This window comes from Clostridium sp. FS41 (genome assembly GCF_000954015.1).
GTDB lineage: Bacteria > Bacillota > Clostridia > Lachnospirales > Lachnospiraceae > Enterocloster > Enterocloster citroniae.
The window spans coordinates 115,343-173,013 of sequence record NZ_JYHN01000059.1 but is presented as its reverse complement, the minus strand read 5'-3'; the positions used below and the strand labels follow the sequence as shown (position 1 = coordinate 173,013).

Genomic DNA, 57,671 nt, shown 5'->3' with positions numbered 1-57,671 from the left:
CCATGGGATTTGTGGATCTGCACGTTCATTCAAACGCATCTGACGGCACCTTCTCACCGTCTGAGGTGGTCAGGCTGGCTGCCCGGACCGGACTGGACGCAATTGCGCTGACCGATCACGACACCACCGCCGGAATTGCCGAAGCATCCCGGGCCGGCGTCCAATATGGTGTGGAGGTCGTCCCCGGCATCGAGGTATCCAGTTCCTACCAGGGACGTGAGATCCATATCCTCGGATTCTTTGTCCATCCGGAAGATCCCGCACTGGAACACGTCCTGGAACAGTTCCGCGAACGCAGGGATGAACGGAACAGGGAAATGCTCCGGCGTTTTGCTGCGGACGGCATCATTCTTACCAATGAGGAACTGTGCGCCGGCAACCCCAACACGGTCATAACCAGGGCACATGTGGCCAGAGCGCTTCTGGCCCGGGGACTTGCCTCCTCCATGGACCAGGTATTTAAAAAATACCTTCAGTATGACGGGCGGTATTGTCCTTCCAAAGCTTATCTGTCTCCCGGCGAGGTTATGGATGCACTGCTGTCGGGAGGAGCATTTGTGGCCCTGGCCCATCCCTTCCAGTACAAACTGGGAGACAAGGGTACGCAGGAACTGACCGCGTTCCTGGCCGGTATGGGCATGAAGGGGCTGGAAGTATACCACTCCTCCCACAACCGCCTGGAAAGCATGAAACTTCAGGCCATGGCTTCCGCTTACGGGCTGCTTTCCACAGGAGGCTCGGACTTTCACGGCAGCAATAAGCCGGATATCTCCATCGGCTGGGGCAGAGGCGGATTAAAAGTGTCCTCCCTGCTGTTAGATGATATAAAAAAAGCCCGCCAATCCTAGTTTTTTTATCTAATATTGTAATTGTGCAGGGGTTGATATTTTGATATAATCATATATGTTAAAAGATTAACCAGGCTTTTCCAGATTTGGAAAAGTACTACAAACAGGAGGAATTGCCGTGAAGATCCAGAACATAACTGATGTAGAGAAGTTTTTTGAAGTGGTAGACCAGTGCAAGGGAACCGTGGAACTTGTGTCTCCGGAAGGCGACCGTATCAACCTGAAGTCAAAACTGGCCCAGTATCTGTCAATGGCTACAATCTTCTCCAACGGATATATCAAAGAATTAGACTTGATCGCACACGAAAAAGAGGACATCGAACGTTTAATCAAATATATGTACCAGGGAGAATAAGGTTTTGATCCAGACAGCCCGGAACTTGAGAACAGTTCCGGGCTGTCTGTCATTTATGCTGCTTTACCTGTCCCGGGGCCATGATCTTAAATTCTCACCCAAGGCATCTTTAACCATTCGATAAAATGTTCCCTTTCCAATCGGCGTTGACTGTTCAAAGGGCATTCCGTCCATTTGAAACCCTGCTTTTTCGTAACAGCGGACCGCCCGTTGGTTCCATGTCCTGACTTCTAAGCACAACGGCTTACCAGGATAGAGTGTTTGGGAAATTTCAGCGGCCAGCATAAGAATTTCCTCTCCATATCCCCGTCCGCATATCTTTGGATCAATTCCTATTCCTATGGATACTTCCTTTTCTTTCTCTAAAATGCTCGTGAATCCGATCAAACGGTCCCCGTCACAGTATGTATAGTAATTTTGTACCCTCTCCGGATTTCCGAAGGCGGTCCTTTGTTCTTTTTGTTCCCGGTATGGCGGCATATTATATAATCCGTATTCGCCTTCGTATTTCCAATTGCTAATGATCTCTTTTTCCCTTTCATCCATCAGATGATATTTAAGCATAATGCTGCGTTCTCCTTAAACCTGCAAATGGCAGCCATCAAAACCGCCTCCGCAAATTTCGATTTCCTCCTGTAAGCTGCACAGCCCGGAACTCATGGCAAGTCCGGGCTGTTTTTGTTATTTATTTCTTCTTCCGTCCGGTTCCTGACACGTTTCCGGCTGTCCCCGTGGGTGGAGCCATCCCCTTGGCACCAGGTTTTCCCGAATCCAGGACTGACTGCGTTTCGGCCCGGGCAGTCTGAGGCCCGGCCTGTCCATACCCACGTTCCCTCTTACGTATCTCCCTCACATTCACCTCATCCCTTAACAAGGCATATAGGACGGAACACAGAGGGATGAATATGAGCATTCCCACGATCCCCATCATGCTGCCGCCCAGGGTCACTGCCACCAGCACCCAGATAGAGGGAAGCCCAACGGAATTGCCCACCACATAGGGATAGATCAGATTGCCTTCAATCTGCTGGAGCACAAAAAAGGTAATGGTAAAAATAAGGGCGTCCATGGGATCCACCATCAGCATCAGGAACACTCCCACTCCCAGCCCCACAAAGGCACCGAATATGGGGATCAGGGCTGTAAATGCAATGAGCACCCCGATCAGCAGCGCGTAGGGAAGGCGCAGCAGGCTCAGCGCGATAAAGAACATGGTTCCCAGGATCACTGCTTCCACACACTGCCCGGTCAGGAAACTGGAAAAGGTCCGCTCGGTCAGGGCAGTGATCTCCACTACCCGTTTTGTCACAGCCTCAGGCAGGAACGCGTTCAGCAATTTTTTCACCTGACGTCCCAGGGTTTCCTTTTGTAGAAGGATGTAGATGGCAAAAATGAATCCGATCAAAAAGGTGGATACCCCGCTCACAATGGAGATGGCCGCTGAAAAGGTGGTGTTCAGCATGGTGCCTGCACCGCTTTTTAAAAATGCCACCATGTCCTGCAGTATCTGCTGCCAGTCGATCTCCACATTGTTTAAATATTCCAGCATCTGCGGGTAGCTTGCAAACAGACGCTCAGCTTCGGCCTGCACCCCTGCAAAGAAAAGAGGCACGCTGCTCTGAAGGTTTAAAAATGTCTTGACCAGCTGCGGCGTCACAACAAAGGTAACCAGAAACAGGATGCCCGCCACCAGAAATATGGTCATCACCAGACTCAGCGGGCGTCTTAGTTTACTATTTTTTCCAAATATTGTCATGTGACGTTCTATGTTGCGCATGGGCACATTTAAGATAAATGCAATGGCTGCCCCCAGTATAAACGGCCATGTAATGTGAAACAGAGCTGCCGCCACATCAAACAGCCGCCTGTAATTGACCCCTGCCACCACCACGACCACGGTGAACAGGATCAGTCCTCTGATTTTTTTAATTGTATCCCGATTTAGTTCCATATTATCATCCTTTATTTTCACTGGGCGCCCGTTTCCATTAACAGGGCGCTCTCTTCCAGGAACACCTTTGTCACAGACTGCCTGTCCGCCCGAAAGGTTCCCTGGGACATGAGGGCGCTTCCGCCGCCCCGGCCGTTCAGCCGCCGGTTCATAGCCTTGCTCAGGGCACGCATATCACAGCAGCCGCTTCCCAGGGCATACTGATATTCCTCATTTCCATTGCCGGGGGAGCAGACCATTACAATGCTTCCCCTTTTCCTCTCATATAAAAGGGTGGACAGCTGGCGTATCTGCACCATATTCAGTCCCTCCTCAAATAAAGCCAAGGGCGCTTCTCTCTCCGGGTACTGCTCTGTCCTGAGGGAAAAGATCTGTCCATACAGGCGGCCCATGAGCATTTCCCTGTCCTGCAGATCGTTCTTAAGCTTTTCCACTGCCTCCGGCACCAGGTCAAGCCTGGCTGAGAGAAGGTTGGAAAGCCTGGTCTCATCCTTCAGCCTGTCCCTGTAATCCAGAAGGGCCCTGCGGCCGCAGAGCAGAAAAATGCGGACGCCGCCTTTGTAGTGGATCATGCTCCTTATCTTAATGATGCCCACTTCTCCTGTATTTTCTACATGTGTTCCGCAGCAGGCGCACATATCCGCATCCGGTATTTCCACGATCCGCACCAGTCCGGTCAGTTCCTTCTTGCTTCTGTAATCCAAGGAATCCAGTTCCTCCTTGTCAGGATACAGAACCTTTACCGGGACATTGTCATACACTGCCTGGTTGGCTTCATTCTCCAGCTGATCCAGCTGTTCCGGAGTGATGGGGCCGTTAAAATCCACGGTCACTTCCTCCGACCCCATATGGAACCCTACATTATCATATCCAAACCGCCTGTGGACCAGCCCGGACAGGATGTGCTCCCCTGTGTGCTGCTGCATGTTGTCATACCGCTTCTGCCAGTCAATGATGCCCTCTGCCAGTGTTCCCGGTTCCAGGGGCGCTGCCAGCTCATGAATGATCACATCCCCCCTTTCATGCACGGAAAGCACGGCAACCCCGTTCAGCGTTCCTGTGTCAAAGGGCTGTCCTCCTCCCTCGGGATAAAAGCCTGTCTGATTGAGAACAGCCAGCCAGGTGCCTTTCCCGCTTTTCTCACACTGTTCTATGGTACACATAAAAGACTTCACATAGGGAGTCTGGTAATATAATCTGCTCTTATCCATCTTATAAGCCCCTTTTCTTTAATGCTTTCATGATTATACTATAGATTGGCTGGTTGTACCATTTAAAATTTTATAAAAATATTTGAAAACCAGGAAACATGAGCAAGCAGGGGTTCATATGATACAGTGTAATTAAACTTTATATGGAGGAACTAACATGAGTGATGTAGCAGCAACAAACTGCGGTTGTGACTGTGGATGTGGATGTGGAACAGGAGGAAACGGGTGCAACCTGATCTGGCTCATCCTGATTCTGTGCTGCTGTGGCGGAGGCGGCGGTGGATGCTTTGACCACAACAACTGCGGAGGCGGTTGTGGATGTGGTTGCGGAAGTGGAAGCGGCTGTGATTTTATTTGGATCATCCTGCTTCTGTGCTGCTGTGGTGGCGGCGGTGGCGGCTTCTGCTGCTAATTCCCACCTCTGAGAATCCTCTACAAAAGACAAATAAAACAGGGAGTGGCTTCATCACTCCCTGTTTTTTCTATTTTTCAGAGCCTGCAGAACCAGGAGATCCATAGGCATTGCCGGTTCCCCGGTTCTTGCCTCCATATCCTTTTCTGCCCTGCTTTCTTTTCAAACATTCATCATCTATCTCATAAACCGCGTTTCCATCGATCACTAAACGGCTATACATGGATCTCACTCTCCTTCCATATTATTAATATATGCAGTGTCCAGGCTTTGGCGCATCCAATCACTTCCCAACTCAAATATGTGGCATTGTTTGCCGTCCCTTTGCATAAACTTAAGCAAAGAATGAAAAGGCCGGTGGAAAGATATGAACCCATCTGATGACTATAAACTTACTGATTTGGATTATCTCATAGGGGACCACCATCTGCAGATGATAAAGGCTGCCCTCCCCTACCTGGGCGTGCAGGAACAAAAAGCCATATCCCTTTTTGTAAAGGCGCAGGAGCTGCGAAAGACAGTTGAACTTTTTGAAACCGAGGAAGTGGCTTCCATGGGCATATGCTCCCTGGAAAGTTCGGAAGGGACCGGGTCTTTGCGGGATCTTCTGAAAGCCATACGGCCCTACGGCAATCCCATGGAACGGGATATGATCGATATGGCCCAGAATTTCATGGACGGCCAGACTCCCATGGACCAGATGCGCAGGTTCCTGACACCGGAACAGCAGTCCCGTTTCGAGACCATGGAAATGATGATGACCGCGTTCCAAGCCATGTCGTAATCACATCTTATTTAAGAAAGGATACATAACAGTATGGATGCAAACTGGAAAAAAGATCCACGCCTGAAATCCATGAGCAAGGAAAAGCTTGCCCTGCTCACAGAATTTGCGGACCGCATTGAACACACGGAAAAAAACAAGCTGATGGAGGCGTTCATGTCCATTAATCTGGAAGCCAGGCAAAAGGGGATCCAGTTTAATGACAAGGAGACAGCTCTCCTTGTAACCATCTTAAGTTCAGGCATGCCCTCTACTGAAAAGAAGAAACTGGATATGCTGAAAATGTTGTCAAAAAAAATGGCAGGGCCGCGCTGATCAGGCGCCCCCTGCCTTAGAAAATATCAAATGATCCAACTCAATGATTCGGACCCTGTGTCCGAATCATATGTTTATCATTTCAGCTGAGTTATATCAGCGGCGATCACGATCCTGGTCTTCTCCGTGGCTGTCTGCACCAATTCCTTGGCCCTGGATTCAGGAAGCCGGATGCAGCCTGCAGAACCATTATCCGCTGATGCGGTAAAACAGTGAAGGAAAATAGCCGATCCCTTTCCCGGCACACGGTCCGAATTATAGTCCAGCGCAAGGGCATAATTATAGTAGGGAGAGGCTGCCGCCAGATTCTCAGCCGAGTTCCAGGACCGGGAAGTCACGGATGTATTCACCAGCTGATTATAGTAAGAGCTGGAGGGATCATCCACCCAGTAATCCCCCTTTACCACCTTATGATAGGGAAGCATGCTGCCGGGATCCTCCTTCAGGCCAAAGGCCATGGTAAAACCATAGGTGCCGGACGGGGTCTTGCCATCCCCTTCCCCTTTATCCGAGGTGATGCCTCCCCGTCCCACAACGGATGCCTCTTTCCACACCAGTTCAAAGGAATCTTCAGACTTGGCGTAATAGTAAGTATCTGCATTGCACCCGCCGGTGCCCACCACCACGATCATCTGGTCCGCCTCCCTGGCAGCTTCCAGATTCTGGGGCTGAATCACACCGTCCACCACGGCCGGAGCCTTTGTATCCCGGCTGATCTCCACCATCCCGGGGCCTCCTCCCTTATCAGCGCCCTGCACCCCCTGCACCAGGACTGCCGCATACGCCGTACCGGCTGTTTGCCCTGGTGGCGCCGCTGCCGGGACTGCCGCTGCCAGGACCGCCATTGCCAGGACCGCCATTCTTCTATATCGTTTCATATGGAATCTCCTCTTCATATGGAATCTCTCTTAACATAAAATTTCTTTTCCTATTATAACCTGCACCGGTTATAATTGGTATTTCTTTTTTCTTACAATTCTCTTTGTAAGGAACCTGATTCCGACCCAAAAAATTGTTAATAAAATTTAACTTGAACATATCCTAAGACCGGCCTATAATAAATCCAACATTACATTCAAGGATCCTATTTTCAGGTGATTTCTTGAAAGGAGGCGCGCATATGCAGTTATTGATCATCATCATTCAGGAAGTTGACTACGAACGGCTTTCCAGGGAATTCATCAGGCACCGGATACTGGCTACCAAGTTCTGTACCGAGGGACTGTATCTGAACAAAAAGAACATCACACTGATGGTGTGCATTGAAAAAGAACGGGAAAAGGAAATTCTGGAATATATAAAGAACAGCTGTACGGAACGGGTGGAGGAACGCCAGGTATCCGAATATAACGGTCAGATGTTTGTGGATACATTAAAGGGCGTCAAGGTTGGAGGCGCCACTGTATTTACAGCAGACGTGGACAAGATACTGAAATTCTGATCCTGGGTTTCAGCTTCCGGTCAGGGAACCGGTTGAACAGGACAGCACAAGGAATGGCATGCCGCAGACAACACGGCATGCCATTCCTTTTATCAATCTCTGTTACATAATCCGCGACCGCTTTTATTTGCAGACAATATTGATGATCTTGCCCGGTACGTAGATTTCCTTTACAATATTACCGGCCAGCTTGTCCTTAACAGCTTCCCTGCCGGCTGCCAGCGCATCCTCTTTGGAAATGTCGGCGGGCAGTTGGATCACGGAACGGGTCTTGCCATTTACCTGGACCGCCACCTCAATCTCATCATCCTTCATGGCTTCCTCGTCACATTCCGGCCACTGGGCATGGAATACGCTGTCCGTGCCGCCCAGCTGCTGCCACAGTTCTTCTCCGATATGAGGAGCAAAGGGTGCCAGGAGAATGACAAATGTCCTCAGTGTCTCCTTGTCAATGCCGCCCTCCTTCTTTGCCAGATCGATCATCTTGTTGTTGTATTCCATAAAACCGGAGATAACCGTATTCAGGCTGAACTGGTTAAAGCGGTACTCAATATCGTATACCAGTTTATGGCGCAGCTTGATCATTTCCCTGGTGGCCTCTATCTCCTTGTCTTTGTTGTCCATCACAAGGTTCCAGAATCGGTTCAGGAACCTGGAAACGCCTTCGATCCCCCTGTCGTCCCACTCTGCATCCAGTTCAGGCGGTCCCACAAACAATTCATACAGCCTTAAGGAATCACAGCCATAGTCCCTTACCAGATCGTCAGGGGATACCACGTTGCCTTTGGACTTACTCATCTTGATTCCGTTTTTGCCCGTGATCATGCCCTGGTTAAACAGCTTCTTAAAGGGTTCGTCAAAATCAATGGCCCCGATGTCACACAGGAATTTTGTGTAAAAACGCGAGTACAGCAGATGGAGCACTGCATGCTCTACACCGCCGATATACATATCAACCGGCAGGTACTTGTCTGCCTTTTCCCTGGATACAAGTTCCTCTTTATTATGGCTGTCCACATAGCGCAGGAAATACCAGGAGGAACCAGCCCACTGGGGCATGGTGTTGGTTTCACGTTTGGCAGGCGCCCCGCAAACCGGGCAGGTGGTATTCACCCACTGGTCAATGGCTGCCAGAGGTGATTCTCCTGTTCCGGTAGGCTGATAGCTCTCCACCTCGGGAAGCCTTAAGGGAAGCTCTTCCTCAGGCACAGGCACGCAGCCGCACTTGGGGCAGTGGATAATGGGGATGGGCTCTCCCCAGTAGCGCTGGCGCGAAAATACCCAGTCGCGCAGCTTATAGTTAACCGTCTTGTGGCCGAATCCCTTTTCCTCGATCATATGGGGCGCTTCCTTTTTAAGGACAGCTGACTCCATGCCATTCCAGTCACCGGAATTGATCATGATGCCGCTTGCCTCCGTGTACGCCTCGGTCATATCTTCGATCTCAACGCCGTCCTTTGCAATAACCTGTACAATGGGAAGGCCGAATTTCTTTGCAAACTCAAAGTCCCTGTCGTCATGGGCAGGCACGCACATGATGGCTCCCGTGCCGTAGTCTGAAAGTACATAGTCGGACAGCCAGATGGGTGTCTTTGCGCCGTTTAACGGGTTGATGGCATAGCTGCCTGTAAACACGCCCGTCTTATCCTTGGCCTGCATACGGTCTACATTGGAGCGCATGGAGGAATCAAAAATATACTGTTCAACCGCCTCCCTGGTCTCATCCGTGGCCAGGCTCTTGGCCAGCTCGTGCTCAGGGGCAAGCACCATAAAGGTGGCGCCGTACAGGGTGTCCGGTCTTGTGGTGTAGACCGTGATCTTCTCCTCACGTCCATCAATGGGGAAATCCACCTCTGCGCCATAGGATTTACCAATCCAGTCTGTCTGCATCTTCTTAACTTTCTCAGGCCAGTCCAGCTTGTCCAGGTCATTTAACAGGCGCTCTGCATAGGCAGTAATCTTTAACATCCACTGGCGCAGGTTCTTTTTGGTCACGGCAGTGCCGCAGCGCTCGCAGCAGCCGTTTACCACTTCCTCATTGGCAAGGCCGGTCTTACAGGAAGGACACCAGTTAATAGGGAACTCCTTCTCATAGGCCAGGCCATTTTTGAACATCTGTACAAAGATCCACTGGGTCCACTTGTAGAAATCAGGGTCCGTGGTGTTGACCTCCATATCCCAGTCATAAATGGCGGCAATCTGTTTGATCTGCTTTTTAATATTGGAAATGTTGGCTTCCGTGGACTTAGCCGGATGAACCCCCATCTTGATCGCGTAGTTCTCAGCAGGAAGGCCGAATGCGTCCCAGCCCATGGGATGGATCACATATTTTCCCTTTAACAGCTGGTATCTGCTCCACACATCGGAGATTACATATCCCCTCCAGTGGCCCACATGAAGGCCGCTGCCTGACGGATATGGGAACATATCCAGACAATAATACTTTTCTTTCTTGCCATCATTGACATTGATGGGCTTTTCCTCCCAGTTTTCACGCCACTTTTTCTCAATCGCGCTGTGATTGTACTGTGTTGCCATAATTTCATTCCTCCATTGGTTATCTCAGGGCAGGTGAACCATATAACATTCGGGACTTCTTACCCGCAGTGCGGTTCCGGCGGAGCGTTTTTTATATCATAGGGAACTCCAGAGAAATCTCCTATGATATAAAAAAGCCCTGCATCTCTATCCTCTAGAGACGCAAAGCCAATGTCCTCGCGCGGTACCACTCTGGTTCATGCCTTCTGACGCATGCACTTGTTCCTCTTATAACGGTAAGGGTTCCGTCCTGTCCTACTGAGATCCGATCCCGATGGGACATCTCCTTTGGGCCAGGCTACTCCAGGGCCAGTTCAACAACCTTCTGTCACCGGCTCACACCAGCCGCCGGCTCTCTGTATCCATAGGGTTATCTACTATTCCCTTTCTGCGTATTTGCACTAAAGCATAATTTAGCACATTTCCATGACAGTGTCAACCTCTACAGGCGAAAAAAGTCAGCTGCTGTCATCTCTGACCAGGCCGCTTTATAAGGGGTTCTGGCGCACCGGGCTGTCCGGGCATGCCGGTGGGGCTTAGCCGCCTTAGCCCACTTGGCCGGCGTCTCATGTCTGGAAGGTTTGGCCGGACCTCCGATACGCGCCTCATCTGTGAAAAGGACGCAGTAACCTTCCAGGTCACGGATCCATCCCCTGTCAAACCAACCGTACTGTAATCCTTCAAAACTGTAAACAGCTCCTTCAACAATATAGGCCGCTGGCGTTCCGTCAAACAGGTAGATGTGCTCCCTGTCCTTATCCAGATACGCTGCCGGCATTCCTTCCTTATTATAAAATGTCATGTCCCGGTTCTCCCATTTTCTTTTTTACAATGGATTTATTATACTACGCCCTTTCCCCACATTCAATCTTTATCTTTTCTTAACATTTTTCTAACGCCCCATTCACTTGCTTTGACCGTTGTCCCTATGCTAAGCTTTATATAAGGCATATCCTAAAACAAAATAACGGACAACAGGAGGTAACTTATTGAATCAGAAACTCAAAGAAAAAATCACAGAATCCCTATCATCTGTGCTGCCCGTTACCTGTATCGTATTGATACTTGGAATCACCATTGCCCCCATTCCCCTGGACCCGCTGATGCTGTTTTTGGCAGGGGCCGCTTTCCTTATTATAGGTATGGGATTTTTCACACTGGGGGTAGATATGGCCATGATGCCCATCGGGGAAAAGGTAGGGGCACAGCTGGCCAAGGCGAAACGACTTCCAATCATCATACTGGCATGTATTATCATGGGCGCAATTGTAACCGTTGCCGAACCGGACCTTCAGGTCCTGGCAGGACAGACGCCGGCCGTACCTGACATGGTACTGATCCTCACCGTAGCCGCAGGCGTGGGTCTGTTTCTGGCCCTGGCATTCCTCCGCTCCCTTTTCGGATGGAGCCTGTCCCATATTCTTATGGTCTGCTATCTCATTCTGTTCATCATGGCCTTCTATATTCCAGGTGACTTTCTTGCAGTGGCATTTGACTCCGGAGGCGTGACCACCGGCCCCATAACAGTTCCCTTTATCATGGCTCTTGGCATGGGTCTGTCCTCCATCGGCCAGGGGAAAAATCAGGACAGTGACAGCTTCGGCCTTGTTGCCCTGTGCTCCATCGGTCCCATCCTTTCGGTTATGATCCTGGGTTTTATCTACCAGTCATCCTCAGGCACCTATGAGCCAACGGTTATTCCCTCCATCAGCAATTCCCAGGATTTATGGCTGGCCTTTCAGAATGAGCTGCCCGAATACGCCATGGAGGTATTTACCGCCCTGTTCCCCATCCTGATATTCTTTATCATTTTCCAAATCTTTTTCTTAAAAATGCGTAAAAGACAGGTTGTGAAGATCCTGGTGGGAATGTTATACTCTTATATTGGACTGACGCTGTTCCTCACAGGGGTCAACGTAGGGTTCATGCCCGCGGGCAGTTACCTGGGCAAGCAGATCGCTTCCCTTTCCTACCAGTGGGTCCTGATCCCCATCGCCATGCTCATTGGTTTTTACATTGTAAAGGCGGAACCTGCCGTGCAGGTATTAAACAAGCAGGTTGCGGAGGTGACGGGCGGCACCATATCCGAGGCAACCATGATGAAAGGCCTGTCCGTTGGAATGGCTCTTTCCCTGGGATTATCCATGCTTCGGGTCATGACCGGACTCCCTCTTATGAGCCTGCTCTTACCCGGCTATGCTCTGGCCCTGGGGCTGTCATTTGTGGTTCCTCCTGTCTTTACTTCCATTGCATTTGACTCTGGCGGTGTTGCATCCGGTCCCATGACCGCAACCTTCCTGCTCCCCTTTGCAATGGGCGCATGCGAAGCGCTGGGCGGGAATATCCTGACAGATGCATTCGGCATTGTGGCCATGGTGGCCATGACGCCCCTTATTATCATACAATTTATCGGCTTATCCTATGAGATCAAGACGAAAAGGGCAAAAAGCGATTCACGGCTGTCCTACGTTGATATGAACAGTGAATTTATCGAATTAGAAAAGGAGGACTCCGATGAACATGAATAGTATCAGATGGATGGCCGCCATTGTGGACCGGGGCAAGGGCAACAAGGCTGCATCCATTTTCCATGAACACCACCTGGAAATCCTTCTGGCAGTCAGGGGACACGGAACTGCCAGCTCCGCCATCATGGACTGCCTGGGACTGGATGAACCGGAAAAGGATCTGGTTCTGGGAATCGCAACCGGCACCGATGCCCATCAGGCAATGGAGGCTCTAAAACACAAGATGGAGTTTGACAAGCCAGGACATGGAATTGCATTTTCCATCCCGCTTTCAGGAATCAGTATTGCTGCTTCCAATTTTCTAAAGGATTGGGATACATCCCAGACACAGATCACAGCTTGTGCTAAGGAGGATACATCTATGCCAGACAGCAAACACTACGAATTAATCGCCACAGTTATCAATACGGATCTGTCCACACCGGTCATGGAGGCTGCCAGAAAGGCCGGCTGCCACGGTGGCACCCTTGTAAAAGCCAGGGAGATCGGTACCGATGAGGGAAAGAAGCTCTTCGGCCTGACCCTTTCCCAGGAAAAGGCCATCCTCCTTATCCTTACCCCTGTTTCCGGAAAACAGCCCATACTCAAGGCGATCTGCGAGACGGTACTGCAGGAGACCGGGGAACATGCGGTCGCATTTTCCATGCCGGTGGATGAGGTGCAGGGAATCAGCGGTTAGGATCTGACAAATAGGCCGGGCGGATGATTTTGCCCGGCCCTTGTCAACTGATGGTATGTTTTTCAATCTAATAACTTTCTTCCATATCGGAAAATATCCACAATGTTTCCTGGGAACTGCTGAAATATGAGTTGCATCTCAGAACCCTGAGTTTCAACCGGCTTCCATCCCTTTTCTGATATATAAATCCAGGTATCTCATCCCCGTCCAGCATCATCTCCAGATTCCCATAATCGCAGAACTGTTCAAATAAACGGACGTATTCCGGCTCCACCATCCGGTTGGCATACATCAGCAGGGCCTTGCTGAAACTGTCCCTGGATTCCTCCAGCATTTTCTCAAAATAGGACGGAATAAAGATCCGGCGCAGGGTATCTGTTTCCAGATTCACAAAATAAACGCCTTTAAACACAGGTGCCAGAACCCGCAGGAAACGCTCCGCATCCCTTTTTTCAGTGATTACCCGTTCCATCTGGCTGTCCAATGACCGCTGCTGGCGCTCACCCCCCTGGGCGGAGTAATATTCCTCTTTACGCATCTGCATATCTGTCTCCGCAGCCTGGATTATCTCATTGATATCCAGACCCTCCTCCCTCCATTCAAGGCCCACGGAAATAGAATAGCCCGCACGCTCCACCTCCTGTCGGACATCCTCCAAATTCTCCGTCACTGTCTGATGCAGAACATCCCTACAGAGCACTACAAACTCATCTCCCCCAATGCGGAAGACGGATTCCCTGCCAAAATTCTTTAAAAGGATCGCCGCAACTGTTTTCAGCATGACGTCTCCTGCCTTGTGCCCTAAATGGTTGTTGATCTCATGCAGTCCGTTTACATCAATATAAACACAGGCAAGTGAAAGGGTATCCGGCTGCGTTAATGTCCGTATCGCCTTTTTATAGCTGTTTCTGTTCTGGATGCCTGTCAGCGCGTCCGTTAGCGCCTCTTTGCTTAAGATCTTATTGGCAGCCTCGATCTGCTGGTACTGCCTTCGGATGGTGATCTCATCCTTCTTTGACTGGATCCTGGAATTATACAGGCTTGTGGCGATCCCAATTGCCACCAGTGAGAGAAACAGGCTGTTCATCAGGTTATTATACGTATGGTTTAACCCTGCGGGATCAGGAAAATATGGCAGAAGCAGATTAAACACCAGAACATCCGCCAGAAACAGCAGCGCCGTCTTCCACGGCTTCATCATGGACAGGATGGCCAGGATCAGGATCACATAGTTATAGACCGTCAGTCCATTCCCCCCCAGCTGGTCATTCAGCGTGACGGCGATTCCCCAAAAGCTGAAAAACACCAAATAGGCGTGTTCAATCCAGAAATAATAACGGTGGCTGTTCTCCTTCTTTCTGTCAACCCAGGCCTGCCCTGCCATCACACACAATGTGACCAGGATCAGGATGAGATACATGAGAAAATAAGCGGTGCGCCTCGGTTTCAAGAAGGGGCCGCCCGGACGCAATGAAATGGAAACCAGCATGACCAGTTCATATATAATGATAAAAAGATGAAAAAAGAAGTTCCTGTTCACCACATCCCGGTGAAGGGAACATTCAATTTCATCAAAATCCCGGAGCCCGGCGTCTATTCCTAAAAGACACTTTAGTTTCATCCACATCCACATTTCACTCCTTCATTCCCCTTTGGGACATTCATCTCAAACGCCTGATACATGCCCTCTTTTTTAAAGTATATCATACTTTAGTTCCATGGAATATGTAAATTTCAATTTTCTCCCCCCACACGCTATTTCCATACTCATCCTCTTCCATTTTCCAAGAAATCCATTATAATTATTACTATCAAAGGAAAGCAGGTGCAATTAAATGTACATAGGCGATTTACATATCCACTCCCGTTATTCCAGGGCCACCAGCAAAGAGCTGACACCGGAGCATCTGGATCTCTGGGCCCGCAAAAAAGGGATTCATATAGTTGGAACAGGGGATTTTACCCACCAGGCATGGAGGGCTGAACTGGAGCAGAAACTGGAGCCGGCCGAGTCCGGCCTTTACGTGCTCAAAAAAGAATGGGAAATACGCCATTCCTCAGCTGCCGCCGGAAATAAACCACGTTTTGTGATTACCGGGGAGATCAGCTCCATTTATAAGAAGAACGGAAAGGTGCGCAAGGTTCACAGCCTGATCCTCCTTCCCAGCCTGGAGGCTGCGGAAGTTCTCTCCCGGCGGCTGGAGGCCATTGGCAACATCCACTCCGATGGGCGTCCCATCCTTGGTCTTGACTGCCATGATCTTCTGGCGATCACACTTGATGCGTGTCCGGAGGCGATTTATGTGCCTGCGCATATCTGGACGCCTCATTTTTCCCTGTTCGGCGCATTTTCCGGTTTTGATACCATTGAAGAGTGCTATGAGGAGCTGACGCCCCAGATCCACGCCCTGGAGACAGGGCTGTCCTCGGACCCGGCCATGAACTGGCGCCTGTCCGCTCTGGATTCCTATCAGCTGATCTCCAATTCAGATGCCCATTCCCCAGCCAAATTGGGGAGGGAGGCCAATCTGCTTGATATCGCCATGTCCTATGAAGGGCTTTACGGCGCGATCCAAAGAGGCGAGGGGCTGGCCGGAACCATCGAGTTTTTCCCGGAGGAGGGTAAATACCATTTTGACGGCCACCGCAAATGCCACCTGTGCCTGAGTCCGTCCCAGGCCAGGCAGTATAACGGTATATGCCCTGTGTGCGGCAGAAAGCTGACCACAGGTGTGCTTCACAGGATCGAACAGCTGGCCGACCGCCAGGAAACCTTCCGGCTGCCGGGCGGCAGGCCTTATGAGAACCTGGTACCCCTTCCTGAAGTGATCGCCGGCTGTATGGGCACCTCCTCCGGCAGTGTCAAGGTGGCGCGGCAGTATGAGCACATGCTGGAGGAGCTGGGAGATGAATTCCACATACTCAGGAAAGCGTCCCTGGATGATATCAGCCGGATCGGAGGCCAGCTCACAGCCCAGGGCATCCGCCATCTGCGGGAAGGGCAGGTGGAATGGAGGCCCGGGTATGATGGGGAATACGGCACCATGAAGCTGTTCGGGGCAGCGGAACTGGACAGCGTGGAGGGACAGCTGTCATTTATTCTGGATGAAGAGGATACCCCATCTGATGACAGCAGTCTCCTGTCCGCGGACCTGTCTTATGCCGGGGAAAGCAAACAGCCGCAGATGCTCTCTGCCTGCACCAGTGAACCGGATCCCATTTCCTCCGCTGTTGCTGCCCCCGTCATCCTGGATCCCTCTGACAACCATCCATCCCTGGCAGGACTCAACCAGGGTCAGCGCCAGGCAGTCCAGTCCATCGCCCCTGTAACCGCTGTCATCGCCGGTCCGGGCACGGGAAAGACCAAGACCCTGGTGTCCCGCCTTGCTTATCTTCTGGGTGAACGGGGCGTAAAACCCGGTGAGATCACCGCAGTCACCTTCACCAACAAAGCTGCCGAGGAGCTGCGCCAGCGTATCCACCAGCAGCTGCCGGGCAAGGGCCGCCTCACCCAGATGCAGGTGGGGACTTTTCACTCCCTGTGCTACCGGATGCTGCTGGCGGATGGGACCGACCTGGTCCTGGCCGATGAAGGCCAGCTGGAGGAATGCGCGTCTCAGACAGTGGAACAGCTGAGCCTCTCCTGCTCTGCCCGCCAGTTTCTCGCCATGGTATCCCTGCACAAATCCGGGATCCAGACCCCTGACATGGAAGAGGCATTCCGCCTGTATGATACACTCCTGGCAGACCGTCATATCATGGACTTTGACGATCTGCTCCTGAACGTACTGGAACGGCTGGAGTCAGAGCAGTCCAGCCAGCTCCGCAAAAAACACTTTTTCTATCTTCTGGTGGATGAATTCCAGGATATCAGCCCGGTCCAGTACCGCCTGATCCGTGCCTGGTGCAAGGGAGGCAAGGAATTATTCCTGATCGGCGACCCGGATCAGTCCATCTATGGGTTCCGCGGCTCCCAGAGCAATTGTTTCGACTTTCTGAACGCGGATTTTGAACAGGTAAATACACTGCGCTTAAAACCTAACTACCGTTCCACACCGGAGATCCTGGCAGCCGCCCTTCCCCTCATCTCCCACAACCCAGGTGGGAAAAGGGAACTGGAACCAATGCTCTCCCACGGCTCCCCGGTCCGGGTGGCCGCTGCCAAAACCAGCCTGTCGGAAGCCATCTTTATTGCCAAGGAGATCGGACACATGGTGGGAGGCATCGATATGCTGGACGCCCACACAAATACCGCCCATTTCTCAGATACCCCCAGAAGTTTCGGAGATATCGCTATCCTGTACAGGACCAACCATCAGGCAAAGCTGCTGGAGGAGTGTCTGAGAAAAGAAGGGATTCCCTATGTGGTGTCCGGGCGTGAGGATTATCTGTCCGATCCATCTGTTCAGGGAACCATCTGCTTCTTTCATGGTCTGCTGCAGTATTTCCGGGATGAAAATGCTTCCCAATGGAAACAGACAAAGGCATTGTGCTGTAAACTGCTTTCATCATCCCACAACTATGAGACCTTAAAAGAGGCATATTCCGGCCGTTTAAAGCGTGAAAAGCCTTGGAAGATCCTGGAGGACTGGAGGCACGGTCTGAAGCTGTGTGACAGCAAGGCCATGGAGACTTTGGTGTGCATGTCATATTTCCACAAGACCATGGAGGATATGATCCATACCCTTACCTTTGGACAGGGAAATGATGTCACCAGAAGCGGCCAGGACTCCTGTCCATCGAGCGCGGTCACCCTGATGACCTTCCACGCCTCCAAGGGCCTGGAATTTCCCACCGTGTTCCTGTACGGACTCAAGCAAGGGCTTATGCCTCTTAAGTCAGGCAGCGGCCCTGTGGACTGGGAGGAGGAGCGGCGCCTTCTGTACGTGGCAATGACCCGTGCAAAGGAAGAACTGGTTCTGACCACCTCCGAGGAGCCATCCCCCTTCCTGTCCGAAATCCCCCAGGACGCATGCCGCACAGAGCAGGCCCATATACCGGGGGATGGGATGAAGCAGCTGAGTTTATTTGATTTTAATTTGATGTAAGCAGCGGGGAGGGAGTTCCATTCGTGAGGGGAACAGGTCGCGGGCCTGGGACAGATGGAAAGGCGGAAAATGTAAAGGGCTTTAGATAGCAAACGGCCTCGTATGGTATAAAACAGCCGGAAACAGTGCTGCGGCCCCCCTTAACCGGCGGGGTGCGGCACTGTTTCCGGCTGTCTTGATGATGCAGAGTATGTGGAAGCTGATACCGGCGGCGCAGGTAACCTTTGCAGGAGGAAGACGGTGGCCTTACCGCTCTTCCATGGCCACATAATCCATGTTGTCACCCACATATTTGGTGGCAGGACGCATGATACGGCCGTCATACAGCTTGTTTTCGATGTTGTGCGCTACCCAGCCAACGATACGGCTGCACACAAACAGAGGGGTATACAGGTCCCTGGGGATGCGGAGCATGCCATAGGCAAAGCCGCTGTAGAAGTCCACATTGGTGGGAAGGGCTTTGCCCTTGATCTCCTCCATGACCTCCTTGGCAATGCGCTCGAAACGCATATAGTAATCCAGCTCCTTCATGTGATTCTGTTCCTTGGCAACTTCTATGCAGCAGGCCCTTAAGACTTCCGCACGCGGGTCGGATACGGTGTAAACAGCGTGGCCAAAGCCGTATACAAGGCCTGACTTGTCATAGAGGTCGCCTGACATGATCTTTCTTACGGCCTGACGGATCCTGGCATCGTCCGCATCATAGCCTCCGGTCTCCTCCAGGACTGCGTCCATCATCTCAGCCACCTTGATGTTGGCTCCGCCGTGGCGCGGTCCCTTCAGGGAGCCGATGCCGCCGCATACGGTGGAATAAATATCTGTTCCGGTGGATGCGATCACTACATTGGTGAAGGTGGAGTTATTGCCGCCGCCATGGTCCGCATGAAGCATGAGTATGGTGTCTAAAAGGCTGGCCTCCTTTGTGGAGAACTTCTGATCCTTTCTCAGCAGGCTCAGGAAATTCTCGGCAATGGAATATTCCGGATTTGCATAATGGATAAAAAGGCTCTCACGGTCATAGTAGTGCACCTTGCTCTGGTAAGCGTAACAGGCAATGGACGGCAGCTTTGCCAACAGGTTCACGCCCTTGATCAGGGTCTGGTAAACATCCGTATTGTCCGGATCATCATCATAATTATACAGGGTCAGGACCGCATCCATAAGCTTGTTCATCAGGTTCTTTCCCGGCAGGCGCAGCAGGTTCATTTCCACAAACTCATCCGGGATCTCGTAGCAGCGTCTCACCACGTTGCAGAACTTTTCCAGTTCCCCCTTTTTGGGAAGATAGCCGAACAACAGCAGGAAACATACCTCCTCATAGCCGAAGTGGCTTCCCTTTTTGCCGTTCACCAGGTCCAGCACATCGATTCCTCTGTAAAGCAGACGGCCGGGTATCGCCTTGATGCCTTCCTCAGTCTCCTCATATCCCACCACATCGGCCACTCTGGTAAGTCCTACACGGACACCTGTTCCGTCTTCGTTTCTCAGGCCCTTCTTTACATTGTACTCTTTATACCACTTATTCGGAATATCTGTATAATTCTGGGATTTTCCATAAAATTGAGCAAGATAGCTTTCCTTGACCATTGTTATTACTCCTCTCTGAAATTGGTGCTGCGGGGATATCCCCTTCCATCAGTGCCTTGTGCGGTTATAATTGATCAGGCATCCGGCTTTCACGATCTTCCGTTCCTCCGCTGTCATATCCGCAATATATAAATCCAGAACCTTAACCGGTGCGTCTTCTTCCCCGCTTCCCAGCACATACGCCTTGATCTGTTTCATATCTCCGTCCAGAGCCGCTTTAATGCCCGGCACATAGATGTAATCTCCCACTTCAAACTCAGGGTCAGCCTCCATCTGGAAAGGAACCATGCCCCAGTTCATCACATTGGAGCGATAACGCTTAGTGGCGTATTCCTTACAGATATTTGCCAGTCCGCCGATCACCCTCTGACAGCTGGCCGCCTGTTCCCTGGCTGAACCGTCACCAGGCTTCACGGCGTAGATCATGCTTCCGATCTCCGTATCCTTCATGGTCACATGTTCGTTTCCTTCAATCCTGTTGATCAGCTGGAAAATAGTCCCAAGTTTCGGCTCCAGCTCCAATTCTTTTTCAGGGCCTTCCTTAACCCTTGCCTTTTCCAGCCGGTCCACTTCCTTGGTCCTGCCAACGTATTCAGGATCCCTTCTGGATAAAGTAAACTCCGCCAGCCCCAGTGGGTTGGAACGGTAGGATGATGTCTCACCGGACGGGATCAGCTCATCCGTGGTGGTTACGGGATCCATGATCTTGGAACATACCTTTAACAGGATATTGTCCGCCAGAGGACTCATCTGCGGCCAATCCTTGATGTTGGGACCATAGATCAGGCCCTTCTTCGTATCGCCCTTGCCGTATCCCATATAGACGCGGTTCTTATAGGAAATATCGTCAAACTCATATTCAGGCACATTGCCCCAGCAATCCATCTCCCATGCGGAGGTGAGGATGCCTCCATTGGCCGCTGTTGCGGCAATGGAACGTGCGTCCATGAGCGCCACTGCAGCCATCTGGCCGTTCCCCGGCTTGGAGCCCTCCCGGTTGGGGAAGTTCCTGGTGGTGTGACGGATACTGAGTCCGTTGTTGCAGGGCGTGTCTCCCGCGCCAAAGCAGGGTCCGCAGAAGGCGGTGCGGATGATCGCTCCCGCATCCATCAGATCCGACACAGCCCCTTTCTTCACCAGGTCTGCAAATACAGGCTGTGAAGAAGGATAAACTGCCAGTGAGAATTCATCACATCCGCAGTTCTTTCCCTTAAGGGCCCGGGCTGCTTCTATTACATTGCTGTAGGTTCCGCCTGCGCAGCCTGCGATCACTGCCTGCTGAACCAGAAGCTGGCCGTCCACCACCTTGTCAAGAAGGGTGAATTCCGCCTTGCCTCCGGAGATTCTGGCAGCTTCCGTTTCAACTTCCCTGAGGATATCTGTCATATCAGCTTTCAGCTGGTCAATCTCATATGTATTGCTTGGATGGAACGGCAGTGCGATCATGGGCTTAACCGTGGACAGGTCCACGTAGACGCAGCCGTCATAGTATGCCACATCCGCCGGGGACAGTTCTTTGTAATCCTCTGCCCTGTTGTGCATTGCAAGATATTTCTTTGTATCCTCATCCGTCTTCCAGATGGAGCTGAGGCAGGTGGTCTCTGTGGTCATTACATCCACCCCATTGCGGTAATCCGTTGTCATGGATGCAACACCTGGGCCTACGAATTCCATCACCTTATTCTTTACATATCCGTTCTTAAACACCGCCCCTATAATGGCAAGGGCAATATCCTGAGGACCTGTACCCGGTCTCGGCGCCCCGTCCAGGTAAACCGCCACAACGCCCGGATAAGCCACATCATATGTATCGCGAAGAAGCTGCTTCACCAGCTCGCCTCCGCCCTCGCCCACTGCCATGGTTCCCAGGGCGCCGTAACGTGTGTGGCTGTCAGAACCCAGGATCATCCTGCCGCAGCCGGCCATCATTTCCCTCATATACTGGTGGATCACCGCAATGTGGGGCGGCACATAGATACCGCCGTATTTCTTAGCAGCGGAAAGGCCGAACATGTGGTCGTCCTCATTGATGGTCCCGCCCACTGCACAGAGAGTGTTATGGCAGTTGGTCAATACATAAGGTATGGGAAATTGTTCCATGCCCGATGCCTTGGCTGTCTGGACAATGCCTACGAACGTAATATCGTGGCTGGCCATGCTGTCAAAGCGGAGCTTCAGATGTTCCATATTGTCAGATGTGTTATGGGCTTCCAGTATGGAATAGGCAATGGTCCCTTTTCTGGCAGCCGCCTTATCCGCCTCCACACCGGTGAGGGCCTTTACTTTCCCGCTTTCTGCTTCCGGTACGATCTCTGTCCCGTTTATCAGGTAAATACCGTTTTCATACAATGATACCATTTACGTTACCTCCGGTCTTATTTATTTTGTAACTGTTCAGGACGGTTACTTTATTTTTATAAAAAGGGCGCGGCTTCTTTGAATGGCGCCTGCCCTTTTACGTTCATTGTTTAATACTATAAAGCAAAAATTTTGATTTGTCCAGTCTTTTCGCTGTAGTTTCAACAGCTTTTGCATTGTGGTTCATTTTATATCCCACATGTCCATTACTGTCGTTCATCACAGCTTTACCACTGCAAAGCATCCATCTGAGTATAACAGATGTAAGGGCCGCAGCGCAATACCATGTTACCAATTCAATACAAATAATCCTATACATATAAGAAAATAGATGATCATTCCCGGATTCAAAAACACGGTCCTGAATCTCTTTCCCCTCTGGATGGGCCATATTCCAGGCGCAAAACGGATCTCTTTCCGATACAGGATTAAAATTGTGATGCCACCGATCAGGCATGCCACCATAAACAGAAGGTATCCGGTGATCAGAAGCCCTGACAGGGCTGATATGATCCCGCTAAAGTCAAGATCTAACAGATGCTCCATTTTCCGCAGAAACCACGGCAGATCCATAAGACCCTTTGCCCCTTTTGACAGTTCCACTGATATGGCCCCGCCCAGAAAATTAAAGATCATATGAAGGGCGATGGTATAACTTACCTTCCCCGTCTTGGCATACACATATGCCCACAGCAAGCCGATCCCAAATGCATAGAAAAACTGCGAGAAATTCCCGTGGGCCATTCCAAACATCAGGCCCGACACCAGTATCGCCGGTCCTTCCCCAAATCCCAGCAGCCGGTCCATGAGCAGTTTTCTGAAAAGCAGTTCCTCTATGACCGGCGCGGCAACCACTGTAAATAAAACAGTCATCCATATTCCTGAATTCATCAGGATACGGTCCAACTCACCATCTCCCAGACCTGAGGGCTTAAACCATTCCACCAGCTGTCCCAGCAGGTTGCCGGCCAGCCCCATACCCACTGTGATCACAAGGCAGGCCGTAAACTTCCCCATTCCCCAGCGCTGCCTCTGGGAACCGCCGCACTTGGGGACCAGCTGGATCAGAGCCACCGATACCGGAAATGCAACCAGGTACATGGGTATGGCTGATATAAGGACAAGACCACGCCCGTTGAAAAGATCCATCACTCCCCCAAGCAACATGTTGACCATTCCCACAAAAAACATCATCACGACCTGGGCCAGAACTGTTACCAGCATAAAGGAGGCGGCCACCAACCCCACGTGTGAAAACTGCCTTCTCTGCCATCTCCCGAGCGCCTGTTCGTTCTCTTCCTGTATCATATGCAAATGTCTGTTCTCCCTAAAAGTTTTTGTCATATTAATGTTGCATTTGCAACAGAAAAGTATTATGATATTGAATATCATAACACAAAACAAGGCAGGGTAAAAGAGAGATGACAGAATATTTTCAGAAAAACTTATTTAAAGACATTTCCATGGAAGAATACAAACGCCTGCTTACCTGCCTGGACGGAAGGTCGAAACAGTTCCGGGCCGGCGAGACCATCTGCGATTACGACCAGGGCTTTAATGACATCGGTATCATTGGAAAAGGCACCGCCTCCGTGGTGCGCTATGAATTCAACGGGGCCAGGACCATATTGGAACGGCTGGGTCCCCAGGACATCTTTGGCCATCTGCTGTCCTATGAGGGCAGCGAGAATGCCGGCATCAGCGTGGTCAGCGACAGTGCCTGTGATGTGCTTTTTATCCACTATGCCACCATCAGTTCCCCCTGTACAAAAGCCTGTACCTACCACCATCAGCTGACCCAGAACCTTCTGGATATGATCTCCGAGCGCGCCCTGAACTTAAGCCGCAGGGTGGAGGTCCTTTCCCAGCGCACCATCCGCGAAAAACTGATGTGTTATTTTCTCCAGCTGGCCGCACAGGCAAAAAGTTCCTCCTTCCGCCTTCCCTTTACCATGGTGGATCTGGCCGATTATCTCTCCATCGACCGCAGCGCCATGACCCGGGAACTGAAGCGTATGAAGGAGGAACGTATCATTGAAATGGACAAGCGCAGTGTCCGTTTATATATTTAATCCGTATTTCTGTTCAAATTCCACAGGTCCTGCAGGGCGTCCAAAATAAAAGCCCTGTATGGACTCCATTCCAAGCTCCCTCACCGCCAGGTATTCCTCCTCGGTCTCCACGCCCTCCAAACACACCTGCTTGCCAACATCATGGCACAGCGCTGTGATGGAACGGATAAATGTGGCGTTGAATATATCTGTGGTGACTCCTTTCACAAACCCTCTGTCTATTTTAACAATATCCACCGGAATGTTCTTCAGGGAAAACAGTGAGGAATAGCCCACTCCAAAATCATCCATGGCAACCTGTATGCCAATGGCCTTCATGTCCCTTAGCATCTGCAGGATGCGGTCATCCGCCTTAGCCAGATAGGTTTCTGTCAGTTCCATGACCACATGGGATGCCTCCAGATCAAGCTCCTTTAAGGTATCGCCAATATACGGTATGATATCCCCCTCTGTCAGCTGGACATAGGAGAGATTGATGCTCATGCGGAAATCAGGCTTAAAACCGCACCATTCCCTGCACTGGGCAGCCGCATGGCAAAAGATCCACCGCCCCAGCTGGATAATCAGTCCGTTCTGCTCCAGAAGGGGAATGAACTCTCCCGGGGAAATGTCCCCGTACTTGCTGCAGTGCCATCTGGCCAGCGCCTCCGCTCCCTGCAGCACACCTGTCCTGGTATCCACCTGAGGCTGATAATGAATGGTAAATCCCGCAAATCCCCGCTCAATGCTTTCCCTGAGAAGCTCCAGCAGTTCCAGCCGCCGCTCCCGTCCGGCAAGGATGTCCTTGGAAAATACAGTCATCCTGTTCCTGCCGGTCAGCTTAGAGTGCTCCAGGGAATAGTTGGCACATTTAAGAAGTTCCAGGTAATTGTCCCCGTCCCTGGGGTAAATGGTGAAGCCCGCTGAACATGTACAGTAGTACTTCCTCCCGTTATACTCCTGCTGCTTATGGAAATTCTGCTGTATCTTATGGAAAATATCCTGTCCATCTTCCTCATTGCTGCCAAGGCAGAGGACGCCGAACTCATCCCCATCCAGGCGGTACAGCTTGGCATTGGCCGGAAGCATGGACGACACCTTTTGCGCCGTGATCCGCAGGACCTCATCCCCAAAGGACCGGTCATAGAGATCGTTGATATTCTTGAACGAATCCAGGTCCAGGATCATAAGCCCAATCATATCCACTTCCTTGTGGTCCACCAGATATTTTTTTATATCCCCCTCAAACTCATACTTATTATAAAGGCCGGTCATATGGTCAATCTGATTCCTCTTTCCCAGATTGCTGATCATGCCTGCAAAGAGTTCCGGCCTTCCCTCCTCATCCCGGACCATCTTGCCCCGGCAGCGCAGCCATATCCACTCTCCCTTTACATTCCTGGCCCTGTATTCAATGTTGTGGTAGTCTTCCCTGCCGTCCGCTATATTCTGGTTGCTCTCCAGAAAATACGCCTCATCATGGGGATGGATCAGGCCGCCCCAGAATGCAGCCGCATTCATAACCACCTGACCGGGCAGTCCAAACTCCTCCACCATGGCCTGAGGATAGCGGAACACACCGGTTTTCATATTGCCCACAAATATATAGTCCTCGGTGCTGGATGTCAATGCATTATAAAACGTTTCATTGTCATATTTAAAAAGATCGGCGCTTGTGCTCTGTCCGTTTTCACTGAGTTTCTTTTTTGCCCGGATGATATGGTAAGCCCTTTTCTGTATATACATCTGCTCATCCGCCCTGGCGATCATATCATCCATGGAGCTGTTATCCCCCGGATATATCTCGGTCATCCCGTAGCTGAAAGGCACGCCGTAGTCAATGCCTACCCGCTCCCGGTCCTGCCTTGCCCTCTGAAGGACCCGTTTCATGCTTTCTTCCACCTCAGCCCGGCTGCGCCCATAAAAAAGCATGACAAACTCATCTCCGCTTAAACGGAACATAAAGTCCATCCTGCCCAGGCATTCCCTGGTGATGGATGCAACATAGCGCAGCAGGCTGTCTCCGGCGCTGTGGCCGTACTTGTCATTCACCTGCTTCAGTTCATTGATATCATACAGTACCAGGGTGAGGATCTGATTCTCCCGCGCCGCCTGTTCAATGGCCTGGGCCAGGCGTTCATTGCCGCCGCGGCGGTTGAGCATCTGGGTCAGCTCATCGGTGCGGGCTGAATTCGACATCCTGTCATATTCCGTCACATCAATTGAGTTCTGGATATGATAGGTCCTCCCGTTCCACTTGATCAGACTGTCATAATTGTGATAGACGCGCCCTGTTAAGGTATTGTTTTCCTGCCATACCCATCCCTTTTCAGACTTCTTTTCCATCAAACGGTCAATGGGACAGAATTCACAGCGCCTGGATATTCCGTGCTGCAGTACCTGCCAGCAGACTTTCCCTTCCGGATCCTCAAGCCCAAAAGCATGTTTCATATTCTCATTCATGTACAGAATTTCATCTGTCTCCAAATCCGTTATATAGATATGGGTATCCATCCGGTCAAGCACGCTTGAAAGGAATGTATCCTCAAACAGCTTTCTCTGCTCCTCAGTCATAAATAAGATTTCCCTTTCCCCCTATTGTTAACCGATCTTACCGTTAACCGTTTTCTATCCTTAACTTCTTCCTCTATTGTAAACTCTTCCCAGTTTATACTCAAGGACAATTTCCAAAAAAGCACCTCTTTTCGGTTAAAATAGCCGAAAAGAGGTGCTTTGTTTTCCGTATGAACGTATCTTATTCTTCGATCTCAGAGAACATATCCTTGCCAACTCCACACAGAGGACATACCCAGTCATCCGGAATATCCTCAAATGCTGTTCCAGGTGCAATACCGCCGTCAGGATCGCCAACCTCCGGGTCATATATCCATCCACATGGATCACATACATATTTTTTCATTGTTATTTCCTCCTTGAATTTATGTTATAAATTTTGTTTTTCCTTTTGATGACATTAATATATCATACTCGTTCCTGTTTTTCTGTGACATTTGCAACAGTTTGAAGTATTTTATATTGCTTTGTTTATGATATGCAGCTACATGCAATTGAATCCATTTAATCCGATCAAACTGCATCCAATCTGAGGCAAAACAACTGCCCGCAGATAACGCGGGCAGTCTTGCACCTTTGTTCAGTGACTTTGCTACATCTATAATCGGCTGTCCATCAGGCGGATCACTCAGAATCCTTAGCTGCGGCCCTTGCCTCTACCTCACGCTTTTGTACATCGCCGGGAGCCTGCTCATAACGGGTAAACTCATAGCTGTAAAGACCGATGCCGCCTGTCATGGAACGCAGGTCTGTGTTATAGCCAAAAAGCTCAGACATCGGAATATCCGCCTCTATCACCTGTTTGCCGTTGTGGTCTGAGTTCATTCCCAGAACACGGCCTCTCCTGCGGTTTAAATCGCCCATAACATCACCGGTGAACTTATCAGGAACCGTCACCTTAAGGGATGCGATCGGCTCCAGAAGCACTGGATTGGCATCCATAAAGCCCTGTTTAAAGGCCAGGATTGTTGCCATCTTAAATGCCATTTCAGAGGAGTCCACAGGATGATAGGAACCATCTAAGAGGGTTGCCTTTAATCCAACCACCGGATATCCTGCAAGAGGTCCTTTCACAACGCATTCCTGAAGTCCCTTTTCCACTGCCGGGAAGTAGTTTCTCGGAACAGAACCGCCAAATACCTTTTCCTCAAATACAAACGGTGTCTCAAGATCGCCGGATGGCTCAAATTCCATAATAACATCACCATACTGGCCGTGGCCGCCGGACTGTTTCTTATGTTTACCCTGAACCTTAACCTTCTTGCGCAGGGTCTCACGGAATGCAAATTTAGGCTTGGACAGGATAATGTCCACCTTGTAACGGCTCTGAAGCTTGCTTACAACAACATCCAGCTGCTGGTCGCCGATGCCGTAGAGCAGTGACTGGCGGTTTTCAGCATCATTGACAACCTTCAGGGTCAGGTCTTCTTCCATCATACGTGCCAAAGCGGTGGATACCTTGTCATCCTCGCCCTTGTTGGCTGCCTTGTAAGCCATATAGGTATACGGTGTGGAGGTCTGCGGCTTATGGTACACAATGGGAGCTGTGCGCACCGCCATGGTATCGCCTGTCTGGGTAACGGTAAGCTTTGCAACAGCGCCGATATCGCCTGCCCTTAACTCCTGTACCTCGATCTGCTCCTTGCCGCGGAGTATATAAAGCTTTCCAATCTTCTCTTCCGCATCCTTATTAACATTATATACCATGGTGTCCCCTTTCAGGGTACCGGTACAGATCTTCATCAGTGAATATTTGCCGATAAAGGGATCCACAATGGTCTTAAATACCCTTGCGGACAGGGATACATCATCATTGTACTTGGCAGTAAAGCGCTCGCCTGTGGATACGTCCACGCCAATGCACTCAAAATGGTCAGGTGACGGGAAATACTTGTCAATGGCCTGAAGCAGTACCTTAAAGCCCTGGCAGTTGATGCCGGATCCCATCATAACAGGTACAATGTCGCCTTCGATCACATGCTCGCGCAGAGCGGTGGAAATCTCCTCCTGAGTAAATTCTTCGCCCAGGAAATAGCGCTCCATATATTCTTCATTAGTCTCGGCAACAGCCTCGATCAGAGCATCTCTTGCAATGGTCAGGTTCTTCTGAACATAATCAGGGATCTCGCACTCTTCATAATCGCTCAGCTTAGTAAAACGGCGGCCGGCCATCTTAACCACGTTGACGAAACCTACAAATTTTTCATTCTCACGGATCGGCAGCTGGAACGGCGCGATCTTACGTCCAAAACGGGTCTCCATCTTCACTACCAGTTCACGGTAGCTGGCATGGTCATCATCCATGTTGGTAACAAAGATCAGCCTGGGCAGGTTGTACTTTTCACACATCTCCCATGCCTTCTCTGTTCCCGGTTCGATGCCTGCCTTACAGTTTACTACGATAATGGCTGCATCAGCAACGCTGATCGCCTCCTCTACTTCTCCTACAAAATCAAAAAATCCCGGCGTATCCAGAAGGTTAATCTTAATTGGTCCGTCCTCGCCTGCATATTCCAGCGGGATCAGCGTGGTGGAAATAGAAAACTGTCTCTTGATCTCTTCTTTGTCATAATCGCTGATGGTATTGCCGTCAGGCACCTTTCCCATGCGGGTCGTCATGCCTGTGATCAGCGCCAGTGCTTCCGCAACAGTCGTCTTACCTGCGCCTCCATGTCCAAGTAATACAACGTTGCGGATTTGTTCAGTCCCATATACGTTCATATATTTCCCTCCTGTACATAATATTTAAGCCCATGCGTATATTTTACTAAATTTTTCAGAATTTTTCAAGCTTTTTATATCATTTGCACAACATTCTTATATGAACAATCTGAAAACCCTTGAAAGCCTTGTAAATGCTAATAGAATCAATAACCATCCATCTACCAGCTCTTCTCCAGCGGCATATTCCAGTCCAGGCTAAACGGATTGAAAGCGCTTGTCTTCAACTGTTCATAGATATATCTGCGGTCAGAAGCATCGGTTCCTGACCAAGACGCATACCCTGCCAGGTAACTTTCCACAAACTCATCCCAGGAACTGAATTTTGTCTGAATAATTTTTGCTGTCTCAAGGGATTTATCCAAGGTTTCCTCAATGGTATAGTATCCTGCGATATAATAAAATCCCAGGTTTGACATGGATTGCCACATAAAATCCTAGCCTCTTCATAAGAAAACCCCCTCTATGTAATTGCCTTATTCTATCTTATTATACTATTTCTGAAATACAAAAGCCACCGGAATTTATCCAGTGGCCTATGTGTACAATCTTATCTTTTTCCCGCCGGAATTGTATGAATAGCATTGGGGAATCCGGCAAAGGGGAATAGCAGAATGGATACCATTCTTCTATCCCCCGCTTTATTAACCTTGCTTCTGCCGTATCAACAGTCTATTCTGGGATAGTCCTGTCACTACCATCACCGTTACACCGATCACATCTGTCAACGTAGTTGGTATTACCATCAAAATGGCGGCCACTGCAACAACGGCCCTTTGCCATCTCTGCATTTTTGTAAGCATCCATCCCTCTACCGCCGTGCTAAGCAGCATAACTCCTATCACCGCAGTAACGATCTTTTCAATAACCCAAATAGTGACTAGGCCATCGCAAAACAGAAGGTCAGGTGAATTAATGAATATCATGGGAACCAGAAAGCCGCCCAACGCTAATTTAAATGCCTGCCATCCTGTCTTTCCCGGATCAGCATTTGCTAATCCGGCCGCCGCATAAGCTGGTATTGCCACTGGCGGAGTCACATTAGCCAATAAACCAAAATAAAAAACAAACATATGCGCTGCCAAAACCGGCACATTAAATCCACTGATAAGAGCAGGGGCAGCTACGGTTGAAAGCAGCATATAGACAGATATGGTAGGCAGTCCCATCCCCATGACAATACAGATAACTGCAATAAGTATGCAGGAAATCGTGAAGTTTCCCCCAGCCAATTTCAATATGACGTTACTCAGTGTCTGAGTAATACCCGTCAAATTACAGACTGCCGTAATCATATTGATACCACAGCACATTGCCGCTACGCTCACCAACCGTTTGCCGGACAATTGCAGGCACTGCCATATATCTTTTAAACCCAAACGCGTCTTTTTCTTACACGCAGCTATGAGGACACAAAGTGGTATGGCACGAACTCCCACCCAGGTAACCGTGTAGCCAACGCACAGCATAACTACAACAAATATAAACGGCAGGAATAGATATCCATCTTCTTTGAGAACCAAAAGCAGCTTCGGGCAATCCTCTTTTGCAAGCCCCCTAAGGCCCAGTTTACAGGCTCTAAGATGTACCATTGCAAAGCAGCCCGTATAATATAATAAGACGGGTACAATGGCTGCCAGACATATCTTGCTGTAAGCGATTCCTGTGATATCCGCCATAATAAAAGCACTGGCTCCCATAATAGGAGGCATAAGCTGACCGGCTGTGGATGACACTGCTTCCACAGCTCCTGCGAATTCCGGTTCGTAACCTGTCTTTTTCATTAACGGAATGGTAAATGCGCCTGTAGTTACCACATTGCTAACTGCATTGCCGCTAATTGTGCCAAACAATGCGCTGGTTACTACGGAAACTTTTGCCGGGCCTCCGGCAGACTTTCCGGCAATGGAAAGGGCAAAATCATTGATAAACTGCCCTGTTCCCGTTTTTTCCATAAATGTTGCAAAAATAAGGAACAGACTAAGCACCCCGGCCACCGTACCCACATTAGATCCAAACAGTCCCTCACTGGTCAATAAAAGCTGGGAAGCGATCCGCTTTATGCTAAGGCCTGAATGCTTGAGAGCTCCCGGAGCATATTTTCCAAAATAGGCATATGCCAAAAATATTGCGATAATGATCACAATACTGGTTCCTCCGGATCTGCGTATTGCTTCCATAACTGTCAGTACCAGCAGTATGCAAAGAAATATTTCCAATTTAGAAGCAATACCGCTTCCCGTTGTAATTGAGCGGTGATTTGAGATCACATAGCCACATACAACCAGGACCGTTGCTATCATTATAAAATCATACCATCTTGGCAGCCTTCCTGTATCCTGTTTGCGCAATGCATACAGCAGAAAGATCATAGTAAGACAAAAGCACATAAATATGGCTCTGTGCATGAGCGCTTCAGGGGCGCCCACCGCACAGGTAATGTAGACATACAGGCAGAGTATTCCCCCCATAATATCCGATACCTTATATCTCCAGTCCTTACTTTCCTTCTCTACCGCAGAATCCCGATCATATTTATCCAGTAATTCCTGCTGAGTATCTGCATCCACTGTTTCAACAGAACTTAAGGAAACCGTATCCTGCCCTAAAGTTTTATTACCAGCATCTGCCATGATATCCCCCTTCACCATAGATTATTCCGTAACCCAACCTATTTCTTTAAAATACCGGACAGCACCGGGATGCATTTCCACATATGGGTCATTGTAAGTCAGTTCAAATACATCTTTGGCCGTAGTGCCGGCAAACAGACTGTGCATCCCTTCAAGTTCCTCCCAATGCTCTACAATCAGGCGTGTGATCCAATACACCTCTTCTTCATTGCAGGATGCCTTGCATGCCAAACCTGCCACGCTGACTACGCTGGACAGCTCCTCTTTTATCTCCCCCTCATAGGAGCCTGCCGGTATGACTGCTTTTGAATATCCGATTTCAGCGTTAACAATTGCTTCAACCTGCTCCTCTGTAAAATCGATCAGATAAATATCTTTTGTGGCAAACAGCTGTGAATAATTAGTCATAGGGACTGTCCCTGTCATAATCATGGCATCTGCCTGGCCATTTTGAATAAGCTCAACGCCATCTGCCGGGCTGGAATATTCAGCTTTAAACTTATAGCCGTCTGCTTCCGTATAAAAACCGCAGATTCCCATAAGATCATGGCACATATTTTCATTTCCGCTGCCCGCGGTGCCTACCACCACCTTTTTCCCAACCAGGTCATCCAAACTGTTAATTTCAGAACCTTTACGGCACGCAATCTGAACAATGCTGGAAGAATACATCATAACCAGCTTTGCATCCAGGTCAACCGGTGCATCCTTGTAGCTCCCTATACCGTTTTTGGCGCAATATAAATAGTAACTCACATTAAATCCATAGTCTCCGTCCCCGGCTTCCATTAAGTAAGGATTTTGGGCTGAACCGGCTGTAACCTGGGCTGTACAGGTAGAATCCGTATATTCAGAAATAATTTGGGCAATCGCACTCATGCTGAGCTGTGCATTCCCTCCTGAGGAAGCTCCCAACATTGTTATAAAGTCCGGCCAGTCATAACTGTCCGTTGTTTTGTTTAGTTCCTCATTTGAGGGTTCCGTGGCTTTATCTGTTGCTGCCACACTGGTTTCAGGGACTTTGGATGAAGCAATCGGCTGACCTGTACCGGAATTGCCGCAAGCTGTCATTGAAATCATGGTTACTAACGCCAATCCCATCCTGAATATTTTTTTCATTTTTATCCTCCTTTGGGTTCTTTCCCTAACAACATTTGTATTAAAAATACCACTCCGGCCTTATGCCAAAAAATCCTTTTTCAGGCAAACCGGCGCACAAACAATCCGTTCCTTCCGGCAGCCTGCCGGCCAGATTTTTTAAAACGCGCTCTACCTTGTCTTCCATACCGTTCTTCTCATAGGCTGTCATCAGCCCCTCATCACCGCTTTGATAAATGGCAGGGCCCATCCCTGTACACATATTAATTACCATTGAAAGAGATGCATAACACATTCCAGCTTCCTTGGCAAGGACCAGTTCAGGAAACATGGGGGTTCCTATTATATCCCCTCCTATGGAATTATAATATCGAACCTCCGCAGGTGTCTCAAACCTGGGACCTTCAGTACAGATAAATGTGCCAGTGGAACAGACCGGTATCCGTTCATCAGCGCAGGCTTCAAGGAGGTATCCGCGCAGATTCCCACAGAAGGGCTCACTCATGTCCACTCTAACCCAGCAGGCATGATCTTCAAAAAAACTGAGTACCCGCTTTTTCGTAAAATCCATGGCATCATCCGGCACCACAAAATCTCCCGGACGGATATGAGGATTACAGGAACCGATTGCATTTTGGGAAATAATCTGTTTTACTCCCAATTTTTTCAATCCCCATATGTTGGATCGAAAATTTACCAAGTGGGACGCCATATCTGCATGATCTCCATAGCGCAGTATCACAGCTGTATTTACTCCATTTACCAGGCCTGTATACACCTTTGCCTCTCCCCATGGCGTAGAAACCATTTGAGACTGTCTGTTTTCCAAAAATCCTTCGGACATATGGCTTGTTATAATGCCGAACTTACAATAACTCATAACACTTTCCTCCTGTAGTGGTCCATGATGGCTTTTTTCATCAACGTTTCGTCTTCCTTGATCACCTTACCTTCCGTATACACCAGATTCCCATCAATAAAAATTGAATCAACAGATGATCGGTCCATATAAAATACAACATCAGAAAGAAAACGTTCTTTATTATATCCCAAAGGGTGCCATGGCTTAACTAAAAGAACATCTGCTGCAGCCCCCTGCTCCAGCACTCCAATGTTACCCATTCCCAACACTTTGGCACATTCTGAAGTAGCCATCTTTACAAGTTTTTCATTTGATAATGCCTGATCTTTGCCTTTCAGACGACTGGCTAACGCCGCCATTTTGATTTCCTGGAACATGTCCAGCGTATTATTGCTCAGCATACTGTCAGTGCCCAGCCCTACATTAATCCCATTTTCCAGCATCTTCTTAACTGGAGAAATACCATTTCCCAGTTTCGCGTTGCTGACCGGACAGTGGATAACATTGCTGCCGGTACGCCTGAGTATGGCTATATCTTCATCGTTCATTTGTACACAATGTATGAGTACTGTGCGTGGAGATAATACTCCCAGATCAGCCAGCCATTGGATAGGACGCATTCCCGTACGCGCTTTTATAGTCATCTCTTCATCCAGCGTTTCTGCAGCGTGGATTATGAACCGTTTCCCGATCATCTTTGACTTTTCATAGGTCTGCTTGATCATCCGTTCCGTGCAGCTATAGGTTGCATGGGCGCCTAAAAAGAATTGGATCCTATTATCTTTCTGATATTTTTCCTTGTACAGCCGGGTACTGTCTACAATGGAATCATAATTAGGCTTTCCATTTTTTCTGTATTCCGGAGAATTAGCCATTCCGCCTGCCAGACACCGCATCCCTGCCCGGGAACACGCATCTGCCATCAGGCCTGCTTCATATCTGGTGCAGTCACAAATACAGGTAGTCCCCCCCTTCAGCATCTCAAATACAGACATCTCGTTATTCTTTTCAATATCTTCCTGTGTAAGGGTGGATGTATAGGGAGCCAATTCCTCTGCCCACTGGGTAAAGTCTTCCGCATCGCTGATGGCGCGGTAACTATTCAGGTTACTGTGTCCATGACCATTGATCAGCCCAGGCATAGCGATCCGGTCCGATGCATCATATTCCATATAACCATCTCTCAGCAGCTCCTGTGGTGCATCCCTTCGCTCCCCAACCCAGTCGATCTTGCCTTCTGACATGAACAGCACTGCATCCGTATAAAAATGCCCTTTTTTATCTGCAGTATATAAATGTTTACAGATGATCTTATACTTTGTATTTACCATTTGTTCCATAATTGCATACCTCCAAAGGCGCATTTGTCTTAATCCAATGTGCGGTGTTAATGTTGTCGGCAAATGGGGTTCCATCTGGAAGCAGCGGACAGTCATGCCCCGGTATTATATAATCTACAATGCCAACCATCCGGCCCAATGACGATAAATAAAAGGGTGTACCCCAAATATCCTCCCTGCTTTTTATCGCATCTGCACACAGTAAGATCCTTTTTTTGTCATATACCGCTAACAAAGAGCATGAACCCTTTGTATGTCCGGGCGTATGTATCATTTCTATGCCTGACATGATCCCCATCCTGGGTTTGCGGACTACGATCAGATTAGGTTGACGCAGTATCCATAATCGGTAGGGCTCCGGTACAGGATCGTCTGGTTTTCCGCTCTCTTCTATTTCTTCCTGATGTATGTACCACTTCGCCTTTTTAAAAAGATCAATATTCCCTATATGGTCAAAATGAAGATGGCTGATTATTACGGAATCAATGTCATCGGGACTCAGATGATGATCAGCCAGTTTCATCAAAAGTCCCGGACGGTCATTAAACGCGCCTGTATCAAACAACAGATTGCGTCCGTTATCCTGAATCAGCACGACCGTACTCCATCCCAGCCATCCTCTCTCGCTGCTTCCCCCAATCCCATAAAAAAGTCCTGTGACCCTCAAACCAATTCACCCCCTTCCCGCCCCTGCCAAATAGCATCCTATGGACCAAATAGATTATAGCATGATGCAGGCGGATTCCTTTGACGCATACGAGCCATAAAGATGATTTTAAATGTAAATTACCTGCCTTTTTCAATTGTCATTAGGTAAAAATAATAGTATAATGGCCTCAATCTGAAAGGACATGCAGGTAATTACAAATGAGTTATAACTATTTCTGGCGAAATGGATATTTTGAATCATATCGTGATCAGATTTTGGAGGCCGGCGGACAATTTAAAACCTTCCCTGAAGGCATGGACATAGGTCCTTATATGAAATCTCACCGAATGGCTATTTATATTGATTGCGGACGTGTAAATATACGTGTTGTGCGAAATGACGGCAGTATCCACAATGTGATGAGTTATGGCAAGGGTAATATAATACCGATCGCCAACAGGCATGAAGAATTTATCTTAGCTCCCTATTGGCGCACGGAACCCGCTTACGGAGATATGAAAGCCATCGTATTTTCAAAAACTTTATTATGGGATTTAATGCGCTCAAATCAGGATTTTTCAGAACGTGCAGATAAAGAAATTGCCGGACGTTTGGCCTATCTCACCTTTGTACCAGTATTATACCAGGATGGTGAATGTATCAGCCGCGTATGTAATTATCTGATACATTTGGATATTTGTAAAAATATGGATAATACCATACCTAATACCACCCAGGAAGAGCTGGCCGATGCCGTGGGTAAATCCCGAAGCCAGGTTGTACGCGCCTTATCTCAGCTGCGAACTGCCGGTGCCATAAAAACACAGAGAAAAGACATTATCATTAAGGACCGCAGGATATTGATGCGGTATGCTACAGATATCATAAAAGATCTGGAGGACCAGGTATTTTAATTTGATCCTTGTTTTATCTCCCTTTTTACTAATATACATAAAAGCGTAAAAGTTTAACGTGATAAAGTATTGACATTTAAGCCCACATGGCTTACACTGGAACGTGTTTGAAAAAGGCGGGAAGTATTTCCCTGTATGACATAATAAGGAGTAATATAATATGATTATCATCATGAAACCAAACGCTTCCGAGGAAGCAGTGAGAAAGGTCACACATATCATTGAATCCAAAGGGCTTCAGGTTCATCTGTCCAAGGGTTCACAGGTTACAATTGTAGGCGTTGTGGGCGATAAGACCAGGCTTCAGGGCAGCAACATTGAAATCAGCGAGGGAGTGGACAAAGTGGTGGCTGTCACCGAGTCCTACAAGCTGGTCAACAAGAAATTCCATCCCGAGGATTCCATTGTTCCCGTGGGCAACACCCATATCGGGCCTGGAACCATGACGGTGATGGCCGGTCCCTGCGCCATTGAGTCCAAGGAACAGCTGATGGAAACCGCATTTGCAGTTAAAAAAGCAGGCGCCACCTTCCTGCGGGGAGGCGCATACAAGCCCCGCACCTCTCCTTACTCCTTCCAGGGTCTGGAAGAAGAAGGACTCAAGTATATGAAGGAAGCCAGGGAAGCCACAGGTCTTAATGTGATCTGTGAGGTCACCAGCCTTCATGCAATTGAGGCTGCCTCCCGGTACGTTGACATGCTCCAGATCGGCGCCAGGAACATGCAGAACTTTGAACTTTTAAAGGAAGCCGGCAAATCCGGTATCCCTGTATTGTTAAAACGTGGTTTGTGTGCTACCATAGACGAATGGCTGAATGCTGCTGAATACATCATTTCCGAAGGGAACCCAAATATCGTACTGTGCGAAAGAGGTATCCGTACCTACGAAACCTCCACCAGAAACACTCTGGATATCAGCGCGGTTCCCGTGATCCGGCAAAAGAGCCATCTGCCCATTATTGTGGACCCCAGCCATGCAACCGGCGTAAGGGCCTATGTGGAGCCGCTGGCCAAAGCATCCATTGCAGTGGGCGCAGACGGACTGATGATCGAAGTACATCCCTGCCCTTCCAAGGCACTGTCTGACGGACCTCAGTCCCTGACATTCCCGGCCTTTGAACAGCTGATGGCTGATCTGAAACCGTATGCGGATCTGGCCGGACGTACCTTTGAAGCAAAATAGACCAGATTGGAGCACTCCGGAACCTGAGAGTGCTCTTGTGTACTCTAGCGTACACGCTTCTTTAACGGAGGATACCGTATGGACAAATTATCAATGACCGATTCCACCATAGGATTTATTGGCCTGGGGCTCATTGGAGGTTCCATTGCCAAAGGCATTAAGCGTTCCCGGCCGAACATCAAGATCATGGCCTATATGCGATCCCGCTCCCGCCTGGAGCAGGCCAAAAGGGAGGGCATTGTGGATGTGATCCTGGACGGGATCGATGAACATCTGCGGGAATGCGATCTTATTTTCCTGTGTACGCCTGTGGAGTATAATGCGGGCTATCTGTCCGCCATCCGTCCGTTTCTCAAGCAGGGGGCCCTGATCACGGACGTGGGAAGCACCAAGCAGGGAATCCACCAGGAGATCATCCGCCAGGAACTGACCCACTGTTTTGTAGGCGGTCATCCCATGGCCGGTTCTGAGAAAACCGGATACGAAAATTCCACGGACCATCTTTTGGAAAATGCCTACTATATAGTCACTCCCCCCAGGGGCTGCGATTCTTCAGGCAGCACCTCCCTCAGTGAAAATGACCGGCGGATCATCGCCGTTGCCCACACCATCGGAGCCATACCTTTGGTGCTGGATTACCGGGAACACGACAAGGTGGTGGCTGCCATCAGCCATCTCCCCCATCTCATTGCCTCCAGCCTGGTCAATCTGGTAAAGGATAACGATACCTCCGATGGTATTATGAAGCAGGTGGCTGCCGGCGGTTTTAAGGACATAACAAGGATTGCTTCCTCCTCCCCTGAGATGTGGGAACAGATCTGCATGACCAATGTGGATCCCATAGCGGATATACTTGAGAAATATATCGCCTCCCTGAACCAGGTCCTGGACCAGATAAAACATCACAGCGGCCAATCAATTTACCAGCTGTTTGAGACCTCCAGGGATTACCGCAATTCCATTACGGAAAAGGCGAAGGGTTCTGTGGAGCCATCCTATGAGTTCACAGTGGATGTGGCGGACGAGATCGGTGCAATCTCCACGATCTCCGTTATTCTGGCTGCCAAAGGCATCAGTATCAAGAACATCGGCATCAACAACAACCGCGAGCGGGGTGAGGGCGCTTTGAAGATCGCTTTTTATGATGAAGCATCCATGGAAGCTGCCTGGCAGCGGCTGGATCAGTATAAATATGAAATGTTCCGTATGTAATCTTTTGAAAGGGCATGGTATCTGTTTATGGAATTTACTAAATCACATGGATTGCGCGGGGAGATCACTGTCCCGGGTGATAAATCCATCTCCCACCGGGCAGTGATGTTCGGTTCCATTGCAAAGGGACTGACTGAAATTCATAACTTTCTCCAGGGCGCGGACTGCCTTTCCACCATTGCGTGTTTTGAAAAAATGGGGATTTCCATCGAAAACAGGGGCGACCGGGTCCTGGTCCAGGGAAATGGACTCCACGGCCTGAAAAAGCCTGACTGTGTTCTGGACTGCGGCAACAGCGGCACCACCACACGTCTTATCTCAGGCATTCTCTGCGCCCAGGATTTCACTGTGACACTGACCGGGGATGAATCCATTCAGAAGCGCCCCATGAAACGCATCATGGACCCCTTGTCCCTGATGGGGGCGGATATCACAAGTTTACAGGGTAACGGCTGCGCTCCCCTGCTGATCAAGGGCGGTCCCGTACATGGAATCCATTACCCGTCTAAAGTGGCTTCCGCCCAGGTAAAATCCGCTATCCTCCTGGCCGGATTATACGCGGACAGCCCCACCAGCGTGACTGAGCCCTATGTTTCCAGAAACCATTCGGAGATCATGCTGGATCTCTTTGGGGCACAGGTCTCCGCTGAGGACACAACAGCCACGATCCAGCCCGCCTCTGAGCTCAACGGCGCCAAGGTCATGGTGCCGGGCGATATCTCCTCAGCCGCCTATTTTATCGCGGCCGGCCTTATGGTTCCCGGCTCCCAGGTGCTGATCAGGAATGTGGGAATTAATCCAACCAGGGATGGAATCCTTCGGGTATGCCAGGATATGGGGGCTGACCTTCAGCTCCTGAACCGAAGCGAAGGCGCAGGGGAACCCACTGCAGATATCCTGGTGCGCTGGGGCGCCCTTCACGGAACAGAGATCGGCGGAGCCATTATCCCAACCCTGATCGATGAGCTGCCCATGATCGCGGCCATGGCCTGCCTGGCTGAAGGACGGACTGTGATCCGTGATGCAGCTGAGCTTAAAGTGAAGGAATCCAACCGCATTGCCGTCATGGTGGAAAGCCTGAGGTCCATGGGCGCGGATGTGACTGAGACAGAGGACGGCATGATCATCCAGGGCGGCAGGCCTCTTCACGGAGCTTCCATTGACAGCCGCGGGGATCACAGGATCGCCATGACATTTGCAGTCACCGCCCTTTGCGCGGACGGGGCTACGGACATCAGGGGAGCCGACTGTGTGACCATCTCATATCCACGGTTTTATGAGGATCTCCAGGGGCTGATGGTTTAATGGTCTGTACGATAAGTAAAAAAGCTGCATCCTCAATTGCGCGGATGCAGCTTTTATGTTTCATATCAGAAGACCGCAGCGGTCTTGCCTAATGGCGCAGCTCCTATCCCAGAGCCACATCCAGTATCATCATCACCACAAACCCTGCGGCAAACCCAATGGTCGCCACATTGGAGTGTTCTCCCTGGGCCGATTCCGGGATCAGTTCCTCCACCACCACATAGATCATGGCTCCTGCGGCAAATGACAGGAAATACGGCAGCGCAGGCCCCAGGACCTCGGACAGCGCCAGCATAAGGAAGGCTCCAATGGGCTCCACAATACCGGACAGCATACCGTACACAAAGGCCTTTTTCTTACCCACCGCCTCCTTTAGGGGGAGGGAAATGATCGCGCCTTCGGGAAAATTCTGAATGGCAATGCCAACTGACAGCGCCAGTGCCCCTGCCATGGTGATGGAGCTGTTTTCTGACAGGAGTCCTGCAAAGGCCACGCCCACAGCCATGCCTTCCGGTATGTTGTGGAGGGTCACTGCCAGCACCAGCATGGTACTCTTTTTCCAGTTGCCCTTGGGCCCCTCTGGTTCATCCGTGTCAATGTGCAGATGGGGGATCACCTCATCCAGCAAAAGCAGAAAACCAATACCCAGCAAAAAGCCCGCTGAGGCCGGAACAAACGCCATCTTGCCAAGATGCTCACTCATGTTCATGGAAGGGATCAGCAGCGACCACACGGACGCGGCCACCATGACCCCTGACGCAAAGCCCAGAAATGCCTTCTGCACCCTTGGCTTTAATGCATTTTTCAGGAAAAACACGCAGGCAGCGCCTGCTGTGGTTCCGATAAAGGGAATCATAATTCCCGCAAATATATTCATATCTTATCCCTCGATTCTATCTAAAACATGGGGATCCTCAGACAGAACCCCCATGTTCCATAAACTTATAGAAATCCCCGCAGCTTCAGATAATCCTTGATCAGCTGGATCATCTGGTCATAGTCAATACGGCTGGCGTTAATGGGAAGGTCATAGTTCTCCATGTCCATCCATTCCCTGCCTGTAAAATAGCGGTGATACTCCGTCCTTTCCTTGTCGATCCTTCTCATACGGCGCAGCGCCTCGGCCTCATCCACCTTATCCACGTCCATGACCCTGCGGATCCTTGTAACCGTGTCCCCATAGACAAAGATGCGGATCACATTTTCCATCTGGTCCTGCAGTACATAGTTTCCGCAGCGTCCCACGATGATACATGTTTCCGAAGCTGCAAGGCTGCGGATCACAGAAGACTGGAAGCGGAACAGGTTCTCCGGTGATGTGATATGATGTCCGTCCCTGTCCGGCTCTGTCAGTTCCGGCTTCATACTGGTTACAATGCGGTACAGCAGATTGTTGCCCGCCTTTTCATCTGCCAGCCGGAAATACTGCTCTCCGATCGCGCTTGTCTCCGATGTCATCTTAAGTATTTCCTCATCATAAAAATGGATTCCCAGCTCCTCAGCCAGCCTTTTGCCCGTAAGCCTGCCGCCGCTGCCGTACTGGCGTTCAATCGTAATTACAAAATGCCTGTCATTCATAATAAAACCCCCTTGCTTATGTTTATCCCAAATCCTGTGATCCATTTCCATCTACAATATTAATATGGCACATCTTCATGGCGTTCAGCGCGTTCTCATGGCTCTTTGGCGTTACTCCCGCACAACAGGACCCATCCACCTGAATGGTCATTTCCGGGACAGCTGCCTTGATCACCATGGCGTTGGAGATCACGCAGATATCCGTGCACAGTCCCACCAGTTCCACAGTGTCATAGGATCCTTTTTCCACATACGCCGCCAGTTCCATGCTGCCAAAGGTGTGTTTCTCAAATTTCTTTCCGGTGAATGCTTTGAGTTCACCGGCAAGTTCCCATCCGGGAGTTCCCTTGACGCAATGGACTACAGGAAGTTTCTTGCCTTCCATGGTATCCAGATAATTGTCAAAATGTGTGTCCAGGGTAAATACCACCTCCTGGCCATCTGCCTCGTATTCCTTTATCTTACGGATCACATAAGGGACAATGGCCTGGGCTTCCTTGGTTCCCAAGGCTCCGTCCACGAAATCCTTCTGCATATCCACTACTATAAGTAAACGTCTCATGCAGTTTTCCTCCTTGTTATGGGCACCCATTATCTGTGGTCCAGAAGCTGTGTGCACTATATTTCTTACCATCTACAGTCTACCACATTTTGACAACCAATTAAAGTAATTTTCACAAAATTTAAAAAACCTATTGACAAATGCACTCCATTGTATTAAGATACGGGTTAATAAAATAAACCGTAGAGAAAGAGGAGTAAGCTTCCAAAGCATTAACACAGAGAGCCGCAGGTGGTGGGATTGCGGTATAAGGCTGGCAGCTGAATGGACTTTTGAGGGCGGTCCTGAAAGATTTTTCCGTATGGACCGACGGATTCCGCAACCGTTATGCATGCGGCACATATGATAGTATGTGTAAAGTGGACTTTTTAGTCAATTTGAGTGGCACCGCGGATTTAATTTCGTCTCAATTATGGTCAATACCATAGTTGGGGCGTTTTTTTATGCAGTAAACAGGTTGTCATACATGGCAGCTGCAGTTTTTTGCCAACCTATGCCCCACTGACACCCGGTAATTTCAGGCAGCGCGCACCTGGGGTTCCAGGAAAAAGCCTTCTCCAACGGAATTTTATTGATGAATCAACTGAGAAACGATCAAACATTTTAGTATATTCAGGAGGATATTTATTATGAAAAAGACAATTGCAATGCTTTTAACCGCAGCCGTAAGCGCATCCCTGTTAGCCGGATGCGGATCATCTTCACAATCATCTTCACAAAATACAACCACTGCCCAGGCAGGTGCGGAGACCAATTCAGCGGCAGACACCCAATCCGGGAATTCCGCCAAGGAGACTCCGGAGTCTTCATCCGAAGCCGCTGACAAGGCAGAAAGCAATGCTTCCTATACCATCGGCATTGGCCAGTTTGCAGAGCACGGTTCCCTGGACAACTGCCGCGAGGGCTTTTTGGCCGGTCTGGCCGAGTCCGGCATCCAGGAGGGAAAAAACCTGACCATCCTCTATGAAAACTCCCAGGCAGACGGCGGAACCGCAAGCCAGATCGCAACCAACTTCGCCGGTAAGGAAGTGGACCTGATGTGCGGCATTGCAACCCCTATGGCACAGGCGGAATACGGCGTGGCCAAGAAGTCAAGTACCCCGGTCATCTTCACAGCTGTAACAGACCCGGTTGCCGCAGAGCTGGCCAATGCGGACGGAACCCCCGTGGGTGAGATCACAGGAACCAGCGATAAGCTTCCAGTGGAACAGCAGCTTAAAATGATCCGCGCCATCCTTCCCGATGCAAAGAAGATCGGAATCATGTACACCACCAGCGAGGTAAATTCCGAATCAGCCATTGCCGAATACAAAGAGCTTGCACCAAACTATGGATTTGAGATCGTGGACACCGGTGTCTCCTCCTCAGCCGACATTTCCCTGGCTGCCGATACATTGATCAATAAAGTGGACTGTATCACAAACCTTACAGACAATACCGTTGTTGCATCCCTTCCTGTGATCCTTGACAAGGCCGCCGCCAAGAATATTCCCGTATTTGGAAGCGAAATAGAGCAGGTAAAGATCGGCTGCCTGGCTGCCATGGGACTGGATTACATTGAACTTGGAAAACAGACCGGAAAGATGGCTGCACAGGTTTTAAAGGGCGAGAAAAAGGCCAGCGAACTGAATTACGAAACCATTAAGGAGGCTGCATTCTACGGCAATACCAAGGTGGCTGAAAACCTGGGCATCACCCTGCCGGAGGATCTGACAACAGGCGCAGCAGAGCTCTTCTCAGAAATCACACAATAGATATAATTTAAGAAGCGCTCATACGTGTATTCCGGGAATCTCCCGGAGTACACATAACGGATTGGGAGGAACATCATGACAACGATTATTTTTGGTATCTTTGAAGAAGGCCTGGTTTATGCCATCATGGCTCTGGGCGTATACATCACCTATAAGATTCTGGATTTTCCGGATCTTTCCGTGGATGGAACATTTCCCCTGGGCGCCGCCCTCACTGCCATCGGCATTGCAAACGGCTTCCTGCATCCATTTGCCGCCCTTATCCTGTCCTTTGCGGCAGGAGCTGCGGCAGGATGCATCACAGGATTGATCCACGTGAAGCTGAAGGTCCGGGACCTGCTTTCGGGGATCATTGTCATGACCGCTCTCTATTCCATCAACCTGCGGATCGCGGGCAAGTCTAATCTTCCCATTTTCAGCAAGGACACCATTTTCAGCAACTCATTCCTGTCTGAACATGTGCCTGCTGCCATGTCCCCCTATGTTGTGACCATCATCCTGCTTGTCATTGTCCTGGTCTGCAAACTGCTCCTGGACGCCTATCTGAAAACCAGGTCCGGTTATCTGTTAAGGGCCGTGGGCGACAATGATGTGCTGGTCACCTCTCTGGCCAAGGACAAGGGAATGGTAAAGATCGTGGGCCTGGCCATTGCCAACGGCTTTGCCGCCCTGGCAGGCAGCGTATACTGCCAGCAGAAAGGATTCTTTGATATCTCCATCGGCACAGGGACCATTGTCATCGGCCTGGCCAATGTAATTATCGGAACCCAGCTGTTTAAGCGGTTTGGATTTGTCAAGTCCACCACGGCTGTCATCATCGGCTCCATCATCTACAAGGCCTGTGTATCCCTGGCCCTTTTGCTGAACGATATCAAAATAGGAAGCCTGACCATCTCCATCCCGGTAACAGCCTCGGACCTGAAGCTGATCACCTCCATCCTGTTCCTGATCATCCTGGTGTTAAGCACCTCCAGGGGAAAGAAGGTAAAGAGCCATGCTTGAGTTAAAACATATCAATAAATATTACAATGCCGGCACCGTCAACGAAATGTGCCTGTTTGAGGATTTTAACCTCACCATCAAGGATCATCAGTTTGTGTCCGTGGTGGGCAGCAATGGTTCGGGAAAGACCTCCATGCTCAACATTATCTGCGGAAGCATTCCCCTGGACCAGGGCCGCATCATCATAGGCGGCCAGGACATCACCAGAATGCCTGAATACAGGCGCCAGCGCCGCATAGGCCGCGTATACCAGAACCCAGCCATGGGCACCTGCCCTTCCATGACCATCTTAGAGAACATGTCCCTGGCTGACAATAAAGGCAAAGCGTTCAACCTTTGCCCCGGAACCAATAAACAGCGCGTGGAGGCTTACCGCGAAGCCCTACACTCCCTGGGATTAGGGCTGGAGGATAAAATGGACGTAAAGGTAGGAGTCCTCTCCGGCGGCCAGCGCCAGGCCATGGCACTGCTCATGTCCACCATGACCCCCATCGAATTCCTGATCCTGGATGAACACACCGCTGCTCTGGATCCCAAAACAGCTGAGACCATCATGGAACTCACCGGCAAAATCGTAAAAGAAAAACAACTGACCACCATCATGGTAACACACAACCTGCGCTATGCCGTGGAATACGGGGACCGTCTTCTCATGATGCATCAGGGACACGCCATCATAGACAAGGAAGGCAGTGAAAAGCAGTCCATGTGCATTGAGGATATTTTGGCGCGGTTTAATGAGATCAGCATTGAGTGCGGGAATTGAGTAAAGAGTAATGGGGATTAGTAGAGGGAATTGAGCGGTCGTTTGGAATCGTTATAAATATTAACAAGAGCCGGCAAATGAATGTTGCATCATTCGCCGGCTCTTGTTTAATTATTGCTGCTCAGAATAGCGATCATAGATTGTTTGGAAAAGCTCCATTAACTGGGGTAATCCGGCAGCGTCAAGTTCTTGCAGATATTTATCCCAGGTCGCATCCGCGTCTCCATCTAAAATCCACTGCATACGGTATGAATTTACAATGTTCTTGATCTGAGGCTGAATCTGAGAAATAGTTGCCATCTCTTCTGCTGTTTTTAATACAGGGGGCATACTTTCAATCTCCTCAAGCCACTCATCCTTACCATTCACCCTCTGGTATTTTAACAGATTTTGTGCTGCATAATCATATTCCACCTTATCATCATAATAGCTGTTAAAAATAGCTGTAGGTCCCTTAGTACCACGCGTGTTATTACTCACCTCTGAAATAGTAGACCATGGCTCAGGAATTATAATGTTTCCGTTATCATCAAACTGGAATACCCATTTTCCTGTCTCATCTGCATGATAAACATATCCTTCCGGACTCCAGTTAAAGCTGATAGACATATCCGGGCTATATATATAGTCTACCATACGTGCTAACACTTCCGGATGCTCACACGCAGAAGTGATCACAAATCTTGCAGCCCTCTGCATTTCAGAGTTGTTTACCACCTCTCCGATCTTTCCGTTCGGACCCTCTAAACGCGGAAGGGGTGCATACTGTGCTCTTACATCTGCATTTGGAATTTCATTTTCAGGAGACCATGTACCAAAACAGCCATATAATGCGGTATCTCCCTTTATCTGATCCCAATATAAAGCATATCGTGGATTAGGAGATGGTGAAAATGCATTTACATCAATCAGACCTTCCTCATATAACTGATTGAAGAACTTTGCTGTCTCCTTATAGGCCGGATCCGCTGCCGTAAACTGCACTTTTCCGTCAATCACAACCATGTTATCATCTGCACGCTCATCTCCGGATGTTGTGGGAGTTCCGAACGCCATACAGAAACGGTTGAACACATCGTAAGAGTCATACATATCGGTTGATGCCAAACCTAAGGTAAACGGTATCTCATCATCAATACCATTTCCATTTAAATCACCCGCCGCCTTGAAAGCTCTCAGACAATTCACCCACTCATCTAACGTAGTAGGCATTTCTTTACCCACCTTATCAAGCCAGTCCTGATTGATTAAGAATGGTCCCGGTGTGCGGACAAGTCCATACATTTCTTCGATATATGGAAACCCATAACGATTTCCATCCGGAGCAGTAGCAAGTGCTTTATATTCCGGGTGTTCTTCATATATCTTTGTTAAATTAGGCATATACTTTTCTTCCAGTTCATTTACGGGAATCAGCAGATCCTGGCCCATATAAATGCTGATCATATCATTACTGATACAATCCCAGAAAGCATCAGGAAGATCGCTTCCCGTCATCATCAGATTTATTTTTTCTGTCAACCCTACTGTCGGCACCTCTTCCCACTCAATCCTGATACCTGTATCTTCCTCTAATTTTTTGGACATGGGAAGTTCCGATGTATTTACAGTCTGCAATGGATCTCTCGACCGTACAATATGGAATACAGGCGCATTTTCCGAATCTGTAACAATCGGCATATTTCCGGGTGTCAGGTCAAACATCTCTGCTGCATCTGATGATTCACTTCCTGAGGTGGATGCTGCAGCGGGCCCCCCTCCGCCTTCCAGCGCATTAGTTCCTCCTCCGCAACCTGCAAGAGACGATAATGCCATAACCATAGTTAAAGCAAGTGACATAACTTTTTTTCTCTTCATTTCTTTTCCTCCTACAATATATGTTTTTCTGCTACTACCCCTTAACCGCTCCCACAGTCACTCCCTTGACAAAATATTTCTGAAGGAACGGGTATACACATAATAACGGTATTGCCGAAACTACGATAATACCATATTTCATCTGTTCTGCCATCTTTTGTCTCATAGCCGCATCCAATGCATCCGCACTCATAGAAGCAGCTTGATTAGACAGAACAAGGTTTCTTAACACCACCTGAAGCGGCATCTTATCTCCTGTCCTTAAAAACATAAGAGGATTCATAAAAGAGTTCCACTGCGCCGTTGCATAAAACAAGATCATTACTGCTATGATTGTTGTTGATATTGGTATTACTACCCTGAAAAAAATCTGAAACTCATTACATCCGTCAATTTTGGCCGCCTCTGTAATTTCTACAGGTATGCTGGATTCAAAGAATGTACGGCAAATTATAAAATTCCATACGGAAACTGCCGTTGGCATTGTAACTGCCCATATTGAATCATAGATACGAAGTTTATTAATGACCAAAAATAATGGTATCAAACCTCCTTGAAAGAACATTGTAAAAGTAAATAAAAACATAATCTGTTTACGCCCCATTAAATCTCTTCTGGAAAGTGCATAAGCGCCAGGAATTGTCAAACATATTGAAAGTACCGTACCTACTACCGTATATTTAATCGTATTCCAGTATCCACTCCATATATCTCTGTACTCAAAAATCTTTTTATAGCCATCCAGATACAACTTCTTGGGATACAGCAGCATTTTGCCCGTATTGACAATATCCGGATCCGTAAAAGATGCTACCAGCACATAATACAAAGGATACAGAATCATAATACAAAGCACAGTTAAAAGTATGATAATTACAATGTCAAATCCCAAATCCCCTTTTTTTATTATTCTTTTCTTAGCTTTCATCGCCCTGCCTCCTATTCAGCTTTTATCCCATCCCCCGTGTATAACAGATTAGAACTTTCATTGTGAAGTAATTTTATGTTCTCTAGAATAAGCTGATATCCGTAGTTTTTTTGGAAATGAAATTTGTACTGGCCAAAAGTATAAAATTTACAACCGAGTTAAACAAACCAACTGCTGTTGCAAAACTGTATTGTGCTTTTAACAGTCCGCTTTTATATACATATGTAGAAATAATCTCACTGGTTGCCAGATTGGATCCAGCCTGCATCAGGTATGCCTTCTCATATCCGATCGTCATCAACTGCCCGACTGCAAGTATCAACATTATAATGATTGTAGGAAGTATCAATGGGATATCAATATAAAGAATACGCTTTAATTTAGAAGCTCCGTCCATAATGGCCGCTTCATAATAATCAGGTGATATGCCTGCCAATGCCGCAATATATATAATTGCATTAAATCCCATCATCTGCCAGATACCGGATATGATATACAGCGGCCTAAAATATTCCGGACGTGACATGAACATAAGAGGACGACTTCCCATATTCTGGATCAAAATATTAACAAATCCAGTTCCTGGCGCTAATATTACCTGCATAATAGATACAATAACAACTGCTGATACGAAGTAGGGTGCATAGGATACTGTTTGTACAAATTTTCTGAAATGTTTCTGCGTTATTTGGTTCACCATCAAAGCAAACACAATTGGTATAGGAAAAGAGATCGCTAGTTGCTGAAGGCTTAATATCAATGTGTTGGAAATCACCTGCCGAGCAATATTGGTGGAAAAAAATTGCTTGAAATACTTTAACCCTGCCCAGTGGCTTCCCATGATACCATCTGCAGCCCTATAGTCCTTAAAAGCTATGAGCAGACCATACATTGGTCCATACATAAATGCTGCCAGCCATATCAATGAGGGGAGCAATAGAACATACAACTGCCAACTGTGCCTAAATCCTCTTTTCAGCCATCCATTTTCTCTTACTTCATGTTTATCAGTAATCCCCTTGTTCATATTTTTTCCCTCCTAACTTGTTAACCATTTCCTTAATGCTTCCCTATCGACAAGAAACTTGACGGATTTTTAAGGAAACGATCCGTAGCTAAAGCAGCTGCACCGTATAAGACCGGATCAATTTTAAATGTTGAAAAGTCCATGGAAAGTTTGGAGTATATCTCTGGCAAAATCCGTTCTCTCACTACTTCACGTATACTGTCCATAAGAAGTGTACCGCCCTTTGCCATTGTATTTCCAATGACAATAGCGGAAGGGTCATAGGCATTAACTAGTGTAACTATGCCATAGCCTAAGTATCTCCCCGCATACTCTACCATACTGCATGCCAGTTCATCCCCTGCGTAGGCTGCGTCAAATATATGCTCAGCTGTCAATTGATAATGAATTGAAAGTATACTCTCCGGATGTTCCTTTAACAGCTCGCGCGTTTTTTTCACAAATGCCAGAGACGAACAGTATCCTTCCAGACATCCATAATTTCCGCATCCACACCGCTGTCCATTCACATTAACACTGATATGTCCAATTTCAGCTGCAATTCCATTAGCGCCGGTTAACATACTGCCGTTTACCACAACCCCTGCTCCGATTCCTTCATCTGCCAAAAGATAAACTAATGTTCCTGTAGCCATGGCAAATTGCCCGAACCACCATTCTGCAATTGCAGCGGCATTGGCATCGTGCTCAATAAAAACAGGTACTCCTCCTAAATCTGAAAACTCCTTTTTTAGATTAAGAAAATTCCATCCTGTTGTTTCAGTCATAACAGCAATCTTCGACTCTTTACGAAGATATGGTCCTGGTACAGTAACTCCTACAGCTATAATACCTTTACTACGGCTGATATAATCTTCCGCCACTTCCCGGATTTTGCGTATACTGGTCTGGGGACTCTGATCTTTCGGAATGGCTTCTTTATAAATATCATAGTCATGTCCTCCTATATCAAACAAGCCAATAGAGAACGAACGTCTTGATATCTTGATTCCAATCACCTTATAATCTGCCGCATTGAGTATAACCCCACGTGACCGTCTACCCAACTCTCCGGTAATGAATCCTGTCTCATGAACAATATTCAGTTCGATCAGCGCGGACATAATTTTGGAAATTGTAGCCTGGGTAAGTCCAGTTTCCTTAGCCAAATCCGCTCTGGAGCATACACCATTACGTTTCAAGCATTGAAGAATGACCGCACGATTTGACATCAGCAAATCTTCATTATTCAGCCCCTTGACAGATTTGTTCATTTTACCTCCAACATTTTGCATTTTTTATTTATTTTCATTTATAGCTTAACACAGTTAAGTAATGAAATCAATATTATATACAATTATTTTCAATTAAAATTATATTTTTGTATCTTTTTAACAAATAATATTTCAAATTTTAGATAATACATCAATTGAAAATCATTTTTTTCATGTTACCATATTAATAGAGTTAAGTAATATCTTATCTGTCAACCTTTGTTTTGGAAAGGAATATCTTATGAAACAGACTTATGAAAAGAAATATGTTTCTAAAATCCCACAAGAATACTATCCCCAAGAAAGCGAAGCACAGTATGAAGCGTTAAAAGGCAGTGCCCAATTAAAGGAATTTGCAGAGTACAGGCAGGAGATGAAAGATCATCCGTATATGCCCTCTTACCATTTCTGGGCCCCAAACGGAAAGATAAACGATCCCAATGGCTTATGTTACTGGAACGGAAATTATCATCTGTTCTATCAAGCTTATCCTCCCAATGATCCCAGACAGCACTGGGGACATACAGTGAGTAGCGATATGGTGCATTGGAAGGATCTTCCATTAGCCATCTATCCGGATATAGAGTATGCAGTATTCAGCGGTTCTTCACTTGTAGAGAATGACAGGGTGATTGCCATGTACCATGGACGTGGAATTGGTAATATGATCGCCACTTCCCATGATCCTATGCTGCTAAATTGGGAGAAAAATGAGCATTGCCCCGTTATACCCCTGACTCCAAATAGTTCAGATGGCAGGCCCTACCGCGTATTTGATCCATTTATCTGGAAAGAGGATGAAGGCTATTATGCTCTATCCGGCTGCTACTATGGAGAAGAGGAAGCCCGTCATACAGGTTATAATAACAAAATGGTGGAGCACCTGTTTTTCTCTCAAGATTTGTCCCGTTGGACTTATATGGGCGAATTGACAGAAGACGGATTTCCCCAATTGGAATTAGGCAATGATGGCGCCTGCCCTTATTTCTGGCCGATAGGAACAGAAGGCAAATATCTACTATTCCATTTTAGCCATCGTACCGGTCCTCATTGTCTGTTAGGGACCTATGATAAAATACTGCATAAATTTTATCCAGAAAAACACATGCGGTTTAATTTTGGCCCTATCGGTTGCTCCAGTTATCAGGCGCCCTGCACTACACCAGATGGAAAAGGTGGTCTTTACCTGATTTATAATACCACCGATGCTAACTTGACGCTAACAAGGCAAGGCTGTATGACAGTCATGCATCATGTAATAGTCAATAAAAAGGGCTATCTCAATATTGAGCCGGTTGAAGCACTAAACAGTTTACATACTTCACATTTTTCCTGCCATAGTTTAAATCTTGCTGCGTTCCGGGAAACGATCCTGGATGTTAATGGAAACGCATTGGATATTCATTTGACACTAGATTTAACCAGTGCACGCGGCTTAACACTGCGCGTACTCCGCTCACCAGATGGCATGGAGCACACAGACATTACCGTCAATCGCTCCCGTATGCGGCGCGGAGATTCAATTGTTTCTGAATACTATCTGATTGCGGACACCACCCGTTCCTCTCTGTCTCCTGATGCAGAGGGACGTAATCCGGAAGTAATGAATATCCCGGACGTTGAAGAAAGTCATCTGGACCTGCGGATTTTAGTTGACCGATGTATGGTAGAAATATTTGCAAATGGAAGAATCACCATGATGCAAATGATGTATCCTTCTAAAGACAGTACGCAGGTATCACTGGAAGCCCTTGGAGGAAACATAACAATAAACTCATTGGATATCTGGAATATGGCCAGTATCTATTAGTACTTAGGAGGGATAATTTATATATGAGTACCATGGGAGTACGTGATTTCAGACCAAAGATACATTTTACCGCCCCCTCTATGTGGATTAATGATCCCAATGGTATGTTTTTCGCCAATGGAACATATCATCTCTTTTATCAATACCATCCCGGCTCAACTGTGTGGGGGCCAATGCATTGGGGACATGCAGTCAGCCAAGATTTGATTCATTGGAAACATCTACCTGTTGCGCTCTATCCTGATTCTTTGGGGACTATTTTCTCTGGCTCAGCTGTTTATGATGCGGAAAATACATCCGGGCTGGGTGCTATGGGATGCTCTCCGGTTGTTGCTATATACACCCAGAATCTGGAAGGACCAAATGGGAAAAGCGATCGAAAACAGCATCAAAGTATTGCCTACTCACTGGATGGAATAAATTTTATAAAATATTTCAACAATCCTGTACTTCCATGCCCTCCGGATCAAACAGATTTCCGAGATCCAAAGGTTTTTAAAAACCAGATTATTAAATGTTGGAGCATGGTAGTATCCAGCGGTGATCATGTAGAATTTTACCGTTCGGATGATCTGCTCCGTTGGGATAAAACCGGTGAGTTCGGGCAGGGAACCAGCCTTCTCCCTCATCAGGGTATATGGGAATGCCCGGATTTGTTCAGACTTCAAACACCTGATGGAACAAAAGATATTTTCATTGTAAGTCTGAGCTTGGATGCTGAATATGGCGGCTCAAGAACAGGATACTTTACAGGTGTTTTTGATGGATATACGTTTGTTCCAGACCCCCAATCAAAATTCCAATGGCTGGACCAAGGCTTTGATAATTACGCTGGCGTTACTTTTAATCATTCCGATCATAGGATTCTGATGGGATGGGCCAGCAATTGGAAATATGCATCACAATGCCCAACAAATGAATATTGTGGTGCCATGACACTGGCCCGTAAACTCTCCCTAATAAAAACCCCTGATGGGTACAGATTGGCATCTGCACCGGCAGGTCTTCAATCTCTCATCACTAACCTGCGCCTCTTAAATGATCGCGATGTCATCACATCTGAGGTATTTGGACTTGACCTGAGAGGAAACGGCGATGGAATAATCTCATTTTCCAATGACCGCGGTCAGACGCTTCAATTCGGGATCAAAGATAACTCATTATTCTTTGACCGTTCATCAGCTGGAAGAAATGATTTTTCCAAAGAATTTAACAGAAAATATTTTTCAGAACGGTTTGCATCACGCTTCTTTTCAGGCCCCTGGCAGATGGAAGTTATTTTTGATGTATCCCATATCGAACTGTTTCTTGATCACGGAACAGTTACTATGAGCTGCTGTATTTATCCCGATACACCGTATACGCAACTCGAATTTACCGGAGATATTGCCGGGCGATATATGGATTTTCGGGTTTAATACAACAAAAAAACTACTAGCTATGTTCCGTAGCCAGTAGTTTTTATTTACTCTTTCATAAAATCTGCAGTCTTACATACTTACCGCAACATAAAATAAAGATTAACCGCATATCGTTCTACCATACCGGCACCTCTAACTAACGATTGCATATTGATTGTATAATTATCACACAATGGTTAATTGCTGGCAAGAGATCAGTGCGCTGCAGGTGAAGGGAACGGGGATGGGGATGCGGATGCATCCACAGGGTCGCAGGTCTTAGGCCGTAAAAACCGGCGTTAAGAGGCTGACGCCCTTTGTCTGAACTCTATATCTAAAGCCGGGAAGAGGCTGACCGCGAGTTTCAGACGGCCAGCCTCTTGTTCTTAGACGGTTTTCAGAGTCTTAGAGCTGCTAGACCCGCAGCCTCCGCTGCCCCATCCCCATTTCCTGAACGGACGGATGCACCTTCTCCCCTTCTCACCTATTAAATCTGAATCTACTCCGCAAACACCATGATCTTCACTGCTGCATTGTCATCATCTGACCATACCACGCATTTTCTTCCCTGGGTCAGGTCGTCCAGTGTGACAATATTTCTTGTAAGATATGGGAATATGTTGCAGTCCGGAGCCAGTGTGTATTCGGTGCCGTCCACTGCCGTCAATACGGACTTGGAGGTTGCGGCATCTGTGATCATGGACTTGACCTCCACAAAATCCGGTACCTTTGCGTCTGCCGGTATGTTGGCAAAGATCACTTCCGCATTGGTCATAGGCGGAAGGCTCATGGTCATGGCCGGGCCGATGTATGCGTAGATAGTCTCCCCGTCCTTAATATCCTCCGCCTTAATAGGAAGCCCGGTAACTGCATCCAGTATGTATGTGGCGTCTGAGGATACATTGAGGATGATCTCCCCGCTGCTGCTCATGCCGGACTGATTATCAATGGACAGCCTGCCGTCTTCCATCTTTGTAACCGGTCCGTAAATGCGGATGGACTGAAGCGCTTCCGCCTGGCTCTCCTCCATACTCTCAATAGCGCCTGTCACTGACTCAACCACGGTGGTGTCTTCCACTGTTGTCTCCTCTTTGGATGCCTCCTGGCTCTCCTGTGTGGCTGCTGTGGTTCCGGATGAAGCATTGGCATTCGATGCACATCCTCCAATTCCAAGTACCACGGCTGCACAAACTCCTGCTGCATATAATCGATATTTTCTCAATATTATCTTCTCCTTTTCATGGGTAATGCCCTGATGACCGTTTGTGGTGCACAGAGCATTATTAATGTTTGTATGAGAAGTATATATCATTTATCGTCCATATCCAATAAAGGATTTCTTAATAATTCTGAATTATGGATTAACGTTGTGACAAATATTTCAAAGTTTTTACAATTTAGCAACAATTTCCTACCGGGCCATCTCAGACTGGGGACCTGTCTGGTTGTGAGCCTTGATAATGGTTTCAATTTCCTCCAGGTTGGACGAAGGCAGGTCCCCTGGAATGGTGTTCTTCACAGCAGCTGTGGCATTGCCGTAAGCAATGGCCTTGGAACAGTCACCGCCGCTGCTTAGCAGTCCGTACAGGGCGCCAGAGATATAAGCGTCCCCGCTTCCGATCCGGTCCACCACTTCAATATCCCGGTAAGGCTCTTCCTCATAATATTCATCCCTGGCAGCATCATAAATAACGGATCCAAATGTATGGCGTTTGGGACTGTGGACAATCCTCTGCGTAGAGGCCACAATGGAGATGGGAAATTCCTGGGAAAAGCTCTTCATCATCTCCTTGGCTGTTCCTGTCTTCAGGAAGGTCAGCCTTGCCGTATCCTCGGAACAGAAAAAGATATCTACATAGGGAAGGATGCGCAGGATGCATTCCCTTGCCTCATCCCCGGTCCACAGGTTGCCTCTGAAGTTCACATCAAAGGACACCAGAGTCCCGGCCGCCTTAAACCGCTTGATCATCTCAATGGTGGTCTCGCGGATCTTCTCATTCAGCGCCAGGGTGATCCCTGTTGTATGGAAACACTTGGAAGCCGTATACACCTCCTCGGGTATCTCATCAATGTTCAGTGAAAAAAAGGAACTGTTATTGCGGTCATAGATGACCTTTGGCTTTCTGGGATATGCGCCGTTCTCATAATAGTAAATGCCCACACGGGCTGAGGAAGACTGGTCGTACATAAAGAAATCATCGCTGACCCCAAAGGAACGGATCTTGCCTTTCATGAAACTGCCTATGTCATGGGCAGGCAGCTTGGATATAACGCCTGTATGAAGGCCTAAAAGAGCCGCGCCCACCGCCACGTTCAGTTCCGCCCCGCCAACCTGCTTCACAAATGTATCACCTCTGGACAGACGCTCATTGTCAGGCGGTGAAAGCCTTAAAAGCAGCTGTCCCAGGGTCAGTAGATCAAAATCCCTGCTGTTTTTTATTCCCATTATAACTCTCCTTTTATTCATATTGATCCTTCGGACACCCGTACTATTATAAGAAACGGCTAATTCCTGTACAGGATTAGCCGCTTCCAATTGTATGATTGTCACTTGTTCCGGTCACTTGCTCCGGTCACTTCTTCCGGTCATTACCCGATCCGATCATCTCTGTCTTCTGATCTGATTATCTCTGAACACGGCCTGAACCGTCACCGCCGGCCAGGTTATCCACGTCAGCACGTGACACCAGGTTAAAGTCGCCAGGGATCGTGTGCTTTAATGCAGATGCCGCTACGGCAAATTCCAGGGCTGCCTTCATATCCTTGCCGTCTGCCAGACCGCAGATCAGACCGCCTGCAAAGGAGTCTCCGCCGCCTACACGGTCCACAATAGGTGTAACCCTGTACTTTCTGGAGTGGTAGAATTCACGTGTCTTGCCATCCATGATGCATGCGGACCAGCCGTTGTCAGATGCGCTGTAGCTTTCGCGCAGGGAGCTGATGATATACTTAAAGCCGAACTTATCAGCCATCTGGTTAAAAATGTCAACATAGCCAGCCAGTTCCAGCTCACCGGAGGTAACATCTGTGTTACCCGGCTTGAAGCCCAGAACCTTCTCAGCATCCTCTTCATTTCCAATGCACACGTCCACATACTGCATCAGGTTGGTCATAACCTTCTGTGCCTTCTCGGAAGA

Annotated in this window: 49 protein-coding genes and 2 other annotated features (1 of these 51 cut by a window edge); of the genes, 19 read left to right on the top strand and 30 right to left on the bottom strand. The window is 48.5% G+C overall.

Annotated elements, in window-relative coordinates:
- The first annotated feature begins 2 nt into the window (after positions 1 to 2).
- Positions 3 to 848 carry a PHP domain-containing protein gene (locus CLFS41_RS12860; protein WP_045092495.1) on the top strand — a complete coding sequence of 282 codons (846 nt, stop codon included), beginning with the start codon at positions 3 to 5 and terminating at the stop codon, positions 846 to 848.
- Between the two features lie 118 nt (positions 849 to 966).
- Positions 967 to 1,203: a hypothetical protein gene (locus CLFS41_RS12855; protein WP_007858574.1), complete on the top strand. Its 237-nt coding sequence runs from the start codon at positions 967 to 969 to the stop codon at positions 1,201 to 1,203.
- Positions 1,204 to 1,266: 63 nt separating this feature from the next.
- On the opposite strand, the gene CLFS41_RS12850 is transcribed toward CLFS41_RS12855, so the two are convergent.
- From CLFS41_RS12850 to CLFS41_RS12840, 3 genes are all read right to left on the bottom strand, one after another.
- The gene (locus tag CLFS41_RS12850) at positions 1,267 to 1,767 is read right to left on the bottom strand and encodes a GNAT family N-acetyltransferase (RefSeq protein ID WP_007858576.1); all 501 of its coding nucleotides are present in this window, start codon (positions 1,765 to 1,767) and stop codon (positions 1,267 to 1,269) included.
- Between the two features lie 121 nt (positions 1,768 to 1,888).
- Complete coding sequence (locus CLFS41_RS12845) at positions 1,889 to 3,154, bottom strand: AI-2E family transporter (RefSeq protein WP_045092663.1); 1,266 nt, start codon at positions 3,152 to 3,154, stop codon at positions 1,889 to 1,891.
- A gap of 17 nt (positions 3,155 to 3,171) precedes the next feature.
- Positions 3,172 to 4,365 carry an alanyl-tRNA editing protein gene (locus tag CLFS41_RS12840; RefSeq protein ID WP_045092494.1) on the bottom strand — a complete coding sequence of 398 codons (1,194 nt, stop codon included), beginning with the start codon at positions 4,363 to 4,365 and terminating at the stop codon, positions 3,172 to 3,174.
- Between the two features lie 157 nt (positions 4,366 to 4,522).
- On the opposite strand from CLFS41_RS12840, the gene CLFS41_RS12835 reads away from it, so the two are divergent.
- A complete protein-coding gene (locus tag CLFS41_RS12835) occupies positions 4,523 to 4,777 on the top strand; it encodes a hypothetical protein (protein WP_007858582.1) in 255 nt (84 codons plus the stop codon).
- 70 nt (positions 4,778 to 4,847) lie between these two features.
- Here the strand turns inward: CLFS41_RS12835 and CLFS41_RS30425 are convergent, their stop codons facing one another.
- A complete protein-coding gene (locus tag CLFS41_RS30425) occupies positions 4,848 to 5,000 on the bottom strand; it encodes a hypothetical protein (protein WP_007858585.1) in 153 nt (50 codons plus the stop codon).
- A gap of 144 nt (positions 5,001 to 5,144) precedes the next feature.
- On the opposite strand from CLFS41_RS30425, the gene CLFS41_RS12830 reads away from it, so the two are divergent.
- Complete coding sequence (locus CLFS41_RS12830; RefSeq protein ID WP_007858586.1) at positions 5,145 to 5,561, top strand: hypothetical protein; 417 nt, start codon at positions 5,145 to 5,147, stop codon at positions 5,559 to 5,561.
- A gap of 33 nt (positions 5,562 to 5,594) precedes the next feature.
- On the top strand, positions 5,595 to 5,876 hold the full coding sequence (locus CLFS41_RS12825) for a hypothetical protein (protein ID WP_007858587.1): 282 nt from the start codon (positions 5,595 to 5,597) through the stop codon (positions 5,874 to 5,876).
- 77 nt (positions 5,877 to 5,953) lie between these two features.
- Here the strand turns inward: CLFS41_RS12825 and CLFS41_RS12820 are convergent, their stop codons facing one another.
- Entirely contained in the window at positions 5,954 to 6,754 is an 801-nt protein-coding gene (locus tag CLFS41_RS12820; RefSeq protein WP_082082577.1) for a L,D-transpeptidase family protein, read from the bottom strand.
- 242 nt (positions 6,755 to 6,996) lie between these two features.
- On the opposite strand from CLFS41_RS12820, the gene CLFS41_RS12815 reads away from it, so the two are divergent.
- On the top strand, positions 6,997 to 7,317 hold the full coding sequence (locus tag CLFS41_RS12815) for a cyclic-di-AMP receptor (protein WP_007858589.1): 321 nt from the start codon (positions 6,997 to 6,999) through the stop codon (positions 7,315 to 7,317).
- A 123-nt stretch (positions 7,318 to 7,440) separates the two neighbouring features.
- Here CLFS41_RS12815 and leuS read toward each other — a convergent pair whose 3' ends face one another.
- Entirely contained in the window at positions 7,441 to 9,855 is a 2,415-nt protein-coding gene (gene leuS, locus CLFS41_RS12810) for a leucine--tRNA ligase (protein WP_045092492.1), read from the bottom strand.
- A gap of 153 nt (positions 9,856 to 10,008) precedes the next feature.
- Positions 10,009 to 10,255, bottom strand: a binding site (T-box leader).
- Positions 10,256 to 10,297: 42 nt separating this feature from the next.
- Positions 10,298 to 10,657, bottom strand: a complete 360-nt coding sequence (locus tag CLFS41_RS12805) for a 4-fold beta flower protein (RefSeq protein ID WP_045092491.1) — start codon at positions 10,655 to 10,657, stop codon at positions 10,298 to 10,300.
- Positions 10,658 to 10,844: 187 nt separating this feature from the next.
- Between CLFS41_RS12805 and CLFS41_RS12800 the strand changes: the two genes are divergently transcribed.
- Complete coding sequence (locus CLFS41_RS12800) at positions 10,845 to 12,383, top strand: DUF1538 domain-containing protein (protein ID WP_045092490.1); 1,539 nt, start codon at positions 10,845 to 10,847, stop codon at positions 12,381 to 12,383.
- A complete protein-coding gene (locus CLFS41_RS12795; protein ID WP_227161178.1) occupies positions 12,376 to 13,062 on the top strand; it encodes a hypothetical protein in 687 nt (228 codons plus the stop codon). Before CLFS41_RS12800 ends, CLFS41_RS12795 begins: the two co-directional genes overlap by 8 nt.
- A gap of 67 nt (positions 13,063 to 13,129) precedes the next feature.
- Here CLFS41_RS12795 and CLFS41_RS12790 read toward each other — a convergent pair whose 3' ends face one another.
- Positions 13,130 to 14,689: a GGDEF domain-containing protein gene (locus CLFS41_RS12790; RefSeq protein WP_045092489.1), complete on the bottom strand. Its 1,560-nt coding sequence runs from the start codon at positions 14,687 to 14,689 to the stop codon at positions 13,130 to 13,132.
- 208 nt (positions 14,690 to 14,897) lie between these two features.
- On the opposite strand from CLFS41_RS12790, the gene CLFS41_RS12785 reads away from it, so the two are divergent.
- On the top strand, positions 14,898 to 18,110 hold the full coding sequence (locus tag CLFS41_RS12785; protein ID WP_045092488.1) for a UvrD-helicase domain-containing protein: 3,213 nt from the start codon (positions 14,898 to 14,900) through the stop codon (positions 18,108 to 18,110).
- Positions 18,111 to 18,356: 246 nt separating this feature from the next.
- Here the strand turns inward: CLFS41_RS12785 and CLFS41_RS12780 are convergent, their stop codons facing one another.
- From CLFS41_RS12780 to CLFS41_RS12770, 3 genes are all read right to left on the bottom strand, one after another.
- Positions 18,357 to 19,697, bottom strand: a complete 1,341-nt coding sequence (locus tag CLFS41_RS12780) for a citrate synthase (protein ID WP_007858602.1) — start codon at positions 19,695 to 19,697, stop codon at positions 18,357 to 18,359.
- 48 nt (positions 19,698 to 19,745) lie between these two features.
- Positions 19,746 to 22,055, bottom strand: a complete 2,310-nt coding sequence (locus tag CLFS41_RS12775; protein WP_007858604.1) for a hydratase — start codon at positions 22,053 to 22,055, stop codon at positions 19,746 to 19,748.
- A 288-nt stretch (positions 22,056 to 22,343) separates the two neighbouring features.
- Positions 22,344 to 23,363 carry a type II CAAX endopeptidase family protein gene (locus CLFS41_RS12770; RefSeq protein ID WP_082082576.1) on the bottom strand — a complete coding sequence of 340 codons (1,020 nt, stop codon included), beginning with the start codon at positions 23,361 to 23,363 and terminating at the stop codon, positions 22,344 to 22,346.
- 113 nt (positions 23,364 to 23,476) lie between these two features.
- On the opposite strand from CLFS41_RS12770, the gene CLFS41_RS12765 reads away from it, so the two are divergent.
- A complete protein-coding gene (locus CLFS41_RS12765; RefSeq protein ID WP_007858609.1) occupies positions 23,477 to 24,127 on the top strand; it encodes a Crp/Fnr family transcriptional regulator in 651 nt (216 codons plus the stop codon).
- Here the strand turns inward: CLFS41_RS12765 and CLFS41_RS12760 are convergent.
- From CLFS41_RS12760 to CLFS41_RS12720, 9 genes are all read right to left on the bottom strand, one after another.
- The gene (locus CLFS41_RS12760; RefSeq protein ID WP_045092486.1) at positions 24,116 to 26,680 is read right to left on the bottom strand and encodes a diguanylate cyclase; all 2,565 of its coding nucleotides are present in this window, start codon (positions 26,678 to 26,680) and stop codon (positions 24,116 to 24,118) included. The genes CLFS41_RS12765 and CLFS41_RS12760 overlap by 12 nt on opposite strands.
- Positions 26,681 to 26,861: 181 nt before the next feature.
- A complete protein-coding gene (rd, locus tag CLFS41_RS12755; RefSeq protein ID WP_007858625.1) occupies positions 26,862 to 27,026 on the bottom strand; it encodes a rubredoxin in 165 nt (54 codons plus the stop codon).
- Positions 27,027 to 27,304: 278 nt separating this feature from the next.
- Positions 27,305 to 29,401, bottom strand: coding sequence for an elongation factor G (locus CLFS41_RS12750; RefSeq protein ID WP_007858626.1), 2,097 nt, complete (start codon positions 29,399 to 29,401; stop codon positions 27,305 to 27,307).
- Positions 29,402 to 29,562: 161 nt separating this feature from the next.
- Positions 29,563 to 29,832 carry a DUF1266 domain-containing protein gene (locus CLFS41_RS12745; protein ID WP_048930165.1) on the bottom strand — a complete coding sequence of 90 codons (270 nt, stop codon included), beginning with the start codon at positions 29,830 to 29,832 and terminating at the stop codon, positions 29,563 to 29,565.
- 213 nt (positions 29,833 to 30,045) lie between these two features.
- On the bottom strand, positions 30,046 to 32,034 hold the full coding sequence (locus CLFS41_RS12740; protein WP_007858628.1) for a TRAP transporter permease: 1,989 nt from the start codon (positions 32,032 to 32,034) through the stop codon (positions 30,046 to 30,048).
- Between the two features lie 21 nt (positions 32,035 to 32,055).
- Positions 32,056 to 33,153 carry a TAXI family TRAP transporter solute-binding subunit gene (locus tag CLFS41_RS12735; RefSeq protein ID WP_007858629.1) on the bottom strand — a complete coding sequence of 366 codons (1,098 nt, stop codon included), beginning with the start codon at positions 33,151 to 33,153 and terminating at the stop codon, positions 32,056 to 32,058.
- 40 nt (positions 33,154 to 33,193) lie between these two features.
- Positions 33,194 to 34,012, bottom strand: a complete 819-nt coding sequence (locus tag CLFS41_RS12730) for an MTAP family purine nucleoside phosphorylase (protein ID WP_007858630.1) — start codon at positions 34,010 to 34,012, stop codon at positions 33,194 to 33,196.
- Complete coding sequence (locus tag CLFS41_RS12725; protein ID WP_045092485.1) at positions 34,009 to 35,334, bottom strand: amidohydrolase family protein; 1,326 nt, start codon at positions 35,332 to 35,334, stop codon at positions 34,009 to 34,011. The genes CLFS41_RS12730 and CLFS41_RS12725 overlap by 4 nt, the downstream gene beginning before the upstream one ends.
- Entirely contained in the window at positions 35,306 to 36,001 is a 696-nt protein-coding gene (locus tag CLFS41_RS12720; RefSeq protein ID WP_045092484.1) for an MBL fold metallo-hydrolase, read from the bottom strand. Before CLFS41_RS12720 ends, CLFS41_RS12725 begins: the two co-directional genes overlap by 29 nt.
- Positions 36,002 to 36,201: 200 nt before the next feature.
- On the opposite strand from CLFS41_RS12720, the gene CLFS41_RS12715 reads away from it, so the two are divergent.
- The 4 genes from CLFS41_RS12715 to aroA all read left to right on the top strand — a co-directional run bounded on the left by CLFS41_RS12715 (position 36,202) and on the right by aroA (position 40,597).
- A complete protein-coding gene (locus tag CLFS41_RS12715; RefSeq protein WP_007858636.1) occupies positions 36,202 to 36,897 on the top strand; it encodes a Crp/Fnr family transcriptional regulator in 696 nt (231 codons plus the stop codon).
- 160 nt (positions 36,898 to 37,057) lie between these two features.
- Positions 37,058 to 38,080, top strand: coding sequence for a 3-deoxy-7-phosphoheptulonate synthase (gene aroF / locus CLFS41_RS12710; RefSeq protein ID WP_007858638.1), 1,023 nt, complete (start codon positions 37,058 to 37,060; stop codon positions 38,078 to 38,080).
- Positions 38,081 to 38,158: 78 nt separating this feature from the next.
- Positions 38,159 to 39,292, top strand: a complete 1,134-nt coding sequence (locus tag CLFS41_RS12705) for a prephenate dehydrogenase (protein ID WP_045092483.1) — start codon at positions 38,159 to 38,161, stop codon at positions 39,290 to 39,292.
- Between the two features lie 27 nt (positions 39,293 to 39,319).
- Complete coding sequence (gene aroA, locus CLFS41_RS12700) at positions 39,320 to 40,597, top strand: 3-phosphoshikimate 1-carboxyvinyltransferase (protein ID WP_007858642.1); 1,278 nt, start codon at positions 39,320 to 39,322, stop codon at positions 40,595 to 40,597.
- Positions 40,598 to 40,700: 103 nt separating this feature from the next.
- Here aroA and CLFS41_RS12695 read toward each other — a convergent pair whose 3' ends face one another.
- The 3 genes from CLFS41_RS12695 to CLFS41_RS12685 all read right to left on the bottom strand — a co-directional run bounded on the left by CLFS41_RS12695 (position 40,701) and on the right by CLFS41_RS12685 (position 42,737).
- On the bottom strand, positions 40,701 to 41,474 hold the full coding sequence (locus CLFS41_RS12695; RefSeq protein ID WP_007858643.1) for a ZIP family metal transporter: 774 nt from the start codon (positions 41,472 to 41,474) through the stop codon (positions 40,701 to 40,703).
- Positions 41,475 to 41,539: 65 nt separating this feature from the next.
- Positions 41,540 to 42,175 (bottom strand): cytidylate kinase-like family protein, encoded by a 636-nt coding sequence (locus tag CLFS41_RS12690; protein WP_007858644.1) that lies wholly within the window; start codon positions 42,173 to 42,175, stop codon positions 41,540 to 41,542.
- 22 nt (positions 42,176 to 42,197) lie between these two features.
- Positions 42,198 to 42,737 carry an isochorismatase family cysteine hydrolase gene (locus CLFS41_RS12685; RefSeq protein ID WP_007858645.1) on the bottom strand — a complete coding sequence of 180 codons (540 nt, stop codon included), beginning with the start codon at positions 42,735 to 42,737 and terminating at the stop codon, positions 42,198 to 42,200.
- Positions 42,738 to 42,911: 174 nt separating this feature from the next.
- Positions 42,912 to 43,149 (top strand) — a binding site (T-box leader).
- Between the two features lie 217 nt (positions 43,150 to 43,366).
- On the opposite strand from CLFS41_RS12685, the gene CLFS41_RS12680 reads away from it, so the two are divergent.
- From CLFS41_RS12680 to CLFS41_RS12670, 3 genes are all read left to right on the top strand, one after another.
- A complete protein-coding gene (locus CLFS41_RS12680; RefSeq protein ID WP_045092482.1) occupies positions 43,367 to 44,491 on the top strand; it encodes an ABC transporter substrate-binding protein in 1,125 nt (374 codons plus the stop codon).
- A 75-nt stretch (positions 44,492 to 44,566) separates the two neighbouring features.
- Positions 44,567 to 45,493, top strand: coding sequence for an ABC transporter (locus CLFS41_RS12675; RefSeq protein ID WP_007858647.1), 927 nt, complete (start codon positions 44,567 to 44,569; stop codon positions 45,491 to 45,493).
- Positions 45,486 to 46,259 carry an ATP-binding cassette domain-containing protein gene (locus CLFS41_RS12670; protein WP_007858648.1) on the top strand — a complete coding sequence of 258 codons (774 nt, stop codon included), beginning with the start codon at positions 45,486 to 45,488 and terminating at the stop codon, positions 46,257 to 46,259. Before CLFS41_RS12675 ends, CLFS41_RS12670 begins: the two co-directional genes overlap by 8 nt.
- 111 nt (positions 46,260 to 46,370) lie before the next feature.
- On the opposite strand, the gene CLFS41_RS12665 is transcribed toward CLFS41_RS12670, so the two are convergent.
- The 4 genes from CLFS41_RS12665 to CLFS41_RS12650 form a co-directional block, all read right to left on the bottom strand.
- Positions 46,371 to 48,116, bottom strand: coding sequence for an extracellular solute-binding protein (locus CLFS41_RS12665; protein ID WP_045092481.1), 1,746 nt, complete (start codon positions 48,114 to 48,116; stop codon positions 46,371 to 46,373).
- A gap of 34 nt (positions 48,117 to 48,150) precedes the next feature.
- Positions 48,151 to 49,044, bottom strand: a complete 894-nt coding sequence (locus CLFS41_RS12660) for a carbohydrate ABC transporter permease (protein WP_007858650.1) — start codon at positions 49,042 to 49,044, stop codon at positions 48,151 to 48,153.
- An 82-nt stretch (positions 49,045 to 49,126) separates the two neighbouring features.
- Positions 49,127 to 50,071: an ABC transporter permease subunit gene (locus CLFS41_RS12655; protein ID WP_007858652.1), complete on the bottom strand. Its 945-nt coding sequence runs from the start codon at positions 50,069 to 50,071 to the stop codon at positions 49,127 to 49,129.
- Between the two features lie 32 nt (positions 50,072 to 50,103).
- Positions 50,104 to 51,324: an ROK family transcriptional regulator gene (locus tag CLFS41_RS12650; RefSeq protein ID WP_007858654.1), complete on the bottom strand. Its 1,221-nt coding sequence runs from the start codon at positions 51,322 to 51,324 to the stop codon at positions 50,104 to 50,106.
- A gap of 241 nt (positions 51,325 to 51,565) precedes the next feature.
- On the opposite strand from CLFS41_RS12650, the gene CLFS41_RS12645 reads away from it, so the two are divergent.
- Both CLFS41_RS12645 and CLFS41_RS12640 read left to right on the top strand, forming a co-directional pair.
- Positions 51,566 to 53,134: a glycoside hydrolase family 32 protein gene (locus tag CLFS41_RS12645; protein WP_007858660.1), complete on the top strand. Its 1,569-nt coding sequence runs from the start codon at positions 51,566 to 51,568 to the stop codon at positions 53,132 to 53,134.
- 23 nt (positions 53,135 to 53,157) lie between these two features.
- Entirely contained in the window at positions 53,158 to 54,552 is a 1,395-nt protein-coding gene (locus CLFS41_RS12640; protein WP_007858662.1) for a glycoside hydrolase family 32 protein, read from the top strand.
- Between the two features lie 481 nt (positions 54,553 to 55,033).
- Here the strand turns inward: CLFS41_RS12640 and CLFS41_RS12635 are convergent, their stop codons facing one another.
- From CLFS41_RS12635 to CLFS41_RS12625, 3 genes are all read right to left on the bottom strand, one after another.
- On the bottom strand, positions 55,034 to 55,756 hold the full coding sequence (locus CLFS41_RS12635; RefSeq protein ID WP_040415371.1) for a hypothetical protein: 723 nt from the start codon (positions 55,754 to 55,756) through the stop codon (positions 55,034 to 55,036).
- Between the two features lie 189 nt (positions 55,757 to 55,945).
- Positions 55,946 to 56,980: a sugar kinase gene (locus tag CLFS41_RS12630; protein ID WP_007858665.1), complete on the bottom strand. Its 1,035-nt coding sequence runs from the start codon at positions 56,978 to 56,980 to the stop codon at positions 55,946 to 55,948.
- Between the two features lie 178 nt (positions 56,981 to 57,158).
- A protein-coding gene (locus tag CLFS41_RS12625; RefSeq protein WP_007858666.1) for a sugar kinase crosses the window boundary here: on the bottom strand, positions 57,159 to 57,671 show its 3' portion. 519 nt of this gene lie beyond the right edge of the window; only the last 513 of its 1,032 coding nucleotides appear in the window; its start codon lies beyond the right edge, outside the window — the gene reads right to left on this strand; the stop codon is at positions 57,159 to 57,161.

What these genes read in the sequence shown, in the direction of transcription:
- CLFS41_RS12860 (WP_045092495.1), top strand. Translation starts at nt 3, where the DNA reads ATGGGATTTGTGGATCTGCACGTTCATTCAAACGCATCTGACGGCACC.
- CLFS41_RS12850 (WP_007858576.1), bottom strand. Translation starts at nt 1,767, where the DNA reads ATGCTTAAATATCATCTGATGGATGAAAGGGAAAAAGAGATCATTAGC.
- CLFS41_RS12845 (WP_045092663.1), bottom strand. Translation starts at nt 3,154, where the DNA reads ATGGAACTAAATCGGGATACAATTAAAAAAATCAGAGGACTGATCCTG.
- CLFS41_RS12840 (WP_045092494.1), bottom strand. Translation starts at nt 4,365, where the DNA reads ATGGATAAGAGCAGATTATATTACCAGACTCCCTATGTGAAGTCTTTT.
- CLFS41_RS12835 (WP_007858582.1), top strand. Translation starts at nt 4,523, where the DNA reads ATGAGTGATGTAGCAGCAACAAACTGCGGTTGTGACTGTGGATGTGGA.
- CLFS41_RS30425 (WP_007858585.1), bottom strand. Translation starts at nt 5,000, where the DNA reads ATGTATAGCCGTTTAGTGATCGATGGAAACGCGGTTTATGAGATAGAT.
- CLFS41_RS12830 (WP_007858586.1), top strand. Translation starts at nt 5,145, where the DNA reads ATGAACCCATCTGATGACTATAAACTTACTGATTTGGATTATCTCATA.
- CLFS41_RS12825 (WP_007858587.1), top strand. Translation starts at nt 5,595, where the DNA reads ATGGATGCAAACTGGAAAAAAGATCCACGCCTGAAATCCATGAGCAAG.
- CLFS41_RS12820 (WP_082082577.1), bottom strand. Translation starts at nt 6,754, where the DNA reads ATGAAACGATATAGAAGAATGGCGGTCCTGGCAATGGCGGTCCTGGCA.
- CLFS41_RS12815 (WP_007858589.1), top strand. Translation starts at nt 6,997, where the DNA reads ATGCAGTTATTGATCATCATCATTCAGGAAGTTGACTACGAACGGCTT.
- leuS (WP_045092492.1), bottom strand. Translation starts at nt 9,855, where the DNA reads ATGGCAACACAGTACAATCACAGCGCGATTGAGAAAAAGTGGCGTGAA.
- CLFS41_RS12805 (WP_045092491.1), bottom strand. Translation starts at nt 10,657, where the DNA reads ATGACATTTTATAATAAGGAAGGAATGCCGGCAGCGTATCTGGATAAG.
- CLFS41_RS12795 (WP_227161178.1), top strand. Translation starts at nt 12,376, where the DNA reads ATGAATAGTATCAGATGGATGGCCGCCATTGTGGACCGGGGCAAGGGC.
- CLFS41_RS12790 (WP_045092489.1), bottom strand. Translation starts at nt 14,689, where the DNA reads ATGTGGATGAAACTAAAGTGTCTTTTAGGAATAGACGCCGGGCTCCGG.
- CLFS41_RS12785 (WP_045092488.1), top strand. Translation starts at nt 14,898, where the DNA reads ATGTACATAGGCGATTTACATATCCACTCCCGTTATTCCAGGGCCACC.
- CLFS41_RS12780 (WP_007858602.1), bottom strand. Translation starts at nt 19,697, where the DNA reads ATGGTCAAGGAAAGCTATCTTGCTCAATTTTATGGAAAATCCCAGAAT.
- CLFS41_RS12775 (WP_007858604.1), bottom strand. Translation starts at nt 22,055, where the DNA reads ATGGTATCATTGTATGAAAACGGTATTTACCTGATAAACGGGACAGAG.
- CLFS41_RS12770 (WP_082082576.1), bottom strand. Translation starts at nt 23,363, where the DNA reads ATGATACAGGAAGAGAACGAACAGGCGCTCGGGAGATGGCAGAGAAGG.
- CLFS41_RS12765 (WP_007858609.1), top strand. Translation starts at nt 23,477, where the DNA reads ATGACAGAATATTTTCAGAAAAACTTATTTAAAGACATTTCCATGGAA.
- CLFS41_RS12760 (WP_045092486.1), bottom strand. Translation starts at nt 26,680, where the DNA reads ATGACTGAGGAGCAGAGAAAGCTGTTTGAGGATACATTCCTTTCAAGC.
- rd (WP_007858625.1), bottom strand. Translation starts at nt 27,026, where the DNA reads ATGAAAAAATATGTATGTGATCCATGTGGATGGATATATGACCCGGAG.
- CLFS41_RS12750 (WP_007858626.1), bottom strand. Translation starts at nt 29,401, where the DNA reads ATGAACGTATATGGGACTGAACAAATCCGCAACGTTGTATTACTTGGA.
- CLFS41_RS12745 (WP_048930165.1), bottom strand. Translation starts at nt 29,832, where the DNA reads ATGTGGCAATCCATGTCAAACCTGGGATTTTATTATATCGCAGGATAC.
- CLFS41_RS12740 (WP_007858628.1), bottom strand. Translation starts at nt 32,034, where the DNA reads ATGGCAGATGCTGGTAATAAAACTTTAGGGCAGGATACGGTTTCCTTA.
- CLFS41_RS12735 (WP_007858629.1), bottom strand. Translation starts at nt 33,153, where the DNA reads ATGAAAAAAATATTCAGGATGGGATTGGCGTTAGTAACCATGATTTCA.
- CLFS41_RS12730 (WP_007858630.1), bottom strand. Translation starts at nt 34,012, where the DNA reads ATGAGTTATTGTAAGTTCGGCATTATAACAAGCCATATGTCCGAAGGA.
- CLFS41_RS12725 (WP_045092485.1), bottom strand. Translation starts at nt 35,334, where the DNA reads ATGGAACAAATGGTAAATACAAAGTATAAGATCATCTGTAAACATTTA.
- CLFS41_RS12715 (WP_007858636.1), top strand. Translation starts at nt 36,202, where the DNA reads ATGAGTTATAACTATTTCTGGCGAAATGGATATTTTGAATCATATCGT.
- aroF (WP_007858638.1), top strand. Translation starts at nt 37,058, where the DNA reads ATGATTATCATCATGAAACCAAACGCTTCCGAGGAAGCAGTGAGAAAG.
- CLFS41_RS12705 (WP_045092483.1), top strand. Translation starts at nt 38,159, where the DNA reads ATGGACAAATTATCAATGACCGATTCCACCATAGGATTTATTGGCCTG.
- aroA (WP_007858642.1), top strand. Translation starts at nt 39,320, where the DNA reads ATGGAATTTACTAAATCACATGGATTGCGCGGGGAGATCACTGTCCCG.
- CLFS41_RS12695 (WP_007858643.1), bottom strand. Translation starts at nt 41,474, where the DNA reads ATGAATATATTTGCGGGAATTATGATTCCCTTTATCGGAACCACAGCA.
- CLFS41_RS12690 (WP_007858644.1), bottom strand. Translation starts at nt 42,175, where the DNA reads ATGAATGACAGGCATTTTGTAATTACGATTGAACGCCAGTACGGCAGC.
- CLFS41_RS12685 (WP_007858645.1), bottom strand. Translation starts at nt 42,737, where the DNA reads ATGAGACGTTTACTTATAGTAGTGGATATGCAGAAGGATTTCGTGGAC.
- CLFS41_RS12680 (WP_045092482.1), top strand. Translation starts at nt 43,367, where the DNA reads ATGAAAAAGACAATTGCAATGCTTTTAACCGCAGCCGTAAGCGCATCC.
- CLFS41_RS12675 (WP_007858647.1), top strand. Translation starts at nt 44,567, where the DNA reads ATGACAACGATTATTTTTGGTATCTTTGAAGAAGGCCTGGTTTATGCC.
- CLFS41_RS12670 (WP_007858648.1), top strand. Translation starts at nt 45,486, where the DNA reads ATGCTTGAGTTAAAACATATCAATAAATATTACAATGCCGGCACCGTC.
- CLFS41_RS12665 (WP_045092481.1), bottom strand. Translation starts at nt 48,116, where the DNA reads ATGAAGAGAAAAAAAGTTATGTCACTTGCTTTAACTATGGTTATGGCA.
- CLFS41_RS12660 (WP_007858650.1), bottom strand. Translation starts at nt 49,044, where the DNA reads ATGAAAGCTAAGAAAAGAATAATAAAAAAAGGGGATTTGGGATTTGAC.
- CLFS41_RS12655 (WP_007858652.1), bottom strand. Translation starts at nt 50,071, where the DNA reads ATGAACAAGGGGATTACTGATAAACATGAAGTAAGAGAAAATGGATGG.
- CLFS41_RS12650 (WP_007858654.1), bottom strand. Translation starts at nt 51,324, where the DNA reads ATGAACAAATCTGTCAAGGGGCTGAATAATGAAGATTTGCTGATGTCA.
- CLFS41_RS12645 (WP_007858660.1), top strand. Translation starts at nt 51,566, where the DNA reads ATGAAACAGACTTATGAAAAGAAATATGTTTCTAAAATCCCACAAGAA.
- CLFS41_RS12640 (WP_007858662.1), top strand. Translation starts at nt 53,158, where the DNA reads ATGAGTACCATGGGAGTACGTGATTTCAGACCAAAGATACATTTTACC.
- CLFS41_RS12630 (WP_007858665.1), bottom strand. Translation starts at nt 56,980, where the DNA reads ATGGGAATAAAAAACAGCAGGGATTTTGATCTACTGACCCTGGGACAG.